At 70.9% G+C, this 56,533-nt stretch carries 52 protein-coding genes and 3 pseudogenes (1 of these 55 cut by a window edge); 20 read left to right on the forward strand and 35 right to left on the reverse strand.

Annotated features, from left to right (window positions below; translation table 11 throughout):
• From ACFSKW_RS11590 to ACFSKW_RS11605, 4 genes and pseudogenes are all read right to left on the reverse strand, one after another.
• Positions 1-337: pseudogene (locus tag ACFSKW_RS11590) on the reverse strand (hypothetical protein); the annotation flags it as partial.
• A 107-nt stretch (positions 338-444) separates the two neighbouring features.
• Positions 445-588, reverse strand: a complete 144-nt coding sequence (locus tag ACFSKW_RS11595; protein ID WP_379572111.1) for a hypothetical protein — start codon at positions 586-588, stop codon at positions 445-447.
• 20 nt (positions 589-608) lie between these two features.
• Positions 609-1,424 (reverse strand): nitrilase-related carbon-nitrogen hydrolase, encoded by an 816-nt coding sequence (locus ACFSKW_RS11600; RefSeq protein WP_379572113.1) that lies wholly within the window; start codon positions 1,422-1,424, stop codon positions 609-611.
• Positions 1,425-1,706: 282 nt separating this feature from the next.
• Positions 1,707-2,474 carry a glycoside hydrolase family 16 protein gene (locus ACFSKW_RS11605; protein WP_379572115.1) on the reverse strand — a complete coding sequence of 256 codons (768 nt, stop codon included), beginning with the start codon at positions 2,472-2,474 and terminating at the stop codon, positions 1,707-1,709.
• A 508-nt stretch (positions 2,475-2,982) separates the two neighbouring features.
• Here ACFSKW_RS11605 and ACFSKW_RS11610 point away from each other — a divergent pair.
• Positions 2,983-3,762, forward strand: a complete 780-nt coding sequence (locus tag ACFSKW_RS11610) for an oxidoreductase (RefSeq protein ID WP_379572117.1) — start codon at positions 2,983-2,985, stop codon at positions 3,760-3,762.
• Between the two features lie 139 nt (positions 3,763-3,901).
• Here the strand turns inward: ACFSKW_RS11610 and ACFSKW_RS11615 are convergent, their stop codons facing one another.
• A complete protein-coding gene (locus ACFSKW_RS11615; RefSeq protein ID WP_379572119.1) occupies positions 3,902-4,255 on the reverse strand; it encodes an MFS transporter in 354 nt (117 codons plus the stop codon).
• A 21-nt stretch (positions 4,256-4,276) separates the two neighbouring features.
• Between ACFSKW_RS11615 and ACFSKW_RS11620 the strand changes: the two genes are divergently transcribed.
• The 3 genes from ACFSKW_RS11620 to ACFSKW_RS11630 all read left to right on the forward strand — a co-directional run bounded on the left by ACFSKW_RS11620 (position 4,277) and on the right by ACFSKW_RS11630 (position 6,380).
• Positions 4,277-4,414 carry a hypothetical protein gene (locus ACFSKW_RS11620; protein WP_379572121.1) on the forward strand — a complete coding sequence of 46 codons (138 nt, stop codon included), beginning with the start codon at positions 4,277-4,279 and terminating at the stop codon, positions 4,412-4,414.
• A 92-nt stretch (positions 4,415-4,506) separates the two neighbouring features.
• Positions 4,507-5,745, forward strand: coding sequence for a sensor histidine kinase (locus ACFSKW_RS11625; protein ID WP_379572123.1), 1,239 nt, complete (start codon positions 4,507-4,509; stop codon positions 5,743-5,745).
• The gene (locus ACFSKW_RS11630) at positions 5,733-6,380 is read left to right on the forward strand and encodes a response regulator (protein WP_379572125.1); all 648 of its coding nucleotides are present in this window, start codon (positions 5,733-5,735) and stop codon (positions 6,378-6,380) included. The genes ACFSKW_RS11625 and ACFSKW_RS11630 overlap by 13 nt, the downstream gene beginning before the upstream one ends.
• 162 nt (positions 6,381-6,542) lie before the next feature.
• Here ACFSKW_RS11630 and ACFSKW_RS11635 read toward each other — a convergent pair whose 3' ends face one another.
• The 4 genes from ACFSKW_RS11635 to ACFSKW_RS11650 all read right to left on the reverse strand — a co-directional run bounded on the left by ACFSKW_RS11635 (position 6,543) and on the right by ACFSKW_RS11650 (position 11,468).
• Positions 6,543-8,375 carry a GEVED domain-containing protein gene (locus ACFSKW_RS11635; protein ID WP_379572257.1) on the reverse strand — a complete coding sequence of 611 codons (1,833 nt, stop codon included), beginning with the start codon at positions 8,373-8,375 and terminating at the stop codon, positions 6,543-6,545.
• Positions 8,376-8,421: 46 nt separating this feature from the next.
• Positions 8,422-9,639 (reverse strand): NAD(P)-binding domain-containing protein, encoded by a 1,218-nt coding sequence (locus ACFSKW_RS11640; protein WP_379572127.1) that lies wholly within the window; start codon positions 9,637-9,639, stop codon positions 8,422-8,424.
• Positions 9,640-9,645: 6 nt separating this feature from the next.
• Entirely contained in the window at positions 9,646-10,731 is a 1,086-nt protein-coding gene (locus tag ACFSKW_RS11645) for a carboxylate--amine ligase (protein WP_379572129.1), read from the reverse strand.
• Between the two features lie 455 nt (positions 10,732-11,186).
• A complete protein-coding gene (locus ACFSKW_RS11650) occupies positions 11,187-11,468 on the reverse strand; it encodes a hypothetical protein (RefSeq protein ID WP_379572131.1) in 282 nt (93 codons plus the stop codon).
• Between ACFSKW_RS11650 and ACFSKW_RS11655 the strand changes: the two are divergent.
• Positions 11,455-11,688, forward strand: a pseudogene (locus tag ACFSKW_RS11655) (glycosyl hydrolase); the annotation flags it as partial. The gene ACFSKW_RS11650 and the pseudogene ACFSKW_RS11655 sit on opposite strands and share 14 nt — an antisense overlap.
• 176 nt (positions 11,689-11,864) lie before the next feature.
• Here ACFSKW_RS11655 and ACFSKW_RS11660 read toward each other — a convergent pair.
• From ACFSKW_RS11660 to ACFSKW_RS11695, 8 genes and pseudogenes are all read right to left on the reverse strand, one after another.
• Positions 11,865-13,397, reverse strand: coding sequence for a glycosyltransferase (locus ACFSKW_RS11660; protein WP_379572133.1), 1,533 nt, complete (start codon positions 13,395-13,397; stop codon positions 11,865-11,867).
• A gap of 29 nt (positions 13,398-13,426) precedes the next feature.
• Complete coding sequence (locus ACFSKW_RS11665) at positions 13,427-14,029, reverse strand: YveK family protein (RefSeq protein ID WP_379572135.1); 603 nt, start codon at positions 14,027-14,029, stop codon at positions 13,427-13,429.
• 2 nt (positions 14,030-14,031) lie between these two features.
• Positions 14,032-15,141: a glycosyltransferase gene (locus ACFSKW_RS11670; protein ID WP_379572137.1), complete on the reverse strand. Its 1,110-nt coding sequence runs from the start codon at positions 15,139-15,141 to the stop codon at positions 14,032-14,034.
• Positions 15,138-15,836, reverse strand: a complete 699-nt coding sequence (locus ACFSKW_RS11675) for a polysaccharide deacetylase family protein (RefSeq protein WP_379572139.1) — start codon at positions 15,834-15,836, stop codon at positions 15,138-15,140. The genes ACFSKW_RS11670 and ACFSKW_RS11675 overlap by 4 nt, the downstream gene beginning before the upstream one ends.
• Before the next feature lie 5 nt (positions 15,837-15,841).
• On the reverse strand, positions 15,842-17,335 hold the full coding sequence (murJ, locus tag ACFSKW_RS11680) for a murein biosynthesis integral membrane protein MurJ (RefSeq protein WP_379572141.1): 1,494 nt from the start codon (positions 17,333-17,335) through the stop codon (positions 15,842-15,844).
• Complete coding sequence (locus ACFSKW_RS11685) at positions 17,335-18,579, reverse strand: O-antigen ligase family protein (RefSeq protein ID WP_379572143.1); 1,245 nt, start codon at positions 18,577-18,579, stop codon at positions 17,335-17,337. Before ACFSKW_RS11685 ends, murJ begins: the two co-directional genes overlap by 1 nt.
• A 2-nt stretch (positions 18,580-18,581) precedes the next feature.
• Positions 18,582-19,817 (reverse strand): sugar transferase, encoded by a 1,236-nt coding sequence (locus ACFSKW_RS11690; protein WP_379572145.1) that lies wholly within the window; start codon positions 19,815-19,817, stop codon positions 18,582-18,584.
• A 489-nt stretch (positions 19,818-20,306) separates the two neighbouring features.
• Positions 20,307-22,070, reverse strand: a pseudogene (locus ACFSKW_RS11695) (GTP-binding protein); the annotation flags it as partial.
• Between the two features lie 161 nt (positions 22,071-22,231).
• Between ACFSKW_RS11695 and ACFSKW_RS11700 the strand changes: the two are divergent.
• Both ACFSKW_RS11700 and ACFSKW_RS11705 read left to right on the forward strand, forming a co-directional pair.
• Positions 22,232-23,269: a sensor histidine kinase gene (locus tag ACFSKW_RS11700; protein WP_379572149.1), complete on the forward strand. Its 1,038-nt coding sequence runs from the start codon at positions 22,232-22,234 to the stop codon at positions 23,267-23,269.
• Positions 23,260-23,889 carry a response regulator gene (locus ACFSKW_RS11705; RefSeq protein WP_379572150.1) on the forward strand — a complete coding sequence of 210 codons (630 nt, stop codon included), beginning with the start codon at positions 23,260-23,262 and terminating at the stop codon, positions 23,887-23,889. The genes ACFSKW_RS11700 and ACFSKW_RS11705 overlap by 10 nt, the downstream gene beginning before the upstream one ends.
• On the opposite strand, the gene ACFSKW_RS11710 is transcribed toward ACFSKW_RS11705, so the two are convergent.
• Entirely contained in the window at positions 23,874-24,779 is a 906-nt protein-coding gene (locus tag ACFSKW_RS11710; protein ID WP_379572152.1) for a LysR family transcriptional regulator, read from the reverse strand. The two genes, ACFSKW_RS11705 and ACFSKW_RS11710, sit on opposite strands and share 16 nt — an antisense overlap.
• A gap of 73 nt (positions 24,780-24,852) precedes the next feature.
• Here ACFSKW_RS11710 and ACFSKW_RS11715 point away from each other — a divergent pair, with 73 nt between their 5' ends.
• Positions 24,853-25,767, forward strand: a complete 915-nt coding sequence (locus ACFSKW_RS11715) for a DMT family transporter (protein WP_379572154.1) — start codon at positions 24,853-24,855, stop codon at positions 25,765-25,767.
• On the opposite strand, the gene ACFSKW_RS11720 is transcribed toward ACFSKW_RS11715, so the two are convergent.
• Complete coding sequence (locus ACFSKW_RS11720) at positions 25,678-26,061, reverse strand: tautomerase family protein (RefSeq protein WP_379572156.1); 384 nt, start codon at positions 26,059-26,061, stop codon at positions 25,678-25,680. The genes ACFSKW_RS11715 and ACFSKW_RS11720 overlap by 90 nt on opposite strands.
• An 18-nt stretch (positions 26,062-26,079) precedes the next feature.
• Here ACFSKW_RS11720 and ACFSKW_RS11725 point away from each other — a divergent pair, with 18 nt between their 5' ends.
• Together ACFSKW_RS11725 and ACFSKW_RS11730 are read left to right on the forward strand one after the other, a co-directional pair.
• Entirely contained in the window at positions 26,080-26,739 is a 660-nt protein-coding gene (locus tag ACFSKW_RS11725) for a response regulator (RefSeq protein WP_379572158.1), read from the forward strand.
• A gap of 11 nt (positions 26,740-26,750) precedes the next feature.
• Positions 26,751-27,803, forward strand: a complete 1,053-nt coding sequence (locus ACFSKW_RS11730) for a quinone-dependent dihydroorotate dehydrogenase (RefSeq protein WP_379572160.1) — start codon at positions 26,751-26,753, stop codon at positions 27,801-27,803.
• Between the two features lie 6 nt (positions 27,804-27,809).
• Here the strand turns inward: ACFSKW_RS11730 and ACFSKW_RS11735 are convergent, their stop codons facing one another.
• Together ACFSKW_RS11735 and ACFSKW_RS11740 are read right to left on the reverse strand one after the other, a co-directional pair.
• Positions 27,810-29,066 (reverse strand): acyltransferase family protein, encoded by a 1,257-nt coding sequence (locus ACFSKW_RS11735; protein WP_379572162.1) that lies wholly within the window; start codon positions 29,064-29,066, stop codon positions 27,810-27,812.
• 76 nt (positions 29,067-29,142) lie between these two features.
• Entirely contained in the window at positions 29,143-29,886 is a 744-nt protein-coding gene (locus ACFSKW_RS11740; RefSeq protein WP_379572164.1) for a DUF6597 domain-containing transcriptional factor, read from the reverse strand.
• Between the two features lie 64 nt (positions 29,887-29,950).
• Between ACFSKW_RS11740 and ACFSKW_RS11745 the strand changes: the two genes are divergently transcribed.
• Positions 29,951-30,532 (forward strand): TIGR03086 family metal-binding protein, encoded by a 582-nt coding sequence (locus ACFSKW_RS11745; RefSeq protein ID WP_379572166.1) that lies wholly within the window; start codon positions 29,951-29,953, stop codon positions 30,530-30,532.
• A 105-nt stretch (positions 30,533-30,637) separates the two neighbouring features.
• Entirely contained in the window at positions 30,638-32,341 is a 1,704-nt protein-coding gene (locus ACFSKW_RS11750) for an AMP-binding protein (protein ID WP_379572168.1), read from the forward strand.
• 86 nt (positions 32,342-32,427) lie between these two features.
• On the opposite strand, the gene ACFSKW_RS11755 is transcribed toward ACFSKW_RS11750, so the two are convergent.
• The 5 genes from ACFSKW_RS11755 to ACFSKW_RS11775 all read right to left on the reverse strand — a co-directional run bounded on the left by ACFSKW_RS11755 (position 32,428) and on the right by ACFSKW_RS11775 (position 36,819).
• The gene (locus ACFSKW_RS11755) at positions 32,428-32,838 is read right to left on the reverse strand and encodes a DoxX family protein (RefSeq protein WP_379572170.1); all 411 of its coding nucleotides are present in this window, start codon (positions 32,836-32,838) and stop codon (positions 32,428-32,430) included.
• A gap of 143 nt (positions 32,839-32,981) precedes the next feature.
• Positions 32,982-34,595, reverse strand: coding sequence for a beta-N-acetylhexosaminidase (locus tag ACFSKW_RS11760; protein WP_379572172.1), 1,614 nt, complete (start codon positions 34,593-34,595; stop codon positions 32,982-32,984).
• A gap of 13 nt (positions 34,596-34,608) precedes the next feature.
• A complete protein-coding gene (locus ACFSKW_RS11765; RefSeq protein WP_379572174.1) occupies positions 34,609-35,418 on the reverse strand; it encodes an N-acetylmuramoyl-L-alanine amidase in 810 nt (269 codons plus the stop codon).
• Positions 35,419-35,446: 28 nt separating this feature from the next.
• Positions 35,447-35,695 (reverse strand): hypothetical protein, encoded by a 249-nt coding sequence (locus ACFSKW_RS11770; RefSeq protein ID WP_379572176.1) that lies wholly within the window; start codon positions 35,693-35,695, stop codon positions 35,447-35,449.
• 83 nt (positions 35,696-35,778) lie between these two features.
• Positions 35,779-36,819: a LacI family DNA-binding transcriptional regulator gene (locus tag ACFSKW_RS11775; protein WP_379572178.1), complete on the reverse strand. Its 1,041-nt coding sequence runs from the start codon at positions 36,817-36,819 to the stop codon at positions 35,779-35,781.
• A 110-nt stretch (positions 36,820-36,929) separates the two neighbouring features.
• Here ACFSKW_RS11775 and ACFSKW_RS11780 point away from each other — a divergent pair, with 110 nt between their 5' ends.
• On the forward strand, positions 36,930-37,583 hold the full coding sequence (locus tag ACFSKW_RS11780; protein ID WP_379572180.1) for a TetR/AcrR family transcriptional regulator: 654 nt from the start codon (positions 36,930-36,932) through the stop codon (positions 37,581-37,583).
• Positions 37,584-37,819: 236 nt separating this feature from the next.
• Here the strand turns inward: ACFSKW_RS11780 and bldC are convergent, their stop codons facing one another.
• Both bldC and ACFSKW_RS11790 read right to left on the reverse strand, forming a co-directional pair.
• Entirely contained in the window at positions 37,820-38,023 is a 204-nt protein-coding gene (gene bldC, locus ACFSKW_RS11785; protein WP_013133571.1) for a developmental transcriptional regulator BldC, read from the reverse strand.
• Between the two features lie 322 nt (positions 38,024-38,345).
• Entirely contained in the window at positions 38,346-39,209 is an 864-nt protein-coding gene (locus ACFSKW_RS11790) for a DUF8083 family protein (RefSeq protein WP_379572182.1), read from the reverse strand.
• A 171-nt stretch (positions 39,210-39,380) separates the two neighbouring features.
• On the opposite strand from ACFSKW_RS11790, the gene ACFSKW_RS11795 reads away from it, so the two are divergent.
• Together ACFSKW_RS11795 and ACFSKW_RS11800 are read left to right on the forward strand one after the other, a co-directional pair.
• Complete coding sequence (locus tag ACFSKW_RS11795) at positions 39,381-40,460, forward strand: Leu/Phe/Val dehydrogenase (protein WP_379572184.1); 1,080 nt, start codon at positions 39,381-39,383, stop codon at positions 40,458-40,460.
• Positions 40,461-40,609: 149 nt separating this feature from the next.
• Complete coding sequence (locus tag ACFSKW_RS11800; RefSeq protein WP_379572186.1) at positions 40,610-40,834, forward strand: DUF3073 domain-containing protein; 225 nt, start codon at positions 40,610-40,612, stop codon at positions 40,832-40,834.
• A 133-nt stretch (positions 40,835-40,967) separates the two neighbouring features.
• Here the strand turns inward: ACFSKW_RS11800 and purM are convergent, their stop codons facing one another.
• Together purM and purF are read right to left on the reverse strand one after the other, a co-directional pair.
• Positions 40,968-41,996: a phosphoribosylformylglycinamidine cyclo-ligase gene (purM, locus tag ACFSKW_RS11805; protein WP_379572188.1), complete on the reverse strand. Its 1,029-nt coding sequence runs from the start codon at positions 41,994-41,996 to the stop codon at positions 40,968-40,970.
• Positions 41,993-43,432 (reverse strand): amidophosphoribosyltransferase, encoded by a 1,440-nt coding sequence (gene purF, locus ACFSKW_RS11810; RefSeq protein ID WP_379572190.1) that lies wholly within the window; start codon positions 43,430-43,432, stop codon positions 41,993-41,995. Before purF ends, purM begins: the two co-directional genes overlap by 4 nt.
• Positions 43,433-44,510: 1,078 nt before the next feature.
• Between purF and ACFSKW_RS11815 the strand changes: the two genes are divergently transcribed.
• Positions 44,511-46,877, forward strand: coding sequence for a DUF4190 domain-containing protein (locus ACFSKW_RS11815; protein WP_379572192.1), 2,367 nt, complete (start codon positions 44,511-44,513; stop codon positions 46,875-46,877).
• On the opposite strand, the gene ACFSKW_RS11820 is transcribed toward ACFSKW_RS11815, so the two are convergent.
• Positions 46,874-47,311, reverse strand: coding sequence for a sterol carrier family protein (locus ACFSKW_RS11820; protein ID WP_379572193.1), 438 nt, complete (start codon positions 47,309-47,311; stop codon positions 46,874-46,876). The two genes, ACFSKW_RS11815 and ACFSKW_RS11820, sit on opposite strands and share 4 nt — an antisense overlap.
• A 127-nt stretch (positions 47,312-47,438) precedes the next feature.
• Between ACFSKW_RS11820 and ACFSKW_RS11825 the strand changes: the two genes are divergently transcribed.
• Together ACFSKW_RS11825 and ACFSKW_RS11830 are read left to right on the forward strand one after the other, a co-directional pair.
• The gene (locus ACFSKW_RS11825) at positions 47,439-49,487 is read left to right on the forward strand and encodes a PhoX family protein (protein ID WP_379572194.1); all 2,049 of its coding nucleotides are present in this window, start codon (positions 47,439-47,441) and stop codon (positions 49,485-49,487) included.
• 118 nt (positions 49,488-49,605) lie between these two features.
• Entirely contained in the window at positions 49,606-51,480 is a 1,875-nt protein-coding gene (locus ACFSKW_RS11830; RefSeq protein WP_379572196.1) for an ABC transporter ATP-binding protein, read from the forward strand.
• On the opposite strand, the gene ACFSKW_RS11835 is transcribed toward ACFSKW_RS11830, so the two are convergent.
• Positions 51,450-52,796: an MFS transporter gene (locus ACFSKW_RS11835; protein WP_379572198.1), complete on the reverse strand. Its 1,347-nt coding sequence runs from the start codon at positions 52,794-52,796 to the stop codon at positions 51,450-51,452. The two genes, ACFSKW_RS11830 and ACFSKW_RS11835, sit on opposite strands and share 31 nt — an antisense overlap.
• Positions 52,797-52,868: 72 nt before the next feature.
• On the opposite strand from ACFSKW_RS11835, the gene ACFSKW_RS11840 reads away from it, so the two are divergent.
• A complete protein-coding gene (locus tag ACFSKW_RS11840; protein ID WP_379572259.1) occupies positions 52,869-53,522 on the forward strand; it encodes a TetR/AcrR family transcriptional regulator in 654 nt (217 codons plus the stop codon).
• A 10-nt stretch (positions 53,523-53,532) separates the two neighbouring features.
• Positions 53,533-54,279, forward strand: coding sequence for a methylenetetrahydrofolate reductase (locus ACFSKW_RS11845; protein WP_379572199.1), 747 nt, complete (start codon positions 53,533-53,535; stop codon positions 54,277-54,279).
• Between the two features lie 15 nt (positions 54,280-54,294).
• Here the strand turns inward: ACFSKW_RS11845 and ACFSKW_RS11850 are convergent, their stop codons facing one another.
• From ACFSKW_RS11850 to ACFSKW_RS11860, 3 genes are all read right to left on the reverse strand, one after another.
• The gene (locus ACFSKW_RS11850) at positions 54,295-54,708 is read right to left on the reverse strand and encodes a VOC family protein (protein WP_379572201.1); all 414 of its coding nucleotides are present in this window, start codon (positions 54,706-54,708) and stop codon (positions 54,295-54,297) included.
• Between the two features lie 26 nt (positions 54,709-54,734).
• On the reverse strand, positions 54,735-56,174 hold the full coding sequence (locus tag ACFSKW_RS11855; RefSeq protein ID WP_379572203.1) for an MFS transporter: 1,440 nt from the start codon (positions 56,172-56,174) through the stop codon (positions 54,735-54,737).
• A gap of 67 nt (positions 56,175-56,241) precedes the next feature.
• Positions 56,242-56,533 carry the 3' portion of a Crp/Fnr family transcriptional regulator gene (locus tag ACFSKW_RS11860; RefSeq protein WP_379572205.1) on the reverse strand. 371 nt of this gene lie beyond the right edge of the window, so 292 of the gene's 663 nt are visible here — the last part of the coding sequence; its start codon lies beyond the right edge, outside the window — the gene reads right to left on this strand; it ends in the stop codon at positions 56,242-56,244.

Here is a 56,533-nt window from a genome sequence, read left to right on the forward strand (position 1 = left end):
CCGCGCCGGCCGGCCTGCCCGCGCCGGTCGGCCTGCCCGCGCCGGCCGGCCTGCCCGCGCCGGTCGGCCTGCCCGCGCCGGCCGCTCTGCCCACGCCAGCCGGCCTGGCTGCGCCGGTCGGCCAGTCCACGCTCACCAGCCAGCCCACGCCGACCGCGAGCGCCGCCCAGGCCCAGCCGCTGTCCACGAGCAGGCTGAGCACCTTGGCCGCGCCGCCCCACAGCGTGCCGTCGAGCGGCGCGCCCAGCAGGGAGTACGGCGAGGACAACGCGTTGACCAGCGAGGTACCCGCCCCGAAGGCGATGCCGAGCATGGCCGCACTCGATGTCCTGTTCATGGAGGGAGGCTAGCGTTTCGAGGCGCAGGCGCAGGCGCAGGCGCAGGCGCGGGCGGGACGCGGCGTCATGGGTGAGCGCATGGCAGGGCGCCTGCCGTTCGCGGAGCTCAGCGCAGGTCGGCGGCCTCGCAGCGCGGGGCGACGGCGTGCGCGCGAGCAGCGGCCCGCGTGACGAGCCGCGTCCGGGTCCAGCGCGCCATGACGCCGCGGCGTTCCGGTTCCATGACGGCGAGGAGGGCGAGAACGGGCACGTGTGAGGCGTGCCGATGCCTCACGGGGCGGATGCGCTCCGGGCGTTCTCGGGCGCAGGGATGGAAAGCACCCTGTCCTGAAGGACCGGGAGCTCCGCCCGGATCGCCGCGACCACGTCCATGTCGATCTCGGCCGTGAGGACTTCCTCGCCCGCTCCCGCCTCGGCGAGCACCGTGCCCCATGGGTCGACCGCCATGCTGCCGCCCGCCTGCTCCATGCCGCCGTGGCTGCCCGAGGCGCAGCACGCCAGGACGACGGCCTGCTCCTCGACCGCGCGGGCGCGCACGAGGATCCGCCACTGCTCGCGGCGCCGGGCCGGCCACGCGGCGGGCACGACCAGGATCTCCGTCCCGGCATCGACCAGCGCGCGGAACAGCTCGGGGAACCGCAGGTCGTAGCAGGTGGCGAAGCCGAGCCTGCCGAGCTCGGTGCCGATCGTCACGACCTCTCGCCCCGCGGCCATCCAGACGGCCTCTCCGGTGTCGAAACCGTAGCGGTGGATCTTGCGGTACGTACGGCGCAGCGCGCCGGACCTGTCGAAGAGCAGCGCGGTGTTGTAGAGCGAACCGTCGTCGCCGCGCTCCACCACGGTCCCCGCGTGCAGCCACACGGCCGCGGACCTGGCCGCCGCCGACATGGCCCGCGCCGTCGGGCCGTCGACGGGTTCGGCGCCCGCCTGCCAGTCGTCGTACGCCCAGGCGCCGGTCGTCCAGAGTTCGGGCAGCACCACGAGGTCGTCGCCGGCCCGGCCGCGGACCAGGGCGGCGGCGCGTGCGCGGCGCTCGTCGGCGGATTCGGTGTCCGAGACCAGGAGCTGGATCAGAGAGACACGCACGTGTGGCCCCTTTCGCCGGCCGTCCTGCCGCATCGGGGGATGGTGCCATTCTCGCAGCCCGCCCACCGGGCCGTCACTGCTCGGTGCGCGCTTGCCCTGGTGGGACAGGCGTGATCGCTGCGCGAGATGCCGGCCGAGGGGCAGGTCGGTGACCCTCGGGGCACTTGCCCAGGACCACGCGACCGAGGCGCCGCCGCCGGAGCTCGAAGCACCCTGGAGATGCAGGGCCGCCAGGACCGCGCCTCGTCACGGAGGACGAGGCGCGGTCCTGACGGAACGCTCCTACCTCTGCCATGCGCGGACGTAGTCCACCACCATGTGCCCCGCCGACCCCTGCTCTGGAGGCACCTCGGAGTACACGAAGTTGCTCACCATCAGGTTGACCGCCCCCGGAGGCGGGCCGTCCGCGTGGCACACCCTGGTCCCGTCGATGTAGAAGTCCGTCCCCGACTCGCGGAAGTCGGCCCCGTAGACGTGCATGCCCTCGCTCGGATCGAAGTTGGGCTGGTGGATGCACGTGTCGTCGTTGTCCCAGTGCCAGGAGAGATACAGGTTCCGGTGGTTGTCGGAGAAGTACTCGAAGATGTCCGTCTCGGCCCGGTCCCCGTAACCGTGCGCATGCCACGTCCAGAACGACGGCCAGAATCCCCGAGGTGACGGAAGCGTCGCTCTGATCTCGACGTACCCGTGCCGGAAGGTGTAGCCCTCCTGCCCGGTGGAGGTGATCAGGCAGCTGGACCACCCGTACCAGTGTCCTGACTGGGACCGGATGTTGTCGGGCTCGGCTGTGATGGTCAGGGCCCCGCCGGCCACGGAGCAGTTGCGGGGCTGGTCGAACTCCAGCTGCTTACTGTCCGGATTGCCGGTGCCGAAGGGCTCGTCGGACCAGTCGGACTCGGCCGTCGAGCGGTACTGCCACTTCGACCCGTCGACCTCCGATCCATTGAACTCGTCCCGGAACGTGAGCGTCCATTGGCCACGGGGGCCGACGGGTTGGACGTCTCCGGGGCGCGAAAACGATGCCGGGACCGCGGGCTCAGCCGCAGTCATTGTCAGGGCCGACATCACTACCAAGAGTCGTATCAACCACATGGTTCCCGCCTTTCTCAGGCAATTCATTGATTCACCGCCTAAGAGGGAAACCTGTGTCGACAGTGTTCGGGAGGTCTGTTTGCCGTGTGTACAAGTGCGATCAGGCCTCTTTGGCCTGTAGGTATGGCCCTTTAGTGTCCGATTGGCATCAATGCCCGGCTAGCCCGGACACGTGTCGCCGGCGCCTGGTGGTGAGCGGCTCGGACCCAGGTGTGGCCGAGCTTGCGGCACCTGAGACGGCAGGGCAAGCGCCTGCGGCAATGCCTTCCAGTCCTTTGTCCAAGTACAGGTGTAAGCGCCGGACGACGAAGCGAGCCCGGCCGGTACGGGGATGTCGACGTGGTGGCGGGGGTCCTCTCACGGCTGGTCGCCGGCACTCACGTGGCGGATCCGACGGCGGTGGAGACCCGGCGAGGAGCTTCGGACCGGCTGGATACAATACAGATCAGTGCTGTATTGTAAATCTATGACCGCGAAGATCTGCCTCATCACCGGAGCCTCGTCGGGGATCGGCCACGCCACCGCGCTGGAGCTCGTGCGCGCCGGCCACACCGTGTACGGCGCGGCACGCCGCGTTCGCCAGGTGCCCGGCGGCCACGCCCTCGCCATGGACGTCACGAACCCGGCCGATGTCGAGCACGCCGTCCGCACGGTCCTGGACGAGCAGGGTCGCATCGACGTCCTCGTCAACAACGCGGGGATCGGGCTGTACGGAGCCGTCGAGGACGTCCCGCTCGACCAGGCGCGCCACCTGTTCGAGGTCAACCTGTTCGGGGTGGCGCACCTGACCCGGCTGGTGCTGCCGCACATGAGGGAGCGGGGATCAGGCTCGATCGTCAACGTCTCGTCGATCGCCGGCGAGATCGCCCTGCCGCTCGGTGGCTGGTACCACGCCTCCAAGCACGCGCTCGAGGCGCTCACGGACTCGCTCCGCCAGGAGGTCAAGGCGTTCGGCGTCAACGTGGTGCTCATCCAGCCCGGCCTCATCAAGACGGAGTTCGAGCAGGACATCCGCGAGATCTCGGGGCGCGGCGCCTACCGCGACCTCGCGCAGGCGATGGCGGAGCGGGCGGAGAGCTCGACAGGGGGCTCGGATCCCGCCGTGGTGGCGACGGCCATCAGGAAGGTCGTCGAGTCCGCCCACCCCAGGCCCCGCCATCCGGTCGGCCACCTGGCCAGGACCGTCCTGTGGCTCAACAGGCTCCTGCCCGACCGCGCCTTCGACAACCTGGTCACGAAGAGGTGACCCTCCTGCGTGGCGTGGGCCGTAGAGCGGCGGTGTGGCCCTCCTGCGTGGCGCGGGCGGTCAGCGGGGGGCGAGGTGACCCTCCTGCGTGGCGTGGGCCGTAGGGCGGCTGTGTGGCCCTCCTGCGTGGCGCGGGCCGTCAGCGGGCGGCGAGGTGACCTTTGTTGAGGGCGGTGGAGGCCATGCCGTTGGCGACGCCCTGCTCGTCGGCGGCGGTGCCGGTGGCGGCGGCGATCCACATGGAGGTCCACACGATGCCCTGCCCGACGCCGGAGACGACGAGTCCTGGTAGCAGCAGGCCGTAACCCGCGCCAGCGTCGAAGCCGAACGCCATGGCCGCCGTGCCCGCCGCACCGACGACGAAGCCGATCACCAGCATGCCGCGGTTGCCGATCCTGGTCGCGAGGCGTTCGCCGAGCTGGGTGCCGGTGGCGATGGCGAGGGAGGGGACCAGGAAGGCGAGGCCGGTCTGCAGGGCGCTGTAGCCGTGCACGCTCTGCAGCAGGAGGCGCCGATGACCAGCGGATCGCCCCAGCCGCGTTCGTCAGGCCGGGAGAACCTCCTCACACTGCGCAGGGACGACCTCGACGCCCGCTATCCGGGCTTGCTCGACGCGATCCTCGCCGGAGCCGTGCGGGACGAGGCGGGCTGAGGCCCGATAGGCGCGGGCCTCCCCGGCCGCGCCCTGAGGGGTGCAGTCCGCTGTAGTGCGCGAGGGTCCCGGCGTCATCCAAACTGGACAGCATGCGCGAGCGAACCAGACAAATGTGGCGAGGGGGACTGTACCTCCTGATCGGCCTCCCGTCGGCGGTGGCGACCATGCTCGTCCTGCCGCTGCTGGCCGTCGGCGTCATGACCACGGCGTTCGGCGGGCTCGGACTCGTGGTGTTCCCTCCGATGATGATGGGCCTGCGCTGGTGGGCCGAGTGGCACCGGAGCCGGGCCGCCGCGCTGCTGGGCGTGCCGCTGCCGCCGCGAAGGACCAGCCTTCCCAAGGGGTTGCGCGCGCAGTGGAAGCAGGCGCTCGACCGCGAGAGCAGGCGTGACGTGCTGTGGACGCTCCAGCACGTCGCGATCGGCCTGTCCGCCGGGCTGCTCGCGCTGATCTGCGTCGTGGGGCCGGTCACCACGCTGGTCAGCGTCCCTCTGTGGTGGCTGTACCCCGAGGGCGACCCGATGCGGGTGCTGGTGGGCACGCCGGTGCGAAGCTGGGACACCGCGCTCACCATGGGCGGCGTGCAGCTCCTCCTGCTGGGGGCGCTGGGATGGTGGACGCTGCCGCGCATGTCGCGCTTCCACGCGCGCCACTGCATGAAGGCGCTGGAGCCCTCGGTGGAGGACCAGCTCACCGAGCGCGTCGACGAGCTGACCGAGAGCAGGGCGGGCGTGCTCGACGCCCACGGCGCCGAGCTCCGCCGTATCGAGCGGGACCTGCACGACGGCACCCAGGCCAGGCTGGTGTCCATCGCGATGCGGCTGGGTGTCGCGCGGGAGGCGCTCGACGACGACGCGGGAACACTCGCCACCCTCCTGAAGGAGGCCCACGAGGGGACCGAGGAGGCCATGGTCGAACTGCGCGACGTGATCCGCACGATGTATCCGCCGATCCTCGCCGACCGCGGACTCGAAGGCGCGATCGCGGCGGTGGCCGCGCGCGCGGGCGTCCCCACCGAGGCGGAGCTCGGCGAGCTCGGCAGGCTGCCCGCGGCCGTCGAGGCGGCCGCCTACTTCATCGTGGCCGAGGCTCTCACCAACGCCGCCAAGCACAGCGGCGCGACCCGCGCGACGGTACGGCTGAGCAGGCAGGGCGGCAGGCTCCTCGTCGAGGTCACCGACGACGGGATCGGCGGGGTGGACGAGGGCCGCGGCACCGGCGTGGTCGGCATCCGGCGCAGGGCCGCCGCGCTCGACGGCACCGTGCTCGTCCAGAGCCCCGCAGGCGGGCCGACCGCGATCACGGTGGAGCTGCCATGCGCGTCGTGATCGCAGAGGACAACGTGCTGCTCTCGGCTGGTCTCGAGCTGCTTCTCGGCACCAAGGGCATCGAGGTGGCCGCCGTCGTCGTCGACGGCCCCGCCCTGATGGAAGCCGTCGAACAGCACGAACCCGACGCCGTGATCGCCGACGTACGGCTGCCGCCCTCCTTCCGCGACGAGGGGATCAGGGCCGCGCTGGAGGTCCGTCAGGCACACCCCGGCATGCCGGTTCTCGTGCTGTCGCAGTACGTCGAGAAGGTGTACGCCCGCGAGCTCCTGTCAGACGGCAAGGGCGGCGTCGGCTACCTGCTGAAGGACAGGGTGAGCAGGGTCGGCGAGTTCGTCGACGGCCTGCGCAGGGTCGCCGCCGGCGGCACCGTCATGGACCCCGAGGTCATCGCCCAGCTCATGGCGGGCACCGGCAAGAACGCCCTCGACGCGATCACCAACCGCGAGCGGGAGGTGCTCGCGCTGATGGCGGAGGGGCTCGGCAACACCGAGATCGGCAAGCGGCTGTTCATCACGGACAACGCCGTGCACAAGCACATCGGCAACATCTTCGCCAAGCTCGGCCTGCCGGTGGCAGACGGAGGACATCGCCGGGTCCTGGCGGTGCTCACCTTCCTCAACAGCCAGCCGTGACGGGAAACCATCAGCAGCCGCCGTGACAAAAGGCCTTCCCTTCACCGGTCCGCCGTGACGGAAGGCCTGTACCGGGGCGTCAGGACGGCGGTGGATACCGGCGGGGAGACGCGAACGAGGCCCGCATCAGAGATGCGGGCCTCGCTCGGAACCTTCAGGCGATCAGAAGTCGGGGCGCTCCCCGGTGGCGACATGCCACCCGTACTCCACCGCGGTCAGCGGTTTGAGCTCGGTCGACTCCCAGGAAGGCTGGGGCATGCTCTGCTCGGGCGTGACCTCGGCCTTGGCGGCCTCGTCAGCGGCCCGCTCGCGCATGTCCCTGATCCGTGCGCGCGTGGCCTCGGCCCGCTCACGCCTGGCGGCGGCGAGGGCCGAGGCCCTGTCGCGCCTGGAACCGCGTCTGTCGTCCCTGGCCCCGGTGTCGCCCCGGTGGCGCCTGGCGTCGGCCTCGGAACGCGCTCGCCTGGCCTCGGCACGGTCGTGCCTCATCCTTTCGAACGCGGCCCGGTTCGGCGTCGGCCAGTCGGCGTGGGGCCGGCCGGACCCCGGCCGATGGCCCTCGTGCCGATGGGCCTCGTGCCTGCGCCGCTCAGCCCTGGGCCTGCCTTCGTACCCGGGCCTGCCCTCGAACCTGTGCCTGCCCTCGAACCTGTGCCTGCCCTCGTACCTGGGCCGGTCCGTCCTGGGCTGCTCCCGCCTCGGCCTGTTCGCCTTCGACGGGACCACCCTGGCCGAAACCACCCTCGGCGGGTTGACCACCGGCGGCGCGATCACCGGCGGCTCGGCCTCGGACGACTCGGTCGTCGGGGTGATGGCCTCGCGCCTCGGGAGCGCGAGCTGGTAGTCCTCCACCTCGCCGCTGTCGGCCCATCCCGTCGAATCCGCCACTCCGCCGGACGTGGCGGCGATGCGGAGCCGCATCCATGTGCTTCCCTGCCCGACCGCCTCGGGAACGTTCCAGGTCAGCGTATGCTTGCCGGCGCCCGCGTCGACGTTGGCGTCGGTCCGCTCGGACGCCTCGAACCTGCCGTCGCGGTCGAAGTCGATCCACCCCGCCAGGTCGGCACCCGAACCGGAGCGCACGGGAACCTCCAGCGAGTACGAGGTGGCGCCGTCCGGCAGGCGCTGGATGTCCTCGGGCTTCAACCCGTCGTCGGTGTCGGTGTTCTGCCGCAGCCCTCGCGGCACGAAACTCAGCGTGTTGATGTTGTCGGCCGTCACGTCCTCACCGATGAAGGTGTCGGTGATGGCGTGCGAGGCGGCGCCGTACGAGGCTGGCGCGTCGGAGTCGTCCTCGTACAGCGACAGCTTGAAGGCGCCCCACAGGTGGGGGACGCCCGCGTCGCCCATCGTGCGCACGTTGCGGGCGCGCAGCCTGATGGTGAACGAGGTGATCGTGCCGTTCACCTGGACGGTGCCGCAGGTGTACACGACGCCGCAGGTGGTGGAGGCGACCCTGTAGACACGGTCGGGCACGATCGAGGTGTCCGTGACCGTGAAGCCGGGAAAGCCCGCCGCGTTGGTGAAGGTGGGCATGGTGGGAGTTCCCCGGACCAGGTCCACTCCCGGCCAGTAGTCGTCGCGCCTGCCTTCGGGGCCCTCGGTCACGCCTCCCGTGCCGAACACGTGCAGGCGCGGGTCGCGTACAGGCCTGGAGAAGGTGAACGTCAGTTCGGCGACGTCAGCCCATCCGTTGACGTCGACCTTGAAGTCCTCGTAGCGGTCGACGATGCCCGCGTCCGCCTTGGCGTTGGCGGGGATGAGGTACTCGTCGGCCGGAGCCTGAGGATCGGTGGGCGACACCCTGGCCGAGCCCACCCGCGACCCGTTGAGCATCGTCTTGGTGATGGCGACCGTCACTCCTGACGGGGTGTCGCCCGCGGCTTCGGTCGGCGAGTTCGTGAAGGAGATCGGTCGTTCGCCTGCGTAGGCGAAGGGAACGATTCCCGCGGCCCCGACGAGTGCGGCTGTCACACCGGCGAGGAATACACGCACACCCAATTTCGCTCCCTTGTTCTTCCAGTCGGGACTTGGTACAAGATCAAACTGCTTTGCGGACCTGGCCTACGAGGCCACGGGTGACCCTTCTCGCGGCGAAGTCGCAGCCGTGGACGAACCGCATGGCGGGGCCGAACGAGGCGGCCGCCGCGAGTCCGACGAGATACAGCCCCGTCAGCGGGGTCTCGAAGGTCCTCGACAGCCGCGGCGTCGGACCCAATGACCGGATGCCGCGCCGCAGCGTCGGGTCGAGGATGTCGATCCGGCCCACGTCCACCTGGTAGCCGGTCGCGGCGATCACGTGCTCGGTCTCGAGCGTTTCGACCTTGCCCCTACCGGTGGTCAGGTGCAGCCGTACGGCGCCGCGGTGGTCCGCGCCCTCCAGCCGCGCGCCCAACGTCACGGGAACCGCGCCGTCGAAGCGCTCCTTGAGCCACCACGAGCCCGCAGGGCCCAGCGTGGTGCGCACGATGTGGCTGCGGGTCGCCTTCGGCAGGTACCTGACGACGCCCGGCATCTCGGCGTACACCAGAGACCGCCACCCAGCGCCGAGCCCCGAACGGGGTGCCAGCGTGCGGGCCAGGACCGAGCGCTGGTCGTTGGGCGTTTCGTTCCAGGCCAGCGCCTTGGTCCTGGCGATGATGCGCGGTTTGGCGCCCGCTTCCACGAGCAGCGTCGCCGTCTCCAGCGCGGACTGGCCCGCGCCGACGACGGCCACGTGCCGGCCTGCGAAGGCCGACAGGTCGTGGTGGTCGGAGCTGTGTGATGACACCTCGGGCGGCAGTTCGGCCAGAGCGCTCGGCCTGTGCGCGAACGGCAGGAAGCCCAGCGCCAGCACGACGGTCCTGGCCAGCACGCACGCCCCTGACGAGAGCGTGACGGTGAACAGCCCGCCTTCTGTGCCTACCTCGGTCACCGTCGACTCGTCGAGCGCGTCTCTGACAGCCTGCGCGTGGAACCATTTGCCGTAGGCGACGAACGTTTCCACGGGAATGGGCTCGCCATAGGAGTAGCGGCGGAAGGCGTCGAGGCCGTACCGCTTGTCGGGATCGCCCAGATGAGAGGCGTCCGGTTCGGATTTCAGCAGCATCCCGCGTGGCATATGCCATTCCCATGCTTGCATGGGTCGCCCGAAAACGCGCGCTTCGAGTCCGGCCGCGAGGGCGTGGGCGGCCACCGAAAGGCCATAGGGACCCGCGCCCACAATTGCCACGTCTAGCACCGGCGTCTGCAAATCTTCCCCTCCTGTTCGTAGGCACACAAAAGCCTATTTCCGGCCCCTCGCCAGGCGAGTAAAGCCACGCCTTATCGACTGTCTAGCCATTGCCACGAAGGGCCAGAAATCGTCCGCCGAAAGCCAGGCGAGCTCGTCGGCGTCGTATATGGCGCGCAGCCATCCGGTGCACGTCCGTTCGCGTCCCAAGCGGAACGCCGGATAGACGTCGTAGTTCTCGACCAGGAAGGTCCGCCCGTAGAGGCCGCGGGCCGCGGCCGACGGCTTGCCCGACAGGTGCAGGTGCATGGCGCGCACGAGGTCGAGGCCGCGACCGTCGCCGAACAGCCGGAACTGCGCGCCAAGACGTGGATTGAAGTCGAGAAGGTAGTACAGGTCATCGGCCGTGTCGTAACGGAAGTCGATGTCCAGGACGCCGCGGTAGCCCAGCTCGGCAGCCATCGTGTTGGCCGCGTTCTCGATCGCGGGATTGGGCAGTGCCCTGCCGTACGTGGTGAGCCCGGCGCCGGGCGGATAGGAGCGCTCCTTCCTTCCCGTTCCGCTGAACAGGCAGGTGGAGGCGTGGTCGTAGTAGCCGTGGAAGAACCAGTCGGACCCGGGGCCGCCTGGCACGAAGCGCTGCAGGAGCAGGTCGCAGTCGTTCTTGTGCCCGAGCAGGCCGACTGCCTGCTCGGGCTCGTGGATCAGGCTGGTGTTGCGCAGGCCGGCCTCGCGGGGGAGCAGCCACGGCTGGGCCCATTTGGCCACCAGCGGCAGCCCGAGGTCGCCGACCGCGGAGGAGACGTCGTCCTCACAGGTCACGGTCCGGGTCTCGGGGTGTGGGATGCCGAGAGAGGTGCACAGCGCGGCCAGCTTGGCCTTGTCGGCGAGCGCGCGGGGCAGCCCCGGCGCCTGGTCGGGCAGTAGGAAGTAGGGGCGCAGCGCGGCCGAGTGCTCGGCCACCGCGATGGCGCCGGCGTCGTCCATGACGACGAGCACGGCCCTGCGCCCGATCCGCTCGGCCACCGCGACCAGCGTCTCGACGACGCCCCCGCTTCGCGGCCAGGTGTACATGCGGCTCAGGTATTTCGACCGGGAGACGGGCGCGTGACGGCCTTCGATGAGCCCGTGCACTTCCACACCGGCTCTGCCGAGTGAGCGAATAGCGCCGAGTGTCCCATGATGAAAGATATTGTCGTCCAACCGCAGCACCAGCGCGGGGACGGTCGAATCAAGCATTTTCTGCGTTCCACTCCAAAAGTCAATGCCTCATCTAGGGCATTCCCCTGCAACTCGCGGGCTTGGTATTGGCTATGTCGGTGACCTGGGTATATAGGGTGAGACCTGAGACAACATATGGAGACGTGCGTAATGACCGCCAAAAATGGATACGTTCGCTGTCTTTTCGCGATACTCGCGGGATCGGCGGCTGTGGCGTGGTTTTCCACGGGCACGCGGGTCAACGGTGCGCTGCGTGACGAGGACGCGCGCGAGACCGCCGCGCTCGGTGTCTTTCTCGCCTCCGACAAGCGAGGGCCCGAGCAGGTGCCCCGCTTCGAGTCGTGGCTGGGCGCCGAGGTGACGGTCGGCCGTACCTATCTGCCGGGGGAGGTCTGGGGGTCGCTGCAGGGCCCCGGGTTCATCCTCGAGCCGTGGACGCGCTGGCGCGCCGCCAAGCCGGGCCGGATCCTGGCGCTGAACGTGCCGATGATCACCCCGAACGAGGGCGAGATGTCCGACGACGAGGTGGCCACGCTGCTCCGCGCGGGCGCGAACGGCGCCTTCGACCCGTTCTTCGAGCGCCTGGCGCAGAAGCTGGTGGACGCCGACGCCGCCGACACCATCATCGTGCTCGGCTGGGAGATGAACGGCAGCACCTACTCCCACCGGTGCAGGCCCGATCCCGACGCGTGGAAGAGCTACTGGCGGCGCATCGTCACGGCGATGCGAGCGACGCCGGGACAGCGGTTCCGCTTCGACTTCGCGCCGACGCGAGGACACGACGCGATCGCCTGGACGAGTTGCTACCCGGGCGACGACGTCGTCGACATCATCGGCATGGACAGCTACGACCTGGCCCCTGGCAAGTCCTTCTCCGACTACGTGGAGCAGCCGTACGGGCTTCAGGCGCAGGCCGACTTCGCCGAGGCGCACGGCAAGCCGATCTCGTTCCCCGAGTGGGGGCTGTTCCACTACGGAGACCGCCCCGACTACGTGCGCAGGATGCTCGACTGGATCGCCAAGCACGACGTGGTCTATCACTCGATCTCCGACTACTGTCCGCATGGCGTCTGGCAGTGTTCGTCGAATCCGCGCTCGTCGGCGCTGTTCCGCAAGCTGTTGCAGCAGCCGGCGCCCGTGACGGCGACGCCGCTGGCGCCGACCCCCTTGCCGTCGACGCTGCTCACGCCGAGCCCGCTCGAGACCGCCTCCGGCACGCCGGAGCCGTCCTCGGCCGAGCCGGGGACGCCGAGCCCGGTCGGGTCCGGCGCGCTGACGCCGGCGCCGTTCATCCCGCCGGAGGACACGACGGTCACGCTGCCTCCGTTCGACACGGTGCCGTTCACGCCCACGCCGTTCACACCGACGCCGCTGACGCCGACGCCGTTCACGCCGACGCCGCCGGCGCCCGTCCTCGAAGCGCAGGCGCAGGCGGCCGAGGCCGCCGCGGTCCCGATGCCGACGCCGGCGCCGCCGCCCACCCCGCCGGTGGCGCCGAGAAAGGCGGAAGAGCCGGACAGCCGCAGTACGTGCTCGGCGAGCTCGTCGAACGCGACCGCGATGTCGAAGGACGCGGAGCGGGCCACGGCGACCCGCCCCTCGGCGGACGCGAGCTCGGGCTGCGCGAGCCTGAGCAGCAGCGCCTCGGCCAACGCGGGAACGTCTTCAGCCGGTACGGCCACGCCCGCGCCCTCGCCGACCACCTCGGTCAGGCCGGGAACGTCGTAGACGACCAGTGACCGCCCCGTGGCCATGGCCTCGAGGGCGGTCAACGGCAGCCCCTCCCAGCGGGAGGGCAGGACCACCACGTCCGCGGCGGCGTACCAGGACCGGGCGTCGTCCACGGCGCCCACGAACTGGGCGCCCGGCGTGTCCAGCGAGCGGAGCTCGTCGAGCAGGTCGCCGTCGCCCACGATGGCGAGCCTGGCCTGCTCACACCTGTCCATGACCAGCTCCCATGCCGACAGCAGCAGGTCCTGCCCCTTCTGGCGGGTGACCCTGCCGACGCACACGGCCAGCGGAGCCGACCAGAGAATGCCGTGACGCTCCCGCGCGGTGGCCCGCTCCTCCTTGTCGGCGGGGTGGAACCGGCGCAGGTCGACACCGTTGCGCACGACCACGAGGTCGCCCCGCACACCGTTGCGCCGGGCGAGCGCCGACTCGCCCTCGCCCACGCACACGAGCAGGTCCGACCATCGGGCGGCCCGGCGCTCCCACGCCAGCGCGGCCCTGGCGACCAGGCCGCGGGCGGCCAGCCACGACCAGCCGTGCGGCTGGAAGATCGTGGGTATCCTGCCGCGGATCGCGGCCCTACCGGCCAGTCCCGCCTTGGCCGAGTGCAGGTGCACCGCGTCCGGTCCGAACGCGGCGACCAGCCGGCCGAGCCGCCGGATCGCGGCAACGTCGCGCGGGCCGGGTGAGCGCTCCACCGGCCAGTCGAGCCACGGCACCTCCAGCTCGGCCAGCTGTTCACGCAGCGGGCCCTCCTGCGGGCACGCGACCGCCACCTGCCAGCCGCGCCGTACCTGGTCCGCCACCACGGCGGCCACGTAGGCGCCCACGCCGCCGTCCACGGGCTGTGTCACGTGCAGGACACGCGGGCCCGCGGGGCCCCTCACGTCTCCGCCCCGCTCATCGCAGGAGTTTTCGTCGGCTCGCTCACCGCGGCGGCCTGCTCCGGCATGGGCCGGGCGAGCATGTACGGCGCGGCCAGGTAGACGAGACCCGCGACGAGCACCGCAGCGGCCGCCCCGACGGTCACGTTGACCAGCAGGACGGGCGACGAGGGCGAGGTCGGCAGGGCGGCGGCGGCGAAGCTGGTCATGCGCACCTTGGTGTCGGTCGAGTGGCCGTTGGCGTAGATGATCAGCGCGGCGGCCGCCTGGTTGGCCTGGTCGGCCGCCTCACGGGCGGTAGGGGCGAGCGCGGTGAGCTTGATGAGCGGCGCGTCGGGCGAGGCGGACGCGCTCAGCGTCCTTCGTGCCTCCTCGTCGCCGACGATGAGGCCGGGTTGGACGGCGATCCTGCTGTAGGCCTGGGCGTAGTGCATCGCCTCGGTCATGTCCCCGTCCGCCACGACCACCACGAAGGTGTCGGAGCTGTAGACGGGTTCCTTGACCAGGGAGTAGAAGAGACCCGCCTGCACCCCGAGCAGCAGCGACAGCGGCAGCCACCACCGCGCCAGCCACCGCATCACCCGAAGCTGCTTCCATGTCATCGCTACTCCTTGTTCGCTGTGGCGCCCAGCAGGCGCCGGTAGAGCGCTTCCAGTTGGTCGACCTGGTGTCGGATGTCGTAGAGCCGGACGGCTCCAGGAGGCGCCAACCTGGCGGGCCGCGCCGCGGCCAGCGCCCTGATCTCGGCGCCCAGCTCGCCCTGGGTGACGCGCCGCGCTCCCGGCGCGGCGTCACGGGGCAGGTCGTCGATGGCGGGGCAGGTGCCGTAGAGGACGGGAAGGCCCGCCGCGAGCGCCTCGACGGCGGCCAGGCCGAACGTCTCCTCCTCCGAGGGCGCGGCCAGCACGTCCATCGCCGAGAGCATGCCCCGCATGTCGGCCGACTCGCCGGTGAAGATCACTCGCCGCTCGACCCCGATCGCGCGGGCGAGAGCCTCGAGCCGCCGCCTGAGCGATCCCGCGCCGACCAGCAGCAGGACCATGCGCGGGTCCTCGGCGTCCCCCGCGCTCTTCATGGCCTCGATGAGCAGGTCGAAGCGCTTGCCATGCTCGAGACGCCCGACCCCGCCGACCACGAACGCGTCCATCGGCAGGCCCAGCGCGGCGCGGGTCCGCTGCCTCAGCCGCGGGTCGTAGCCGAACGCGGCGCCGTCGATGCCGTTGGCGATGACCACGATGCGAGAGCGCGGGATCCCCCACGCGACCAGCCGGTCGGCCACGGCGCGGGACACCGCCACGGTAGTGTGGCCGAGCAGCTCGCTGGCCAGGTAGAGCTGCCTGATCGCCATGGTGATGCGCCGTCCCTCGATGCGCTCGTACCCGATCGAGTGCTCGGTCGCCACGATCGCGGGGACGTTGGCCAGCCGCGCGGCCAGCCTGCCGTAGACGCAGGCGCGGTACAGGTGGGCGTGCACCACCTCGTAGCGGCCCGCCCGCATCAGCCTGGCCAGCCGCCCCACCGCGCGCACGTCGCGGTTGCCGTGCATGTCGAGCTGGTGGACGGGCACGCCCGCCTTCCTGATGGCCTCCGCCATCACGCCGAGCCCCGTCAGCACCGCGACCTCGCACCGCGCGTTCATGTACGGCAGCAGCGCCCGCAACTGCTGCTCGGCACCTCCGGCGGCCAGCCCGGTGATGACGTGGAGAACCTTCACGACCCCCACCGCATCCGGTGTCGCAGCCGCTTGGCGTGCAGCCGCAGCGAGCCGTCGCGGTCGCCGACGTAGGTGCGCGGCAGCGCGTGCAGGCTGCTGAGCTCGGACTTCCAGATGGCGCACGCGTACTGGTAGCCCGCTTCGCGGACGGCGGCCACCTCGCGGGCGCCGGCGTGACCGTACGGGTAGCAGAAGCCGGATACCTCACCGCCGACGATCTCCTCCAGCGCCGCCTTGCTCGCCACCAGTTCGTGCGCGAGCTCCTCGTCGGCCAGAGTGGTCAGCGAGCGGTGCGCGACGGAGTGCGAGCCGACCTCCATGCCGAGGTCGGCCATCCTGCGCACGTCGTCGGCGTCCATGAGCGGTTTGCGGGGATAGCCGGCGTCGGCGTCCCACGCGTTGAAGCCGCCGAGCTCGCCCGTGACGGGGTACACGGTGGCCGTGAACCCGTGGTCGAGCAGGACGGGGACGACCTCGGAGGCGAAGTCCGTGTAGCCGTCGTCGAAGGTGAGACCGACCAGGCGGCGTGCCGTTCCTGATCGCAGCGCGGCGATGAGGTCCCGCATCGAGACCCCGCGCAGCCCGCGCGCCGACAGCCAGCGCATCTGGGCGGCGAACCTGTCGGGTGAGACGGTGACGAGCAGCGGGTCGCTGTCGTACTTGGTCACCGAGTGATACATGAGCACAAGCGGCATGGCGGTCACGAGCGACCTCGCATCCTGATCATCCTGTTGAAATCCCCTGTTCCCGTGAGTGCTGTCACGGCGCAGAACGCCGCCGCCATCGCGAGCGCGGCGAGCACGAGGGCCGCCGCCGATGGCAGTCCTTCGAGGAGCGAACGTGCGCCCCATCCGGCCGCGGTGGCGACCACCGCGGCCAGGAGCAGGCGGGCCGCCGGCCCGCCGATCTCGCGCACCGGCATGCCGATGTCGGAGCCGCGCAGCCCCGCCAGCAGGATCACCGCCGTCAGCGTGATGCCCGCGGCGTTGGCCGCCGCGATCCCCGAGGGACCCGACGACGGCAGGGCCAGCGCGACCGTGGCGCCGAGGCCGGCGACCATGGCCATGGCCGGGTACCAGCTCGGCCGCGACCCGCAGAAGAACACCCTGCACACGACGCCGACGACGGCCTGCCCGAGCAGGCCGAGCGAGTAGATCCGCATGATCTGGGCGGTGGCGGTGGTGTCGGCGTCGGTGAACGCGCCGTACTGCAGCAGCAGCCGCACGATGTCGGGCGCGCAGACCACCAGCACACCGGTTGCCAGCAGCACGATCGTCGCGGCGGCCCGCAGGTCGTCGGTCAGCCTCCGCGACGCGGCGGCGCCGTCGCCCGCCGCGATGGCGCGCACCAGATGAGGGAAACTCACGGTGGCGGCGACCAGCGACAGCATCATCGGCACCTGGGCGATCTTCTGCGCGTAGTTGAGATGCGAGATGGAGCCTTCGGCGAGCGACGATCCGACGAACCGCTCGACGAACACCTGTCCCTGGCGTTCGAGGGTGAAGGCCGCGATGGGGACGAACGCCCCGAGCGGCAGCAGCATCGTGGACGTGGGCCTGCCGGGCCGTCCGAGCCTGCGCACGAACGAGGGAATCTGGACCAGCACCATGCCCACCCCGCCGACCGCCACGCCCACCGCCGCGGCGACCACGCCGAGATCGTGGAAGCACAAGACGCACGTGACGATGCCCAGGTTGTAGGCCACGGTGACGGTCGCGGGTGGTCCGAACACGTGGTTGGCGCGCAGCGCCGCGCTCGCGTATCCGGCCAGCCCGAACATCAGGATCGTGACGGCGGTGAACCGCATGCAGCGGACCGCGAGCTCGGCGTCCGCGATGCCAGGAGCCAGGAGGGCGACCAGCCAAGGCGCGCCCGCCGCCGTCACCAGGCTCAGCGCCGTCAGCGCCACGCCCATGTGCGGCAGGGTCGCCGAGACCAGATGCCTGACGTCGTCGCCCAGCTCCGCCGCCCTGCTGAACAGCGGGACCATCAGGAAGGCCATGGCGCCCTCGATGAGCAGCGGCGCCGCCGTCTCCGGCACCATCCACGCGACGAGGAAGGCGTCGGTGCCGGAGTCGGCGCCGTAGGTCCTTGCGAGCAGCAGGTCGCGGCCGAAGCCGAGCAGGAAGCCGAGCCCGACGAGGACGGCGGTGAGGCTCGCCGCCTTCAGCCCTGGTGGGCGCGTCGTCGTCATCACGACCACCCGCCCGCGGACCAGGAGAGCGCGACACCCAGCACCGTGGCTGTGACCAGCGTCGGCGCGCCGCCGATGTCGGCATAGGCGAAGTCGACGATCACCCAGGTCAGCAGCCCCGTGATGACCAGCCCCCTGCGGATGACCGACCACAGCACGAGCGCCCCGAACAGGAACGCGAAGGCGGCCAGCCCGACCACGCCCTGCTCGCTGAGCACCAGGAGGTACATGTTGTGCGGCGACAGCAGCGGCTGGCGCTGGTACCCGTTGACGGGGTCTTCGGTGTCGCTGCCCGACGACAGTCCCGTGGGCGCGTAGCTGTCGCGCAGCGCGGCGAACCTGCGCGGGCCCACGCCGGTCAGCGGGTGGTCCACCCACATCCCCTCGGCGGCCTGCCACAGGTCGTAGCGGTCACTGACCGACCGGTCGGGCTCGGTGACCGAGGAGGTGATCGACGCGAGCCGCTGCCCGATCGTGTCGGAGCCGACGCCGAGGCCGAGCACCAGCAGCACCGCCACCGCCGACATCACCATGACCACGCGGGCCGCGGTGCGCATGCTGTACATGACGAGCATGACCAGCGCGGCGCACGCCATCGCCACCCAGGTGCCGCGGCTCAGCGACAGCACCAGGGGGACGGCCAGCAGGCCCGCGCCCGTGAAGGCGGCGATCCTCGGTCGGCCCCGCGTGGTCAGCCCGGTGCCGAGCAGGATGATCGCGCCGAAGCTGACGACCGTCGCCATGCCCATGACGTCGAGCGCGCCGAACGTGCCGACGGCCCGTACCCGCTCGCCCCCGTAGGACGCGCCCGTTCCCGTGAACACCTGGTAGCAGCCGACCGCCCCCTGTACCGCGGCGGCTGCGACCAGCGCGCCGCCCACCAGCCACGCGTCGATCCTTTCGCGCAGCGTCACCAGGACGGCCAGCGGGATGAGCACGAAGACCTGCAGATACCTGATGTGGCCGGGCAGGCTGGTGCCCATGTCGGGGGAGGCCAGCGTCGCGATGGTGGCCGCGATCACCAAGGGCGCGACCACCACGGCGCGACGCGGCAGCGACGCGCGCCCGGTCACGAGGAAGACCGCCGTGGCGGCGATCAGCACGACCGACGCCACGTCGGCCATGGTGACGTGGACGGCCGAGGTCTGGTCGGCCTGGTCCTGCGGGACGCAGGTCAGCAGGACGGTCAGCGCGGCCAGCGTGCTCGGCCTGCGGATCAGGGTCCAGGGAAGCAGATCGCGCATTCCTAACTGCCACCAGGGCGAAGCAGGGACCAGGCGGTCCTGAGCAGGATCTTGAAGTCGGTTCTGAGCGACCAGTCGTCGATGTAGTGGTTGTCGAAGCGGGCCCTGTCCTCGATCGAGGTGTCACCGCGCAGCCCGTTGATCTGGGCCCAGCCGGTGATCCCCACGGGCACCCGGTGCCGCAGTTCGTAGCGCGGCGTGGTGGTGGAGAACTGGTCGACGAAGTAGGGGCGCTCCGGTCTCGGGCCGACGATGCTCATGTCGCCCTTCAGCACGTTCCAGAGCTGGGGCAGTTCGTCGAGCGAGGTCCTGCGCAGCGCCTTGCCCGCAGGACCGAGCCGGTGGTCGTGGGCGATGCTCCAGCGGGTGGCCGACTCGTGGGCGTCCACAGGCTTGAGCGTGCGCAGCTTGATCAGCTCGATCGGTGCGCCGCCGTAACCGACCCTGCGCTGCCTGAACAGCACGCCGGGGCCGATCTCCCAGCGCACCACCGTCGCGCACAGGGCCAGGATCGGCGCGCTGATCACCAATCCCACCACCGCGACGGCGATGTCGAGGACCCGCTTGAGCGGCCAGGTCAGGCGGTCCTGCGGGTCGGGGCGCATGCGCAGGAGCGCGAAGCTCCTGACGTGCTCGCGCAGTGGGACGAAGTCGACGAACAGGTCGCCCGGTTCAGGCGCCAGGTAGACATCGCAGCCCAGCGACCTGGCCGTCCGGGCCGTGGCCTGGTCCTGCTGGCCCGTGATGACCACCGCGCGCGTCCGGTGCATCCGGACGATGTCGCGCAGGTCGGCGGACCGGCCGAGGAGCGGCAGCCGCGCCTCGTGCTCGTCCTCCTCGTCGACGAAGCCGACCGGCAGCAGGCCGTACTCCGGGTGGCCGAGCAGGGTGACAGCGAGGCGCTGCCCGTGCCCGCCGGCGCCGACGATCACGGCAGCGGTGGTCGCGCCGCGCCTGCGCGCGCCGCGCACGGCGGCGTGGAAGGCGCATCTGCCACTGAAGGCCAGGCAGGTGAACAGCAGGCAGGCCAGGACGACCACCGTCAGCGAGGCGCTTCCCCAATAGGCGGCGAGCGCCGCGACGAGTCCGGATCCGGCCAGCCAGAACCCTCCGTCGAGGCTCGAGGGCAGGATCCGTTGCTCGTAGCCGCGGCCTGCCGCGTTCGCCGCCACGACCAGCACCCCTGCGAGGGCGACGCGTGCGGCCTCCTGCCCCGCCATCAGTGAGGTGAAGGTCATGCACGCCAGGTCCATGCCGATCAGACCGAGCGGCTGGACCGCAGTCCAGCGCCTCGACCTCCGGTTGCCCGATCCCGCCCGCTCTCTGGCAGGGCGGTTATCCCTAACAGGTACAGCCATCATGTCTCCGGAATTAATCACCTAAGTCGGGCACGCGCCAATTGCCTGACCTAATCCGGCTAAAGCTCACCGGCGGCCCTTTTGCCTATCGTGTCCCTACTATTGATGAAGTGCTGATATTTGCCTCTGCAATACGCTAGAAATCCCTTAACAAAGATTCTGATCGTAGCCTCCCGGCGATCACGAACTCCGAAGCCGTGCAGGTCAAACGGCAGATTGATGGGCAAGATTTCGTTGGTAGTGCGTTGGGGGTAGAAATACCGCTTCCGCGTTTATGGCATGGGGAAGCCGATCGGGGCCGGTAGGTACCGGCCCCGATCAGGGAATTGCGCGTATTCGATAGGGAAGGCGAGGCTAAAATCGAGTTGGGGGAACCCTTCCCGATATCGGGCGGTCTCCGGAAGGCCTCGACCACCACACGCCCATGCCGCCCGTCAGGCCAGGCAGGTGCCGCTTCGCCTCGTTCACCAGGCGGGCGGGCAGCGACCCCGTCACCAGCGTGGGCGAGGTGTCCGCCAGTTCCGCCCCCAGCGCGGTCAGCCTGGCGGTGACCTGGCCGAACGCCTCGGCGGGCAACTCCACCTCGAAGGCGTGGCACGGCTCGAACACCCTGGTGCCGGCCAGAGCCAGGGCCGATCTCAGCACGATGGCGGTCAGGCCGCGGAAATCGGCCGCGGTGGTGATCGGCGAGGCGTAACCCGTCCTGGTCAGCGTGATCGTGCAGTCGATCACTGGCCAGCCGTGCAGGCCCTCGCGCAGCGTGGCCCTGACGGTGTCCTCGATCGCCTGGTTGAAGCTGTGCGGCAGCGAGCCCAGCTCCACCTCGCGCCTGAAGGTGTAGCCGTCGCCAGGCTCGACACGCAGGCCCAGGGTGGCCTGGAAGTGGTGGTCGTTGTCCCTGCTCATCTCCGACCGGTCGGCGCCGACGCCGACCGGCCTTTCGAGGTAGACGGGCGTGCTGTCGGAGAAGGCGGCCTCGACGCCGAACTCGTCGCGCAGCCGCTCGGCCAGCACCTCCTTCTGCACCTCGCCGTAGAGCTGCACCGACGAGCCGCCGCCCGGCACGGCACGGGTGCTGATGAGCGGGTCCTGCTCGGCCATCCACAGCAGGGCCGCGTGCAGGCGGGCGGCGTCGGCAGGGTCGGCTGGCCGCACGACGGTCTCCAGGCTGGGCGGCGCGAAAGTAGGCGTCGCGCTTCCCTCGTCGGACAGCAGGTCGCCGACCCTGGCGCTGTGCAGGCCCCAGAGCCTGGCGATGTTGCCGGGGGTCAGCGTGGCCTCCTCGGCCGCGCCGACGACGCGCAGCGCGGTGATCTGGCCCGAGTCCAGCTTCTGCCGCGGGCGCACCTCGCCGGAGAACAGGCGCAGGTAGGCGACCTTCCGCCCGGCCTGGTCGCGCTCCACCGCGAAGATCGTGCCCTTCAGTCCCTCGTCCCGGGGCGCGGGCACCGGCAGCAGGTCGCGGATGCCGGCCAGGAGCTCCGCGACGCCGTCGCCGCCGATCGCCGACCCGTGGAAGACCGGATAGACCTGGCAGGCCGCCGTCTGCCCGGCCAGCGCTTCGAGCAGCTCGCCGTGACTCGGCTCCCGGCCCTCGACGAGCGCCTCCAGCAGCGCGTCGTCGTGATCGGCCAGCGCCTCGGCGTCGATGGGGACGGGCACGACACGGCCCTGCCGCACCCGGTTGACGGCGACGGCGGGCAGACCGGCGAGGATGTCGCGCTGGAGCGCGCCCATCCTGTCGATCTTGTTGACGAACAGGAGCGTGGGCAGCCGCATCTTCCTCAGCGTCCTCAGCAGGACCCTGGTCTGCGCCTGGACGCCCTCGACGGCCGAGATGACCAGGATCGCGCCGTCGAGGACGCCCAGCGCCCGCTCCACTTCGGCGACGAAGTCGGCGTGTCCGGGGGTGTCGATGAGGTTGACCCGCAGGTCGCCGATGGTGAAGGAGGCGACGGCCGAGCGGATGGTGATGCCGCGGCGGCGCTCGATCGCGCCGGTGTCGGTCTGGGTGTCTCCACCGTCGACGCTGCCGAGCCTGTGGATGGCGCCGGAATCGAAGAGCAGTCGTTCGGTGAGGCTGGTCTTACCCGCGTCGACGTGCGCGAGCACGCCGATGTTCAAGGTGGTCATGGATGCGTGGAACCTCGGTAGGAAGGGCAGGACGCTGGGTTGCCGCGAGGCTCTGCCGCATCTGGTCCTCCCGAGGTTCGTGGTGCCCCCATCCTGCCGCCGCCCGTCCTTCCCCGTCGAACGGTTTTCCACCGGTACGGCGAGGCGGTCACAATGCCGAGGTGAGAGCTCTGCTTTACCTCCTGGCGGGCGTGATCCCCGGCGCGGTCGCGGTGGCGATCACCGTGGCGGCGTTCGGGACGCCGTTCGCCGTGCTGCTGGCGGTGCCCGCCGTGCCGCTGGTGGCGTGGTTCGAGCTGTGGCGGCTGCGGTGGGCCGACCCAGGGCCCGTCGCCAGGAACCGGCGGCGCGAGCTCGGGCTCGGGCTCGTCTCGCTGGTGGCGCTGTGGTGGATCGACCTGATCCTGGTGGTGTTCGCCGTCGGAGGGCCGATCGTCCTGATCGTCTCGCCTGCCGTACAGGAGGATTTGGGGCCCGCGATCGTCGCGTCCGTCGCGGGAGTCGTGCTGGTGCCCGTCGGCATCCACGTCCTGATCATGTGGGGCAGGGCGCGCGTCCTGATGGTCAGGTCGCACCTGGAGCCCCGCAGGCTGGAGGAGGTCGTGGCCTCCAGGGCCAGGCTGGTCGACGCGTTCGAGGCGGAACGGCGCAGGATCGAGCGGGACCTGCACGACGGCGCGCAGCAGCGGCTGGTCGCCCTGTCGATGCGGCTCGGCCTGGCCAGGCTGGACCTGCGGGACGGCTCGCCCGCGGCGGAACAGGTGGCCCAGGCGCACGAGGAGGCCAAGAAGGCGCTGACCGAGCTGCGCGAGCTGATCAGGGGAGTGCATCCGCGGGTGCTGACCGACAGGGGGCTGGCGGCGGCCGTCAGGGAGGTGGCCTCCCGCTCGCCCGTCCCTGTGGAGGTCGAGGCGGACCTGGCGCGGTTGCCCGAGCCGATCGAGGCGACGGCCTACTTCGTCGTCGTCGAGGCGCTGGCCAACGTCGCCAAGCACAGCCAGGCCCGCACCGTGCTGATCAGGGTGCGCGACGGACTGGTCATGGAGATCAGCGACGACGGGGTGGGCGGCGCCGACCCCGCCAAGGGCACGGGGCTGACGGGGCTGGCCGACAGGCTCGCCGTCGTGGGCGGCAGACTGTCGCTGTCCAGCCCGGCAGGCGGGCCGACGACGATGCGAGTGGAGATCCCGTGCGGGTAGTGATCGCCGAAGACGCCGTGCTGCTGCGCGAGGGCGTGGTCGGCCTGCTCGAGAGGTTCGGGCACGAGGTGGTGGCCGCGGTCGGAGACGCCGCCGCCCTGCTCGAGGCGGTCGCCGAGCACCGGCCCGACGTCGCCGTCACCGACGTGCGGATGCCGCCCGGCTTCACCGACGAGGGCCTCAGGGCGGCGCTGGAGCTGCGCGAGAAGGGCCTGCCCGTGCTCGTCCTCAGCCAGTACGTCGAGCAGACCTACGCCGCCGAGCTCATGGACGCGGGCGAAGGCGTCGGCTACCTGCTCAAGGACAGGATCGGCGAGGTGACCGAGTTCGTCGACGCGCTGGAGCGCGTCGCCAGGGGCGAGATGGTCGTCGATTCCGAGGTCGTCAGGCAGTTGCTCGGCAGCCGCCGTGACCCGCTCCGGCGCCTCACGCCCAGAGAGCTGGAGGTGCTCGGACTGATCGCCGAAGGCCGCGCCAACGCCGCCATCGCCCGCGAGCTGGTCGTCACGGACGCCGCCGTGGCCAAGCACATCGCCAACATCTTCACCAAGCTTGACCTGCCGCCCGCCGCCGACGGGCACCGCAGGGTGCTGGCCGTCCTCGCCTACCTGCGGAGCTGAGCCTCCAGCGCGCGCATCCTGGCCGAGGCCAGCTCCAGCACCATGCGTGTGGCGGGGGAGAGGGCGGGCCCGTGCACGATCGCGAACGTGTCGTGCAGCGCCGGATCCAGCGGCGCCCACCGCAGGTTGCCCGGCATGCGGTCGGCCAGCCTGTGCAGCACGCCCCGCCACGTCACCGTCGCGGCCAGGCCGCGTGCCGCGATCTCCAGAGCCATCTCCGGATCCTCCACCTCCACCCTCGGCCGCAGCACATGGCCCGCCGCCTGCAGGGTGCTGGTGAGCGTGCGGCGGGTGGCGTCCTCCTCGCGCCAGCTGACGTTCGGCAGCACGAGCGGGCGCGTGGCCAGCTGCTCGGGTGTCACGGGATCCGACGGCTCGGTGCTGACGTAGACCAGCTCGTCGCGCATCACCGGCGTCACCGACAGCCCCTCGTCGGCGACGGGCACGGCCGCGACCGCCGCCTCCAGCCTGCCCCTGCGGACATGGTCGAGCACCTCGGCCGAGTTCTGGCCGATCAGCTCGACGCGGACGCCGGGGTGGCGCTCGAGGACGTCTGCCACCAGGTCGGCGCCCAGATAGAAACGGGCCGTCCCGAACAGTCCCAGGCGCACCGTGCCCGTCAGCATCTCGCGGACCGCTGCCACCGCCCTGCCCGCCTCGTCGACCGCGGCGATGGCGGCCAGCGCGTGCGGGCGGAGCGCGAAGGCGGCCTCCGTGGGGACGACGCCCCTGCCGACGCGGAGGAACAGGGTGACGTCGAGGTGCTGCTCCAGCAGGCGCACCTGCTCGGAGATGGACGGCTGGGCGTAGCCGAGGGAGGCGGCGGCCGCGGTGAGCGAGCCGTGCTCGAAGGTGGCGAGGAAGCAGCGCAGCTGGTGCAACGAGGTCATAGAGGTTTTCCCTTTGGATCACCAAGGAAATCAAGGCTACCTCGATGGCTCGATACTGCCTAGATTGCCCGCCATGGGAGTGCTGTGGTGCCTGATCTCCGCCGCGGGGTTCGGGCTGTCGCCGATCTTCGCCAAGGGGGCCTACCAGTCGGGCGTGAGCGTGACGGAGATGCTCACCGGCAGGTTCGTCATCGCCGCCGTCGTGCTGTGGGCCGTGTGCGCGTGGCGCAGGCCCGCTCTCCCCACGGGCAGAGTGCTCCTCACCGCCGTGGGGCTCGGCGGCATCGGCTACGCCGTACAGGCGCTGTGCTACTTCGGCGCCGTCGCCAGGATCGACGCCTCGCTGGCCGCGCTCCTGCTCTACACCTTCCCCGCCCTGGTGACCGCTCTGGCCGTGGCCCTTCGCAGGGAGTCGCTCGACCGGCGCAAGCTCGCCGCCCTCGGGTGCTCGGCCGTAGGCCTGGTGCTCCTGCTCGGCCTCGGCGGCGTGTCGGAAGGCGGGACCACGGGCGTGCTGCTCGCTCTCGGCGCGGCCGTCGCCTACTCGCTCTACCTCACCGTCGCCGACGGCCTGCCCGCCGGCGTGGACGTCTACCTGCTGTCGGCCATCGTGTGCACCGCCGCCGCGATCACCATGGGCTTCGCGGGAGGCTTCCAGCTGCCCGGCACGGCCGAGGGCTGGATGTGGACGGGACTGCTCGGCCTCGTCTCGACGGTGCTGGCCATGGCGACCCTGTTCGTGGGCGTGCGGCTGCTCGGCGCGCCGACCGCGGCCATCCTGTCGTGCGCGGAACCGGTGGTCACGCTCGCGTCCACGTCCGTCGTGTACGGCGAGAGCCTCACGCCAGGCCAGCTCGCGGGCGGCGTCGCCGTCCTGGCCGCGGTCCTGGTGCTGCGGCTAAACCTCGACTTTGTACGGCAGCGACAGCTCGTCGGCGGGAACGCCCCTGATACCCCAGTTCACAGCGGGCATCTCCACGATCGTTAGCTCCAGGTCGTCGGCGGGGATCCCGAGCGCCGGCGCCTTGGCGAACACCTCGCGGATCAGCGCCCGCTTGGCGTCGTCGCTGCGCCCGGTGAAACAGACGATCTCGACGATGAGGTAGGCCTCACCCCGCTGCGGGCAGATCAGGTCGTCGGCGTCGAGCAGCAGGAAACGGTGGAACCGCTTGCCCTCGGGCAGCCCCCACGCCTTCGTGACGCACTCGTGCAGCAGGTCCGAGACCTCCCGCTGCCGTCCCGCCCACACGTCACGCCGCCCGTAGATCTTCACCTGTGCCATGTCGGGCAATATACAGAGGTGGTAAGAATCCTCCTCGCCGATGACGAGGCCATGATCAGGGCCGGGGTCGCCGCGATCCTCGGCGTCGACCCGGCCTTCGAGGTCGTCGCGGAGGCGGGAGATGGCAGGGAGGCCGTCGATCTCGCCATCAGCCACCGGCCCGACGTCGCCCTGCTCGACATCCGCATGCCCAAGCTCGACGGCCTCGCCGCCGCGGCCGAGATCCGCAGGGTGGCGCCAGGCACCGCGGTCATCATGCTGACGACCTTCGGCGAGGACGACTACATCGCCAAGGCGCTCGACGTGGGCGCCAGCGGCTTCCTGCTCAAGGCCGGCGACCCGCGCGAGCTCATCGCAGGCGTCCACGCCGTCGCCGGCGGCGCCGCCTACCTCTCGCCCAAGGTCGCCCAGCGGGTCATCACCCAGCTCAGCGGCGGCAGGATGGGCCGCGGCGCGCACGCCCGAGACAGGATCGAGGTGCTCACCGACCGCGAGAAGGAGGTTCTCGCCCTGGTCGGGGAGGGCCTGTCCAACGCCGAGATCGCCGGGCGGCTGTTCATCGTCGAGGGCACCGTCAAGGCCTACGTCAGCACGATCCTCACCAGGCTGGAGGTCCGCAACAGGGTCCAGGCCGCGATCGTCGCCTACGAAGCGGGCCTTGTCCGCCAGGACCGATAGCCTGGTCCTTGATGTACCGACTCCTGTTCACGCAGGTCTTGCGGCGGTTCGACGCCGAGGCCGTGCACCACGCGACCGTCAGAGCGCTCGCGCTGCTCTCCACGTTGCCGCTGCTCAAGCGGCTGCTCCACCGATTCCTCGCGCCGAGCGACCCCGCGCTGCGGGTGACGGCCTTCGGCGTCCACTTCCCTGGGCCGCTCGGGCTCGCCGCCGGGTTCGACAAGGACGCGGCCTGTGCCGAGGCGCTGTCGGCGTTCGGGTTCGGGCACGTGGAGGTCGGCACGATCACCGCCCACGCCCAGCCGGGCAACCCGCGGCCCCGGCTGTTCCGCGACCTGCGGCAGCATGCGGTCGTCAACAGGATGGGGTTCAACAACGCGGGCGCCCATGCGGCGGCCCGCAGGCTCCGCCGTACGCGAGGCGTGCCCGTCGTCGTCGGGGTCAACATCGGCAAGACCAAGGTCGTGCCGGAGTCCGAGGCGGTGGCCGACTACGTCACCAGCGCCAAGGAGCTCGCGCCGCTGGCCGACTACCTCGTGGTGAACGTCAGCTCGCCCAACACGCCGGGCCTGCGCAACCTGCAGGCGGTGGAGCTGCTGCGGCCGCTGCTCGCGGCGGTCAAGGAGGTCGCCGACTCCACGCCGCGCCGTACGCCGCTGCTGGTCAAGATCGCGCCCGACCTGGCGGACGCCGACGTCGACGCGGTGGCGGATCTGGCGCTGGAGCTGGGGCTCGATGGGATCATCGCGACCAACACCACCATCCGGCATGCGGGGGAGAGCGGCGGGCTGTCCGGACGGCCGCTGAAGGAGCGCTCGATCGAGGTGCTGCGGCGGCTGCGGGCCCGCGTCGGCGACCGGCTCACCCTGGTGTCCGTCGGCGGCGTCGAGGACGTGGACGACGTGTGGGAGCGGCTGCTCGCCGGAGCCACGCTGGTGCAGGGGTACACAGGGATGATCTACGGCGGGCCGTTGTGGGCCTCCCGCATCCACCGCCAGCTGTCCCGCCGCCTGCGCCGCCACGCCACCACGGTGCCCGCGATGATCGGCCGCACCGCCCGCTGACGCCTCTCAGCCGCGAGCGTCTCCTCGTCGTGCTCGGAGCCGCGCGGCGAGGCGGCGGCCGGCCCGCTGCGCCGGGGCCTCCACCAGCCGGTACGTGAGCGCGACCGTCCCCAGCAACGCCGCGAGCACGGCCGCCCCCAATCCCGCCCGGTACGGCCAGGCGAGCGCGCCGGGGTCCGGCACCAGCCCGTCCACCACTTCGAGCAGGATCGGATGGATGAGGTACACCGAGTAGCTGACCACGCCCAGCCACGCCCAGAACCGCGGCACCGCCCGGTGCGCCAGCAGCATCCCGGCGGCGAAGGTGACCCACGCGGCGACGACGGCGTTCACCCACGGCCACGGGGACTCCTGGCCGTGCCAGACCCCCGCGGCGACCGCCGCCAGGGGCACCAACAGCACCGGCGGGAGCGTCCTGCTCCAGCCGATCTGGCCTGATCGCGCCCGGTAGAGCGCCGTGCCGGCGAACATGGCGGCCAGGATGGTCATGCTCTGCCAGGCGGGGATGCGCCCGTTGACGGCCGGCAGCCCCACCGCGACCAGCGCCAGCGCCGCCGCCCCCGCCCGCCGCGCGACGGCGCGGGAGCTCAGGACGCCCGCGAGACCGCACGCCCCCAGCGCGGTCACGCCCAGGGTGAGGCCGAGCGTCGCCGTCGCGCCGTGCGACAGCAGGATGGAGGGCAGCAGCCCTCCCGCCAGGAGGGCGACGGCGGCGAACCCGCACCCGACCTCCGCGCTGCGCCGCTGCAGGCCCGCCACGTACAGGGCCGTGACCAGGAAGTAGAACGCCATCTCGTACGACAGCGTCCACAGCACGTTGATGACGTTGGGCACGTTCAGGAGGTCCTGCAGCATCGTGGCGTGCCCGACGACGGCCGACACCGGCCGCTGCGTCAGCCACACGTGCATCGGGTCGACCCCCGTGACGGCCAGCACGCCCGCCGCGGCGACGGCCACCGCCCACAGCGGGTAGAGGCGGAAGAGGCGGCCGGTCCAGAACTCGGCCACGCTGCCCCCGCGCTCCAGCGACGCAGGCACCACATAGCCACTGACCAGGAAGAACACCATCACGCCGGACATGCCGGCGTTGAACCACGGCCCCGTGATGGGACGCAGCTCGGGGAACAGCGGATCGAGCGCGTGCTCGTACACGACCACCAGCGCGGCGACCGCCCGCAGCGCGTCCAGCCAACCCTGCCGGTTCGCGCGCGTGCCGGCCGTCGCCGGGACCGTCGTGGAATCGGCCCCCGTGATCTCCACCATGGCCGCCAGACCCTAGCGCGCGCATGCGTGGCTTGCCGCGATTGCGCCCCCAGCTGAACCGGGTCGAGGGGTTCGGTCAATAGCGCTGGGCGTACCAGGTCGGCGACTCGCCGAACATCTCCTTGAAGTCTCTGACGAAGTGCGCCTGGTCGGCGTACCCGAGCTCGGCCGCCAGCCCGGGCCAGTCGATCGGCACGCCCCGCGCCAGCCGCTCGGTGACCTCGTGCAGCCGGTAGCGGCGGATCACCCATTTCGGGCCCACGCCGACGTACTCCGCGAACAGCCGCTGCAGCTCCCTGACGCTCGTGCCGGCATGCCGTGCCAGGTCGTCGACCCTGGTGATCTCGGGGTGAGCGATGACCGTCGCGACGACGTCCGCGGCACGCTCGGCTCTGGCGTCGCGCTCGGGCAGCCGCGATCGCAGGAAGTCCTCGACCGTCGCGACCTCGACGGGGTCAGGCAGCGCGCCGGGGAACACCTGGCTCGCCTCGATCGACCGGTTCGTGATCGTCGAGGCGGAGGCGCCCAGGAACGGTCTGAACCCCCCGGGCCGGAACGCCACGCCGAACACGCCACCCGTCCCCGCCAGCACTTTGACCTGATGCCCGCTGTGGACACCCTGCACCGTGGCGCCGCCGTCGCGGAAGGTCAGGTGCACGTTCGGGTACGGCACGACGAGCTGGCGGTACGGCTCGTCGTACTCCCATGAGACCACCCAGTACCGGTCGACGAACGGCGCCAGGTCAGGCGAAGGGCTCGGGAAGGCGTGGTGCTGGAACCTCGCCCACGCCCCGGCGAGTTCACGGGTGTCTCGGGGCACGCGGCCGAGCTTACGTCGCGTTTGTTCAAGACGACCATGCGGGAGATGTGCTTTCTTGGGCGTCATGTCTGGCGAAGAACTGATGGCCCGCGCGGCCGCACCCTTGATGGAGATCGTCCGCGGCATCGAGCCCGACCAACTGGACGCCCGTACCCCCTGCGCCGAGTACGACGTGCGGAAGCTGGTCAACCACCTGCTGTTCTGGGGCCCCTCGCTCGAAGGGGCAGGGCGCGGAGAGATCGTGCCGCCGCCGGCCGGAGCGGAGACGGACGTGGACCTCACGGCGGGCGACTGGACGGCCGCCCTCGAGGCGAACGTCGAGCGCGTCGTCGCCGCCTGGAGCCGGGCCGCCGCGTGGGAGGGCACGACGCACATGGGAGGGCCGACCGAGCTCCCGGCGTCACTGGTCGGCGGAATGATCATGGGTGAGCTGATCGTCCACGGGTGGGACCTGGCACGCGCGACAGGCCAGAGCCTGACGTGGGACGACGACCTCATGGACTACGTGCACGACGAGGTCGGGAAGAACGCCGAACAAGGCAGGGCCATGGGTGTCTACGGCCCCGCGGTCGCGGTCGACGACGCCGCGCCCGTCCTGGACCGCGTCCTCGGCCTGACCGGCCGCGACCCCGCCTGGACCCGCTGAAGCCGCGGTCCGCGCCGGAGGTAGGTGGCGATCTCCCCTTTTCGGGGGTGCCGGGCCTGATACTGCTGTCGTAGCTTGTGGCAACCGTCGAGAGGAGTTGCCGCCATGGGCGCGACCAGCAACACCGAGATCTATCTCCAGGCGCGTGACCTGCTGCTCGACCTGGGCGGGCGCCATGCAGAGGCGGTCGAGCAGTTCGCGTGGCCGCAGCTCCAGGCCCCCTTCAACTGGGCCGTGGACTGGTTCGACGCGATCGCCCGCGGCAACGACAGGACGGCGCTGTGGGTGGTGGAGGAGGACGGCTCCGAGGCCCGCTACACCTTCGACGAGATGGCGCGGCGATCGGACCAGGTCGCGGCGTTCCTCGCGGCGCAGGGCGTCTCCCGGGGGGACCGGGTGATGCTCATGCTCAACAACCAGGTCGAACTGTGGGAGTCGATGCTGGCGGTCATGAAGCTCGGCGCGGTGATCCTGCCGGCCACCACCGCCCTCGGCCCCGCGGACCTGCCGGACCGCATCGACAGGGGCGGCGCCCGGTACGTGATCGCCAACGCGGCGGACACCGCCAAGTTCGACGACGTGCCGGGGGAGTACACGACGATCTGCGTGGGGGACGCCCCGCCGGGCTGGGCCGCCTATCGCGACGCGTACGCCGTTTCCGCGCCCCCCGCGGCGCACCCCGGCACCGCGCCGGAGGATCCGCTGCTGCTGTACTTCACCTCGGGCACCACGAGCAGGCCCAAGCTGGTCGAGCACACCCAGGTCTCCTACCCGGTGGGGCACCTAACGACGGCCTACTGGATCGGCCTGCGGCCCGGTGACGTGCACCTCAACATCAGCTCGCCAGGCTGGGCGAAGCACGCGTGGAGTTGCTTCTTCGCGCCCTGGATCGCCCAGGCCACGATCTTCGTCCACAACTACGGCAGGTTCGATCCCGCCGCGCTGCTGGCCCAGATCCGCAGGGCGGAGGTGACGACCTTCTGCGCGCCGCCCACGGTGTGGCGGATGCTGATCAAGGCTGACCTGTCCGGCGGCCCGGGCCGGCTGCGCGAGGTGGTCTCGGCGGGCGAGCCGCTGAACCCCGAGGTGATCGAGCAGGTCCAGCACCACTGGGGGCTGACGCTGCGCGACGGCTTCGGCCAGACCGAGACCACGCTGTCGGTCGGCAACGTGCCGGGCATGCCGGTCAAGCCAGGCTCGATGGGCCTGCCGGCACCGGGCGTGCCGGTGGTACTGGTCGACCCCATCACGGGCGAGCAGGCCGAGGAGGGCGAGATCTGCATCGACCTGAGCCGCAGGCCGGTCTCGCTCATGACCGGATACCAGGGGGACGAGCGACGCCACGCGGAGGCGATGGCCGACGGCTACTACCACACCGGCGACGTGGCCACCCGTGACGCCGACGGCTACATCTTCTACGTCGGCCGCACCGACGACGTGTTCAAGGCCTCGGACTACAAGATCTCGCCCTTCGAGCTGGAGAGCGTGCTCATCGAGCATCCCGCGGTGGCCGAGGCGGCCGTCGTGCCCTCGCCCGACGACCTGCGGCTGGCGGTGCCGAAGGCGTACGTCGCGCTGGCGGCCGGCTGGGAGCCGGACAGGGAGACCGCGCTGGCGATCCTGCGGCACGCCCGCGACAAGCTCCCCCCGTACCAGCGGGTGCGGCGGCTGGAGTTCTTCGAGCTGCCCAAGACGGTGTCGGGCAAGATCCGCAGGGTGGAGCTCCGCGGACGGGAGGAGGAAGCCGCCTCGGCGAAGTCCTCGCTCCCGGAGTGGCGTGATGACCAGTTCCCCGAGCTGCGCTCCTGAGGCCTGAGGAGGTGCCCGGGTCGCGGGCGGCCACGTGCACGGCGCATCGGCACGTCGGTGTGGGGGGCTCCCGCGGCACGCGGCGGTCAGCGGCGGGTCAGGGCGGCCCACAGGCGCGCCGTGCCGCTCCTGCGGCCCCAGGCGATCACCAGGGACAGGACGAGCATCGTGACCGGCAGTGCCACGCCGCTTCCGACGACGATGAGCTGGGTCAGCGACGCGCCCACCATCAGCCCGGACAACGCCAGCGCGGCGGGCCCGGCCAGCCTTGGAACGAGCAGGCCCACGACGCCCACGACCTCGAGCCCGCCCACCAGATAGCGGAACCAGTCGCCGATGCCGATGGCGTCGAAGGTGCCGGCGGACGGTTCCGCGCCCGTGAACTTCCCCATGGCCGCCAGGAGGAATCCGGCCGCCATGACGACCTGGAGGACCCACAGACCGACGTTGGCGATACGGCTTCCCGCGCTCCGCTCCGTGCGAGTAGATGCTGTCATGGTCATCGACGCTAGGTCGTCCACCCTGTCGCAGGAATGGAGGTATCTCCCGAGCGAGGGTGTACCCAGCCCCACCGCCCTCGTCAGCGGGCGGCGGCCGGTCCGGGAGATCGACGGCACTGGCACCAGGCGGGCGCGGGGCCTCAGATGCTGGGCCTGGTCGACGTGGCCGACTGGGTCATCTCGTCGAGGTGCTCCATCGCCGCCGCCACCTGCACCCGGCTGGGCCGGTGCGGGCGCCTCCGCTGCCAGGGCAGCGGTCCCGCCTGCGGACGGTACTCGACCCCGAGCGCGTCCAACCTGCCCAGGTGCCGCTCCAGCCGGTCCATGAAGTCGGACCCGGCCTCCCCGCCCCAGGCCACCTCGGCCAGCGCGCAGGCCCGCGGCCACGCCCGGTAGTCCAGCGTCCGGGCGTCGGAGATGCGCTCGCTCCACAGCTGCCCCTGCAACCCGACCACCCGCTCCCGCTCGCCGGGCTCCCATGAGGCAGGCGCGGGCTCGAACGAGGCGACGTCCGTCACCGTGATCGTGTCCCCGATGGCCATCGGCTCGTCGGCCGAAGCCGCCTCGGCGTAGTCGAAGTACAGCGGGAAGACGGGGGTCGCGACCACCTCGTGCCCCGCGGCGGCGGCCCTGCGTCCGACCCCCATACCCCGCCACGGCATGACCAGCGTGTCCTGCCTCAGCGCGCCGCTGACGAACGCCTCGTCCCACACGACGGCCCGCGCGCCGCGCTCGGCCAGCACGTCGGCCAGCCGCCGCAGGAACCAGGCGTGCAGCTCGCCCACGTCGGCCAGCCCGAGCGACTCCCGGTAGGCGCTGATCTCGGCGGAGGCCTCCCAGTCGTCGAGCACGCACTCGTCACCGCCGATGTGCACGTACGGCGTCGCCCCCAGTGCCTCGAGGAGCTCATCGAAGATCGTGGTGAGGAAGTCGACGGTCGGCGGCAGCGGCGACAGGATGGCGGGGGAGATGCCCCACCTGTCGAGCACCTCGAACCGCTCGCCCGTCGCCCCCAGCTCGGGGTAGGCGGCCAGGATGGCGCTCGCGTGGCCCGGCACGTCGATCTCGGGGACGACGACGACCTCGCGGGCCCTGGCGTACTGCGCGATCTCGGCCAGGTCGTCGAGGGTGTAGTAGCCGCCGTGCGGGATCCCGTCGTAGGCGGGCTCCTCGCGGTGGTAGTTGGTGGCGGTCCGAGTCCGGTGGGAGGCGACCTCCTGCAGACGCGGGTAGGCCCTGCTCTCCACCCGCCAGCCCTGGTCGTCCACGAGGTGCAGGTGGAGCCGGTTCAGCTTGTGGACGGCCATCAGGTCGATCACGCGCAGGACCTCGCGCTTGGGCAGGAAGTGCCGCGCCACGTCCACGTGCAGCCCGCGCCACGTGTGGGCGGGGGCGTCCTCGACGCGGACGCCGGGCACGACCCACGACTCAGCCGGTACGGCGCTGCGGTAGGTCGCGTCGGGAAGCAGCTGGTGCAGCGACTGCGCGGCGTAGAACGCGCCCGCCCTGCCGCCCGCGGTGATCTCGACGCCGCGCGAGCCGACGACCAGGCGGTAGGCCTCCTCGCCGAGCGACGGGTCCACCCTGACGTCGATCGCGCCGGTGTCGCCAGGGCGCAGGTCGAGGATCGGCAGCGCCCGCCGTACCGCGTCGGCCAGGTCGGCGGGGCCCGAGACGGTGGCCCCTACGGAGAGCTCATACGAACCGGACAGCGTGGACAGAACATTCGGGCGGGGCAGCAGCAGCGTGTTCATGCCGCAAATGATGTCACTTCAGGTAATTTTGCAAACCGTCCGCCAGACCCTGCGCGATCCGCTGCCGGAAGGCGGGATTCTGGAACTTGGCGGCCTCGGCGGCGTTGCGCATGTTGCCGCACTCGATGAAGATCTTCGGGACCGTCGACAGGTTCAGCCCGCCCAGGTCGCTGCGGAAGCTGAGCGCCTTCGACCCGATGTAGGTGGAGTACGGCAGGCCCGTCTCCTTCTTGAAGGCGTCACGCACCTTGATGCCCAGCTCGCGGGAGTCGCCGACGACCGGGTCGACCGGGCCGTTGATCTTCTTCGGCATGATGACGTGGAAGCCGTGATTGGCGGGCGCGGAGCCGTCGCCGTGGACGGAGATGGCCGCGTCGGCCCTGGTCTTGTTGCCGGTGGCGGCCCGCTCGGTGATGCAGGGGCCGACGCCGGCGTTGTCCTTGCGGGTCAGCTTCACAGTGGCGCCACGCGACTTGAGGATCTTGACGAGGCGCTGGGAGACGTCCCAGGTGAAGGCGGCCTCGCTGTAGCCGTCGTTGGTCGAGGTGCCGGTGGTGTCGCAGGCCTTCCACTGGGTCAGGACGTTGACCTGGCGGTTGATGGCCTTCGGGTTCCTGGCGTTGCCCCCGTTGTGGCCGGGGTCGACCACGATGGTCTTGCCCTCGAGCGGCTTCTGCCGCACCTGCGCCGCGGCGCCCGGAGAGCCCGCGACCGGTGGCTGGGCGGTCACGGGCGCGGCGACCCTCTCGCTGTTGGCGGTGCCGCCGCACGCGGCGGCGGCGAGGCCGCAGAGGGCGAGAGTGGAGGCAGCTAGAAAACGCATACGCTCCAAAATACGTGACGGGCAGGACTCACCAGGCGTGTTCGCCGACTTCCTGGCGCTGCAGCAGCGCCGCCAGCTCTCTCGCGTCCTCGGCGTCGAGCCCCAGCACCACGCGCGGGCGGCCCCACGGATGGTCGAGGGAGTGGGCCACATAACTGGCCACCGACTCGGCCCCGACGTCCGTTCCCCGTCCCCGTCCCGCGCGCCAGTGCGCCCAGGCGCGCTCGAGCTCGGCCGCCGCGCGCTGGGCGCATGACACCAGTTCTGGATCACGCATGACTGTCCCCCGGGTCAGATACAGCAGTGACCCGTCAGAGTTAACAACCGCGGCGGGAGGGCGCCCCGGTGTTTGACCAACGCTTAGGCGGGGCCTGTGCTCCGCCGTACGATCAGCTCGGGGGTGACCTGGCGCAGCCGGGCGACCTTGCCGGGGTCCTGGATCCGGTCGCTCAGCAGCGCCGCCGCCGAACGGCCCATGGTTCGCCTGGGCTGGTCGACGGAGGTGAGGGAGATGTGGTGGACGGCCGACAGGTGGGTGTTGTCGTAGCCGACCACCGAGAGGTCTTCCGGCACCCGCAGCCCGAGCTCGCTGGCCGCCGACAGCACGCCGAGCGCGACGACGTCGTTGGCCGCGAAGATCGCGGTGGGCCTGGGGTCGCGGGTCAGCAGCGCGCGTGCGGTGCGCCTGCCGCCCTCCTCGGTGCTGTCGCCGTGCTCGACCATGATGTACGGCGCGAGCGCGTGCCGCCTCATCGCGACCAGGTAGCCCTCGCAGCGTGAGGAGCGCGTGCCCTCGATGTGCGCGATGCGCTTGTGGCCGAGGTCGACCAGGTGGTCGATGGCCAGGCGGGCGCCGAGCTGGTCGTCGTCGACCACGATGTCGACGTTGTCGAGCTCGATGTCACGTTCCCCTACGACGACCGTGGGGGTGTAGGAGGTCGCCTCGATGAGGGTCTCGCTGGTCGGAGCGATGCCGAGCAGCACCAGCCCGTCCACTCTCAGCTCCAGGAACGCTTCGACGGCCTCGTCCTCGAAAGCCGGGTCCCATTGGCTGTTGCCGATCAGCATCCTGAGGCCGTCGCCGTGCAGGCTCTCCTGCAGGCCGTCCAGGAACTCGGCGTAGAACGGGTTGTGCAGGTCGGCCACGAGCGCGCCGACCAGGTGGGTGCGGCCCTCGACGAGACTGCGGGCCACGGCGTTGGGGCGGTAACCGAGCTCGCGCGCGGCCTGGAGCACGGCTTGCCGGCGATGCTCGCTGACGTGCGGGGATCCGCGAAGCACGAGCGAGACCAGCGATTTGGAGACGCCGGCGCGTTCGGCGACGTTGCGGATGGTGGGTCTCGGGCGAGGCAGGGTGTCTACTACCTCGACGACGGACGTGTTGACTGGCGGTCCTGACATGTGTCTCCCCCGCGATGCGTTGGATGGGCACCTGTCTCACCAAACGATCGAGGACGCGGCAGGGTACGGGCCCGAGCGTTATTAGGCATGGGCTCCGATAGTGTGCAGGTGTGACTTCCGGGAATTCCGCAGGCAGCGGCACCCGCCCTGCGCGGCGCAGGCTGAGCGTGGATCGGCGCCGTGAGGAGCTCATGGCGGCCGCCCTGGAGTTGTTCAGCGAGCGTGATGCCGAGGACGTCTCGATCGACGACGTCGCCTCGGCCGCGGGGGCGTCGCGCGCCCTCGTCTACCACTACTTCGGCGGCAAGCAGGAGCTGTACGTGGCCGCGCTCAGGAGCGCGGCCGAGCAGCTGGAGTCGAGGCTGCGCCCCCAGGGTGGCGGCCGTCCGCTGGAGGACCTGGCGCTGGGGCTGCGGCGCTACTTCGACTTCGTCGAGGAACACGCGGCGGGTTTCGCCGCGCTGCTGCGCGGCGGCCCCGCCAACCGGGCCGGCGAGGTCGGCGAGATCGTCGACGGGGTACGGCGGCGGCTGTTCCTGATGATCCAGAAGCAGATGCGCGTCGACGAGCCGAGCCCTGTGCTGCGCACGACCCTGCGGTCGTGGATCGCCTCGGTCGAGACCGCGGGTCTCGACTGGCTGGAGCATCGCGACATCGAGCGCCCGACGCTCGAGAAGATGCTCGTCGACCACATGGTGGCGCTGCTCGGCGTGGCGGCGACCTACGACCAGGGCGTCGAGCGGCTGCTTCGCGACCTGGCGTGACTCATGGCGAGGTCTGGCCCACCGTGGCCGACAGGCCGGGGGGACCGTACCGAACAGTGGACCTCGCGCACGCTCACCGCCGGTGACAGGGGAGGAAGGATGGCGCCGGGCGGGCGGCGCCAACTCCCGTATGCGTCCCCCGACGCGCGGGGAGACTCGACGTCGTCACGCGGGTGGACCGGGCCGTAGAACCTGGCCCACCGTGAACCCCCCTAAGGATCGTGACGACCCCGGACTTACTCCGAGCGCTGCTGCGGAATGCCCGCGAGCAGAGCACGAACCTCGGTCTCCCGGTAACGCCGGTGTCCCCCCAGGGTGCGAATCGACGTCAACTTACCCGCCTTGGCCCACCGCGTGACGGTCTTGGGGTCGACCCTGAACATGGTCGCGACCTCGGCGGGCGTGAGCAGTGGCTCGGCCTCGGGTGTACGAGCTGACATTTGTGCGGCCTCTCCTCCGTGTGGACCGGCTCAGCGATCCTGCGACTGCTTCTGCGCGTGTCACGGATGTCCCCCTATGGCCCAGCGCGTGCGGCTTTTCTGGGCCATATGCGGCATCACCCGAAGTGACCATACCGCCACGCAGAGCGATTGGCGAGCCCTTCTTTGACCCACTTGCCCGCCCACGTGGCGATGTCACGCTCGGTGATTCTAGCGACACGTTTCGTGGTATCGCAGTGAAAACGGCAAACTACTCAGTTCGCAGAAGCCAGCAGCCGCGACGCGTGACCTACTCATGCAGGTCAGACCGTTGTTTTGGGGTTCAGTTGGCAGATTCCAGAAGTTGCATTGACTTCCACCGCAAGATCACGCGTTGGTACATGGCGAAGGCAAGTTCTTCTTGACCTGTGTCCAGACCGGTGAGTGCGGCCGACAGCTCGGCCACGGACTGGTCGGCCTGCAGCGCCTCGTCGTCCATCAGGTGGACGAGGCCCCCGTAGTCGAGCTCGACCAGCGAGTGGGGGTGGAACTCCTCCAGCCACCTGGCGATGTCCTCCACCTCTATACCGGTGGCCACTTCGCCCACATGCCTGCGGATGACCTGCAGCGCCTTGGCCGAACGCCGCCTGGCCTGCGCCATGGAGGTGACGTAGATGAGGTTGCGCCCCGTGGTCGTCGTGGTGTCCTGGCCGTTGGCCGGCTTGCCCAGCACCAGCCACCGCTCGTTGCCGTCGAACGGCACGAACCACGCGGGAGGGACGTTCCACGTCGTCGTCCTGATGTGGGTGCGCAGCGCCGACGAGCCGCCCTGCCGCTTGTACTTGTCGAAGTCATCGGCGGTCTGCTCGGCGATCGTCTGCGGCACGAAGCTGTCCATCAGTTTCACAGGAGTGCTCCCACGAAAGTCTGAGAACGCCAGCCACGAGCGCAACCGGGTCTGCCAGGGACAGACATAGAGACGATCCTCGACACGCCGCAGATAGGCGTTGGGGCTCTCCTGGGGCGGAGCCGGGTGGGGAGGCTTCGCGAGCAGCCGCCGGATGGACTCGCCGTGCTCGGCGTCGAGCGCGGTGGCCCTGCGCGGACGGTCGCGTGACTCCGCGTATTCGGCCCAGGCGGCGCGATCCTGCTCGGGGAACGCGGTCAGCGGCTCGTAGACACGAAGGTAAGCGGCATAGGGCAGCACGGTGGCATCGTGTCACGAAGACAACCCGCTTGCACCGTTGTGGTCCACACTGAACGCTGCGACCTGGCCACTCGCGCCGGTGCATGGGGCGACGGCATGCCGTGCCGCCCTCTACCCTGAGAGGTGATCTCCGCCGCGAAGGGGCGGCGGACCGGACAGGGAGTCACTACCGTGACCGACGTCTTCGGGCTGTCCCACAAGGACACGCATGAGCAGGTCGTCTTCTGCGCAGACGAGCAGAGCGGGCTGCGCGCCATCATCGCCATCTACAACACCGCGCTCGGCCCAGCACTCGGGGGCACCAGGTTCTATCCCTACGAGAGCGAGCAGGCCGCGCTGGCCGACGTGCTCAACCTCTCCAAGGGCATGGCCTACAAGAACGCGCTCGCCGGGCTCGACCTCGGCGGCGGCAAGGCCGTCATCATCGGCGACCCCGCCACGCTGAAGTCCGAGGCGCTGCTACGCGCCTACGGACGTTTCGTCCAGTCGCTGAACGGCCGCTACTACACCGCGTGCGACGTGGGCACCTTCAGCGAGGACATGGACCTCGTCGCCCGCGAGAGCCGCTTCGTCACCGGTCGCACGGTCGCCCACGGCGGCGCGGGCGACTCCTCCATCCTCACCGCGTACGGCGTCTTCCAGGGCATGCGCGCCTCCTCCTCCTTCCTGTGGGATACGGCTTCGCTGCGCGGCAAGCGGGTCGGGGTCGAAGGCGTCGGCAAGGTGGGCCACCGGCTCGTCGACCACCTCGTCGACGACGGCGCAGAGGTCGTCGTCTGCGACGTCAACGCCTCGGCCGTCGAGCGGGTACGGCAGCGCCACCCCTCGGTCGAGGTCGTGGCGTCGGCGGCCGAGATGACCGCGGCCGACATCGACGTCTACGCGCCCTGCGCGCTCGGCGGTGCGCTCGACGACGCCGTGGTCGCCCGGCTCCGTGCGAAGATCGTCTGCGGAGGCGCGAACAACCAGCTCGCCCATGCGGGAGTGGAGAAGCAGCTCGCCGACCGCGGGATCCTCTACGCCCCCGACTACGTGGTCAACTCCGGCGGCGTCATCCAGGTCGCCGACGAGATCGAGGGCTTCAACATGGAGCGCGCGAGGGCCAAAGCGAGCCAGATCTTCGACACCACGCTCAAGATTTTCGGCATCGCGTCCGAGGAGGGCGTGCCACCGGCGGTGGCAGCGGATAGGCTGGCTGAGCGCAGAATGTCGGAAGTCGGGCGAATTAGGGCCATCTGGCTGGGCGGCTGACGCCCCACGTCCATACGACGTACCGAGCTGAGCGCAAAACAGGTACGGTAATAGGCGAACGAGAGACTGACGCCCAAAGTCATGGCGTCAGTGTGTGGTGCGTTAGCGACGAGGGGTCGGGGACGACCCCACACGAGGGGGTCGAGCCAATGGGGCGCGGCCGAGCAAAGGCCAAGCAGGTCAAGGTTGCTCGCCAGCTGAAGTACAACAGCGGTGGCACGGATCTTGAGCGTCTTCGCGATGAGCTCGGAGTCTCTGACTCCAACCACGATGACGACGCCGACGACCTCAACGACGAGCTGGCGGATCGCTATGCCGATTACGCCGATGACTACGGCGACGATGACGACGACCGGCCCTCCGGGCGTCGATAGCTGATCTGTTGTCGCGGTGAGCCCCGCGGGTGACCCACCCGTGGGGCACTTCCGCGTTTCCGCACTTTTCCCGAAGGCACACACGGCGGCGGTCCCTTCCGAAGCCAGGCTTCGGAAGGACCGCGCCCGCGAGCTAGCGGTAGCGCGCCTGGCCTGTGCCGCCCGCCACGACCTCGCCCAGCACCCACGACTCGAGCCCTCGCGCCGCGAGCAGCTCGATCGCAGGGTCGGCCACCTCGGCGGGGACGATCGCCGCCATGCCGACACCCAGGTTGAACGTGCGGTCCATCGCCTGCCGCTCGATCCCGCCGTGCCCGGCGAGCACGCCGAAAACGGCGGGAACCGTCCACGACGAGCGGTCGAGCAGCGCGTCGAGGTGCGGGGGAAGCGACCTCGACAGGTTGCCCTCGATGCCGCCGCCGGTGATATGCGCGTAGGCGTGCACCTCGAGCGCGCGGGCCAGCTCCAGGCAGTCGAGCGAGTAGATCCTCGTCGGCTCCAGCAACTCCTCGCCCAGCGGCCGGCCGAACTCGGGCACCTCGGTGTCGAGGGACAGCCCCGCCTGCTTGATGACGTGCCGTACCAGCGAATAGCCGTTGGAGTGGACGCCCGACGAGGCCAGGCCGAGCACCACGTCGCCCTCACGCACCCGGTCGGGGCCGAGCATCGCGTCGGCCTCGACGACGCCCGTGCCGGCGCCCGCCAGGTCGTACTCGTCGGCGCCCATCGCGCCCGGATGCTCCGCGGTCTCGCCGCCGACCAGGGCCGCGCCCGCCAGCCTGCAGCCCTCGGCCACGCCGCCGACGATCTCGGCGATCCGCTCGGGCACGACCTTGCCGCAGGCGATGTAGTCGGTCATGAACAGCGGCTCGGCGCCGCACACCACCAGGTCGTCGAGCACCATGCCGACCAGGTCGACGCCGATCGTGTCGTGCTTGCCGTACTGCTGGGCGAGCATGACCTTGGTGCCGACGCCGTCGGTCGAGGTCGCCAGCAGCGGCCGCTTGTAGCGCAGCAGCGCCGAGGCGTCGAACAGCCCGGCGAACCCGCTGGCGTCGTCGACCACCTCCGGCCGGCGCGAGCGGGCGACCTTGTCCTTCATCAGCTCGACGGCGCGCTCGCCCGCCTCGATGTCGACGCCTGCGGCCTCGTAGGTGCTCACTTGGGCGAACTCTCCAGTACGTACTTGCCGACGTTGTCCTGGTCGATCGGGATGGGGTACGAGCCGTCGAAGCACGCCCTGCACAGGCGCCCGGCGGGGATCGTGGTCGCCTTGGTCAGGCCCTCGAGCGAGATGTAGCCGAGCGAGTCGGCGCCGAGCGACTGGCGGATCTCCTCCACGCTGAGCGAGCCCGCGATGAGCTCGGCACGCGTGGCGAAGTCGATGCCGTAGAAGCAGGGCCAGGCGACCGGCGGCGAGGAGATGCGCACGTGCACCTCGCGCGCGCCCGCCTCACGCAGCATGCGGACGATCTGCCGCTGCGTGTTGCCGCGCACGATCGAGTCGTCCACGACGACCAGGCGCTTGCCCGCGACGACTTCCTTGAGCGGGTTGAGCTTCAGGCGGATGCCCAGCTGGCGGATGGTCTGCGACGGCTGGATGAACGTCCTGCCGACGTAGGAGTTCTTCACCAGGCCCTGGCCGTACGGGATGCCGCTCTCCTCGGCGTAGCCGACGGCGGCGGGCGTGCCCGACTCGGGGGTCGGGATGACCAGGTCCGCCTCGACCGGGTGCTCGCGGGCCAGGATCCTGCCCACCTCCACCCTCGTCGTCTGGACGCCGCGGCCCGCGATCGTGGTGTCGGGGCGGGCGAGGTAGACGTACTCGAACAGGCAGCCCTTCGGGTCGGCCAGGGCGAACCTGCGCGAGCGCACGCCGCCCTCGTCGATCGTCAGCAGTTCGCCGGGCTCGACCTCGCGCACGAACGTCGCGCCCACGATGTCGAGGGCGGCGGTCTCCGAGGCCACGACCCAGCCGCGCTCCAGGCGGCCGAGCACCAGCGGGCGGATGCCCTGCGGGTCACGGGCGGCGTAGAGCGTCTTCTCGTCCATGAAGACCAGCGAGTAGGCGCCCTTGACCTGCGGGAGCAGCTCGGCCGCGGCGTCCTCGATGGAGCGGGTGCGGTCCTGGGCCAGCAGGTTGGTGAGCACCTCGGTGTCGGTGGTCGCCCTGGTCACGCCTGGGGCCAGGCGCTCGGCCAGCTCGGGGGTGTTGATCAGGTTGCCGTTGTGGGCGAGGGCCAGACCACCCACCTCGGTCGAGCTCAGCGTGGGCTGCGCGTTCTCCCACACGCTCGAACCGGTCGTGGAGTAGCGGCAGTGGCCGATCGCGAGATGCCCGCGGAGCGTGCCGAGCACCGACTCGTCGAAGACCTGGGCCACCAGGCCCATGTCCTTGTAGATGAGGATGCGGCTGCCTTCGCTGACCGCGATGCCCGCGGACTCTTGCCCGCGGTGCTGCAACGCGTACAGCCCGTAGTAGGTGAGTTTGGAGACTTCTTCGCCTGGCGCCCAGACTCCGAAGACGCCACAGGCGTCCTTCGGTGCGCGGTCACGGGGGTCCAGGTCATGGCCCAGCAGGCCGTCGCCCTTCAGCACGTGGTTCAGTTTAGGTCGGCTGCGACGCTGCTCGCACACCAGGGGCCCTGATCACATCAGTTGACGTGTTCGTCCCGTATTGGAACGTTCTCCGATGATCTCTCTGCTGTGACCGCACCAACCCCATCTCGTCCGCCGCGTCCCCCCATTGGCGGGTCCTGGATTCCACCGCGTCCTCGGGTCTGTCGCGTTCCCGGGTCTGCCGCGTCCTCGGGTCTGTCGCGTCCTGGGGTTCGCCGCGCCCTGGGCTCCATCGCCTCCCGGGGTCCGCCGCGTCCCTCCGTTGGCGCGTCCCCAATTCCACCGCGTCCTCGGGCCCGTCGCGTCCTCGGGCCCGTCGCGTCCTCGGGCCCGTCGCGTCCTCGGGCCCGTCGCGTCCTCGGGTCTGTCGCCTCCTGGGGTTTGCCGCGTCCTGGGCTACATCGCCTCCGGGGTCCGTCGCGTCCTCGGGTTCGGAGGCGCACGGGTCCGTCGCGTCCTTGGGTCCGCGAGGCGCTCGGGTCTGTCGCGTTCTCGGGTCCGCGAGGCGCCTGGGGTCGCCGGGTCCGTCAGGACCGCGGGGTGCGCGGGTCTGCGGAGTCCCGGGCCGTCGGGATCCCGGCTTCGCAGGGTGTTCGGGTTCGTGAGGTCCAGGCAGAGGTCCGGGCATCAGAACTCGGGTTCACGGGGGTGAGGTGCCCGGGCATCAGAACTCGGGTTCACGGGATGTTCGGCTCCGTGAGGTGCCCGGGCAGCAGGATTCGGGTTCACTGGGTGTTCGGGTTCGTGAGGTGCGGGCATCAGGACTCGGGTCGGCTGGGTGTCCGGGTCGGGTGGGTTCTGTGGGTCCTCGGGTCGGCTGGTTCGGCTGGTCCCCCCGGAGGTGCGGCCGGGTTTCGCCGTAAGTGAAACGGTTGTTCGCTCCTGGCACGCAGGAGCCGGGGCAAGGCTCGCTCCGGCCGTTGCACATCCGCTCTGGGCGCTTGGCGCACTGTGACCCAAGGATCGCCACTCTTTTGCCGTGTCGCACCGTTTCGACGGGGTGTTCCGGGGGAGTGTGGAGTTCCGGCATGCCGACACGTCGGGGGAGACGTAGACCGTGACCACACCTGGAGACCCCAACCACCCTCGGCCGGGCCAGAGCCCGCGAGGCGGCGAGCCCACGGGCGATCCGACCGAGCCCAGCGCCGAGCGCAAGCCATCCGAGCCGGAGGCGGCTCCATGGCCTGACGAGGCGTCCACGACGCCGCACGGGGAGCCGATCGCGCCCGAGCCGCCCGCTTCCTCGGGGGAGGAGCCCACCAGGTGGGGCGGGCCGTACGAGCGTGAGTCCGACGTGCCCGTCTGGCCGACACCTGAGACGCCGAAGCCCTCCACACAGGGTTCGGAGGAGTCGAGCGGGGCGCACTCCACATGGTCCGAGGCAGAGGCGTCCCCGTCATGGTCGTCCGAGGAGTCGGAGTGGCCTTCCACGGCGTCGTCCGCGGAGTCCGCATGGGGCACGAGTGGCCCGGGCGAGCCGTACGGCACGCCGAGGCCTGCCGAGCAGTCCGCGTGGTCGGGTGGAGGGCCGGGAGACCAGTCGGAGTGGCCCGACCTGACCGAGCCCTCGTCGCCGGAACGGTCCCGGTCGTCGGGCAGCTACGAGCCGTCGGAATGGTCCGAGTCGTCGGCCCGATACGAGTGGTCGGAACGGTCCGAGCCGCCGGGGCAGCCTACGTCACCAGGTGGATACGAGTCGCCGGGGCGGCCTGCGTCGTCGGGTGGATACGAGTCGCCGGAGCAGCCTGCGTCCTTCGGGAGGTATGAGTCGCCCGGCGGGTACGAGTCGCCGGGGCAGCCGGCGTCGCCCGGGGGTCATGGGTCGCCGGAGCGCTCCTGGGGAGAGGGCTCCTGGGGTGGGTACGAGCGGGCGGAGCAGCCTGCCGAGCCTGAGCGGCCGATCCAGCCTGAGCCGCCGATCGAGCCGGGGCAGCCGGTCCCGCCTGAGCCGCCGTTCGTCCCCGAGCCGCCGATCTCCCCGGAGCCGCCGATCTCGCCAGAGCCCCCGATCGTGCCCGAGCCGCCTTCCGCTCCGGTGCAGCCGGACGTTCCCGAGCCGCCTGCCACTCCTGAGCCCGGCCACCCCGACCTGCCGTCCGCGCCCGAGGTGCCCTCGCCGAGCCAGGGCCGGCGGTCTCCCGCCGGAGGAGACGCCGACGCCGACCGTACGCAGGTGTTCACCGAGTGGGGCAGGCCGGAGCCCGGCTATCAGGTGCCAGGCTCGACGCCCACCTATCCCGGCTGGGCGGAGGACGACCAGACCCGCGAGATGACGCCGCCCTCAGGCCCTTCCAGGTACGACCCGCCGACCCCGTCCACTCCTCCGTACGGCCAGCCTGCGTATCCGGACTCGGCCGACACGAACCCGAGCCACCTGTCCGGCGCGTCGCCGTACGAGGGAGGCCCGAAGGAGTACCCCAGAGACCTTCCCGGCCTCGGTGGCGCCGCCGCAGGAGCGTTCGCCGCGGGCGGTCGGGGCGAGCCCGACCCGTCGACTCCCGGCGTCTCACCCTCCAGTCCGTACGGCGGAGCCCCAGGCACGGGGACCACGCCCTACAGCACGTCCCGTGAGCAGACCCCGCCGAGCGGCTCCCTTTACGGCGCGGGCCGGCAGGGCGGCGGCGCCTACGGAGGCCCCCAGCAGGGCGCCAGCCCGTACGGCGGCCCCCGGACCGGCGGCAGCCCACAGGGAGGGCTTCCCGGGCAGGGAGCCGGCCTGGGCGGCGCCGAGACACCAGGCGGCGGGCCCTACGGGACCGGCGCGTTCGCCGGCGAATCCCCCGGCACTCCGGGAACCCCCGAGCGCCCAGGCACACCGGGCATGCCGGGCTCTCCAGGCGCTTCGGGCGTCCCCGGCGCTCCCGGCAGCGGCGGCCACGAAGGCGGGACCCCAGGCGCCCCAGGAGGCGGCCCGTATGGCGGCGTTCCCGGCAGCCCCTACGGAGGGGGCCAGGGCAGCGGCCCCTACGGCAGCGGCGCCCAGGGCACCACACCCGAGGGAACGGCGCCCGGCGCCTTCGAGACGCCCCCGCCGTACGCCGCCCCCGCCGGGGGAGCCGTCTACGCGCCTCCGCCCGGCGGCGCGGCCCCGTACCAGGGCGCCGGCTGGCGTCCCGCCAAGCCGGGCAACGGGCTGGCCACCGCTTCGCTGGTCCTGGGCATCGCGAGCCTGTTCCTGCTGCTGGTGTGCTTCACGGGTGTGATCACCGCGCTCGTCGGCCTCGTTCTGGGCGTGATCGCCCTGTCCAAGGGCGGCAGCAAGGGCAGGGCGTGGGTCGGCATCGGTCTCAGCGTGCTCACGCTGGTCCTGGCGGTGGGCGCGGCCATCTGGGTCTCCAACTACTTCGCGGAGTGCTCAGGCCTGCCGCAGCAGCTGGCCGAGCAGTGCGTGGAGAGCAAGATCCCGTGGCTCAACCGCAACTAGACCGGTAGATGGCCGGACAGGTCGGCACGGGCGCCGCTCGCGTGAACGGCGCCCTTCGCCATCGCCTCCGACCAGGTGATGCGGCCGACCGCGAGTTGGAGCCAGGTGCGCGGGTCGGTCTCGATGACGTTCGGCGGGGTGCCGCGCGTGTGCCGCGGTCCCTCCACGCACTGCACGGCCGCGTACGGCGGGACCCGGACCTCGACCGTCCGCCCGGGCGCCTTCTCCACCAGCCGGTCGAGCAGATGCCGTACGGCGAAGCGCCCGGCCTCCCGCTCCGGCTTCAGCCCCTTGTCGTAGGCGGCCATGACGGCCGCGACGCACGCGTCCACCAGAGCGGACGCGGGCCCGTCGAACGGCGGCTCGTCGAGCGCGACCAGCTGCGCGTCGAGCGCGGATCTGAGCTTCTCCTGGTCTATTTTGCGTGGCGCCATCCTCCTATTCTCTCCCGGGTACTCTCCCGGGAAGGGTTCATCGGAGAGGCGGCCTTCGTTCACCTCAGGTTTCAGCGGTCGCCGTAGCGTCCCGGCGGAACGACCGCGTATTTGATCTGGAGGACCCGTGTCGAACCTGGGCAGGCTGCTGCCGCTGCTCTCGACCCCGCACAAGAGCGGTCGAAGCGCCCTCACGTGCCAGTTCCGTTGCGGCAACGCCTGCGCGCACGAAGTGGCCAACACCAGTGACAACACCTATTTCGGTGACATCGCCGCACAGGCCCTGTCACGTCGTGGCGTTCTGCGCGCGGGTGGGGTGGGAGCCCTCGGAGCGCTGGTCGTGGGCGCGGGAGCCGTACCGGCCTTCGCCGACCCCGAGGCGCTCGGACAGCAGGGCGAGTACGGGCACGGCCGCGGGTCCCTGACCTTCAGCCCTGTGGCGCCCAACACCCTTGACGCGGTGACCGTCCCCGAGGGCTACGCCTCGGCGGTCGTGGTGCGCTGGGGTGACCCGGTGCTGCCGGACGCTCCCGCGTTCGACTTCGACAACCAGACGGCTGACGCGCAGAACAAGCAGTTCGGCTACAACTGCGACTTCGTGACGATGTTCCCGATGGGCCGTGACCGCGCCCTGCTGTGGGTCAACCACGAGTACACCGACGAGAACCTCATGTTCCGCGGCTACTCGGGCGGTGCCACCGCCACCGAGGAGCAGATCAAGATCGCGCTGGCCGCGCACGGCGGCTCCGTCGTGGAGATCGAGCGGGTGCGCGACACGGGCCAGTGGGAGCTGGTCACGCGTGGTCGCCGCCGCTACAACAGGCGCATCACCGCGCAGACGCCGATGCGGTTCAGCGGGCCCGTCGCGGGCGACGACCTGCTGAAGACGGCCGCCGACGCGGACGGCACCAAGCCGATCGGCATGCTGAACAACTGCGCGGGCGGCACCACCCCCTGGGGGACCGTGCTGACCGCCGAGGAGAACTTCGACCAGTACTTCGTCAACGGCGACAAGAACGACCCGAAGATCGCCCGCTACACCATCCCGACCAGCGCCGCCTCCAGCAGCCGCAGGTTCGACCGGGTCGAGGAGCGCTTCGACCTGGCCAAGCACCCGCACGAGGCCAACCGTTTCGGATGGATCGTCGAGATCGACCCGTTCGACCCCGACTCGACCCCGGTGAAGCGCACCGCGCTCGGCCGCTTCAAGCACGAGGCCGCCAACACCACCCTGACCAAGGACGGCCGTCTCGCGGTCTACATGGGTGACGACTCGCGCTTCGAGTACATCTACAAGTTCGTCTCCAAGCAGCGCTACATCCCCGGATACGACCGGCACAACCGCACGCTCCTGGACGAGGGCACCCTCTACGTCGCCAAGTTCACCGGCGACAGCCCCGCCACGGAGATCGACGGCTCCGGCAAGCTGCCCGCCGACGGCGTCTTCGACGGCTCGGGCCAGTGGATCCCGCTGGTGAGCGGCACGAAGAGCTTCGTGGACGGTATGACGGCGGCCGAGGTGCTGGTCTTCACCCGCGTCGCGGCCGACAAGGTCGGGGCCACCAAGATGGACAGGCCCGAGGACATCGAGCGCAACCCGGTCAACAAGGCCGTCTACGTGGCGCTCACCAACAACACCAACAGGACCGCCGCGCAGGTGGACGAGGCCAACCCGCGCCCCTCCAACAAGCACGGCCACGTGCTGGAGATCGTGGAGCGTCGCGACGACGCGGGGTCGACGGCCTTCGCCTGGTCGATCCCGCTGGTTTGCGGCGACCCGAAGGACGCGACGACCTACTTCGCCGGGTTCGACAAGACGAAGGTCTCGCCGATCTCCTGCCCGGACAACCTGGCGTTCGACAAGGACGGCAACCTGTGGATCTCCACCGACGGCAACGCGCTGAAGGCGAACGACGGGCTGTTCGTCATGCCGGTGCAGGGGCGGGAGCGCGGGTACGTCCGCCAGTTCCTGACCGTTCCCGTCGGGGCCGAGACGTGCGGTCCGCTGGTGACCCAGGACCAGCGCAGCGTGTTCGTCGCGGTGCAGCACCCCGGTGAGCTCGACGGCGCCACGCCGGAGGCCCCGGCCAGCCGCTGGCCCGACGGCGGCGCCTCGCAGCCGCGGCCGTCGGTGGCGGTGACGTGGCACACGCGCGGCAAGAAGATCGGCTCCTAGCCGGCACTTCCTCAGCCCGTGACCTTCCACGGTCACGGGCTGAGGCCCTTCATGGGCGATCCCCGTGCGGGCAGAACCGCTTGACCTCAAGTTAACTTGAGCCCCTACGGTCGTCCCCATGGACATGGAAGTCACCGCCTGGAACCAGCTCTACGGCGCCATGAACGCCCGGCAAGAGCGGCGCCCCTTCTCGATGGCCACCCTCCGCAGGATCGGCGGCTTCGCCCGTCCCCACAGGACCCGACTCGCCCAGTTCCTCGCCCTCAGCCTCGTCATGGCCGCCCTCGCCGTGGCCGCCCCCGTCCTCGCCGGCAGGGTCGTCGACGCGATCGTCAAGGCGCAGCCCCTCGACGTGGTCGTCCGGCTGGCCGTCCTCATCGCGGGCCTGGCGGTGGCCGAGGCCGGTCTCGGCCTGCTCACCCGCTTCCTTTCCGCCAGCATCGGCGAGGGGCTCATCCTCGACCTGCGCACCGCCGTGTTCGACCACGTGCAGCGCATGCCGGTCGCCTTCTTCACCCGCACCCGCACGGGCGCCCTCGTCTCGCGGCTCAACAACGACGTGATCGGCGCCCAGCGCGCCTTCACCGACATCGTCTCCAGCGTCGCGGGCAACGTCGTCACCCTGGTGCTGACCCTCATCGTGATGATCGGCATCTCCTGGCAGATCACCCTGCTCGCGCTGCTGCTCCTGCCGGTCTTCGTGGTGCCGGCCAGGCGCATGGGCGGCCGGATCGCCAGGCTGCGGCGCGAGGCGGCCGACCACAACGCCGCCATGGGCACCCAGATGACCGAGCGGTTCTCCGCTCCTGGCGCGACGCTGGTCAAGCTGTTCGGCCGCCCTGCCGGCGAGTCGGCCGAGTTCGCCGGCCGGGCCCGCAGGGTGCGCGACATCGGCGTCCGCACCGCCATGACCCAGTCGCTGTTCGTCACGGCCCTGACCCTCGTCTCGGCGCTCGCCCTGGCCCTGGTGTACGGCCTGGGCGGCTTCTACGCCCTCGCCGGCCGGCTGGACCCCGGCTCGGTCGTCGCGCTCGCCCTGCTGCTGACCAGGCTCTACTCCCCGCTGACCGCGCTGGCCAGCGCCCGGGTGGACGTGATGAGCGCGCTGGTCAGCTTCGAGCGCGTCTTCGAGGTGCTCGACCTGGAGCCGCTGATCAAGGAGAAGGCTGACGCCCGCGAGGTGCCGGAGGGCCCGGTGTCGGTGGAGTTCGACGCCGTCCGCTTCGCCTACCCCTCGGCTGACAAGGTGTCGCTCGCCTCACTGGAGGAGGTCGCCGCGCTCGACTCCCGCGGCGGGGTCGAGGTGCTGCGCGGGATCTCCTTCCGGGCCGAGCCGGGCCAGATGGTCGCTCTCGTCGGATCGTCGGGCGCGGGCAAGTCCACGATCGCCCAGCTGCTGCCCAGGCTCTACGACGTGGACGAGGGCGCCGTACGGCTGGGCGGGGTGGACGTCCGCGACCTGACGGCCGACTCCATCAGGGACACGCTCGGCATGGTCACTCAGGACGGGCACCTGTTCCACGACTCGATCAGGGCGAACCTGCTGCTGGCCCGTCCCGAGGCCACCGAGGACGAGATCTGGGACGCGCTGCGCAGAGCACGGCTCGCCGAGCTCATCGAGTCGCTGCCGGACGGGCTGGACACCGTGGTCGGCGAGCGCGGCTACCGGCTGTCCGGCGGCGAGCGGCAGCGGCTCACCATCGCCCGCCTGCTGCTGGCCCGTCCCAGGGTGGTGATCCTCGACGAGGCGACCGCCCACCTCGACTCGACCTCCGAGGCGGCGGTGCAGGAGGCACTCGGCGAGGCCCTGGACGGCAGGACCGCGATCGTGATCGCGCACCGTCTGTCGACCGTCCGCGCGGCCGACCTCATCCTGGTGGTCGAGGACGGCCGGGTGGTGGAGCGGGGGACGCACGCCACGCTGCTGGCCGAGGACGGCAGGTACGCGGAGCTGCACAGGACTCAGTTCGACGCGCCGGCCATCGCGGCCTGAGCCGTACGGCGCAGTGAGTAGAGGCTGACGGGGATGCCCACGGCCACGATGACCGCGGCGATCACCAGCGTGGACTGGTAGGCGGCGAGGAAGGAGGTCTCGGCCTGCCTGGCGTTGAGGATGGCGCCCAGGACGGTGATGCCGAGCAGGCCGAACACCTCGCGGGAGACGTTCAGGACGCCGGACGCCACACCCGCCCGCCCCGAGGGCAGAGCGCCGAGGATCATCGTGGTCAGCGGGACCAGCATGCCGCCGCCCAGGCCGTACAGCAGGAACCAGGGGAGGACGTCGAGGTAGCCGCCGCCGGCGCCGACGAACGAGATGCCGAGCACGGACGTCGCCATCAGCCCCAGGCCGAGGGCGACGGTGCGGCCGTTGCCGAGCAGGCGGGCCAGGCGCTGGGCCTGGATCGCGACCGCGGCCATGAGCAGGGCCATCGGGACGAACGCGGCGCCGGCTTCGACGGGGGAGAAGCCCAGCGAGTTCTGGAGCCAGAGGGCGCTGAAGAAGTAGATGCCGAACACGCCGAACGACCACAGGCCCATCGCGAGCGTCCCGCCGGTGAACACGCGGTTCCTGAAGAGGCTCAGGTCGATCATCGGCTCGGCGGACCTGGTCTCGACGAGGGCGAAGGCGACGGCGGAGCCGACGGTGACGGCGGCGAGCGGGAGCGTCCATCCCTCGATGAGGGCGTAGGTCAGGGCGAAGAGCGCCACGGCGGAGGTGCCCAGCCCGGGCAGGTCCAGCCTGCGCCGCACCCGCTCGGCGTCCGGCTTGATCGCCCACACGGCCAGCGCGAACGTGGCCACGCCGATGGGCGCGTTGATCAGGTAGATCCAGCCCCAGTCCAGGTGCTCGCTGATGAAGCCGCCGGCCGCGGGGCCGAGCGCCATCGACAGCGCGCCTGACGCGGTCCAGATGCCGACCGCGGTCCCGCGCTCGCGGGGGTCGCGGAAAGTCGCCGAGATGAGCGCCAGCGCGGTCGGCGTGAGGAGGGCGGCGCCCACGCCCTGCACGGCCCGGGCGGCGATCAGCGTGCCGCCGTCGGCCGCCAGCCCCGCGCCGATCGAGGCGAGCGTGAAGACGGCGAGCCCGCTCAGGAACGTCCTGCGCCTGCCGAGCACGTCGGCCAGCCGGCCGCCGACCAGCATGAGCCCGGCGAACACCAGCATGTACCCGGTCGCCACCCACTCCAGGCCCGACAGCGTCAGTCCGAGATCTCGCTGGATCGTCGGGAGGGCGACGTTGACGATGTTGTTATCGAGATATGTCGTGAAGCTGCCGAGTGTCACCGCGGCCAGGGCCCACCATCTCATCGCACTGCCTCCTATACGCCGTACTTGTACGACGTATAGTTGAACTTGTACGTCGTATAGTTGTCAACCGTGATGGGAAAACTGACCGCCGAGGCGATCGTCGACAAGGCGCTCGAGATCGGCGACACCGAAGGGCTCGACGCGGTGACCATCAGGCGTCTCGCCGCCGACCTCGGGGTGACGCCGATGGCGCTGTACTGGCACTTCAAGAACAAAGAGCAGCTCATGGTCGGCATGGCCGACCATCTGATCGCCGGGTTCGCCCCCCAGGCGGCCGACGAGCGTCCGTGGCAGGAGCAGCTACACGACCTCGTCCTCGGACTGATCAGGGTCCTGCGCCGCTACCCGTGCGCGAAGACCCTGCTGGAGCAGATCGACCAGACCGCCGTGCCGCACTTCCTCGCCGTCTGGGACCGCGCTCTCGGCCTCGCCCACTCGGCCGGGTTCAGTCACGAGGAAAGCTGCGTGATCACCAAGTACCTGCTGCAGAGCGCCATCGCCATCGCCGACGCGCCCGTCCACTTCAGGCCTGGCCGTACGCCGGAGGAGGTCGCCGAGCTGGTCAGGGTCAAGAGGCTGTCCCTGCAGACGCTGCCCGCCGAGAAGTACCCGAACCTGGTGGCGATGGCCCGCCCCATGGTGGAGGGCATCAGCGAGGAGTTCTACGACAGCTTCGGCGTGGATCTCGTGCTCGGCGGCATCGCCGCGCTCGCCGCCCGTCGATAGGCTGCGGGGCATGACGTTCCAGCTGGTCTGCGAGATCGAACCGCCCACCAAGCCCGACCTCACGCACGTCCGGCACCAGATCGGCACCCTGGGCAAGCTCGCCCATTCCTTCCTCATCCCCGACAACCACATCGGCAGGGCGACGGTCTCCAGCGTCGCCGTCGCGCACGAGGTCCAGGCGATGGGCGGGCGGAGCATCGCCTGCCTCAACTCCCGCGACCGCAACCTGCTCGGCCTGCGCCGCGATCTGCTCACCGCGGCCGCCTACGGCGTGGACCGGTTCCTCTTCGTGTTCGGCGACAAGCCGACGAGCGGCAACAGGACCAGCGACCTGACGGTCCGTTCGATGATCGAGGAGGCGAGGGAGTTCTCGCCGTCCTTCCGCGTGGGCGCGGCCGCGGGGCTGCGGCCGCTTCCCGTGTGGAAGCGCGCCGCCGACTTCCTCTTCGTCCAGGTCAGCTTCTCCCTCGACGCGCTGCTCAGATGGCGCGAGGCCAACCCCGTCGACGTGCCCGTCTACGCCGGGGTGATGGTGCTGGCCAGCCAGGCCCACGCCGAGCGGCTGGCGGCGGCCATCCCCGACATCGACATCCCCTCCGAGCTGGTGGAACGGCTGGGCGGAGACCGTATGGCGGGTGTGGAGGCGGCCTGCGAGCAGGTTCTGCGCATCCGCGACTCCGGAGCCTTCGACGGTGTCCACCTGATCCCCGTCACCCGCTACCGCGACGTCGAGTCCCGCCTCCACGCCGCCCTCTGACGCCCCGGCGGCCGGTCAGTCCCAGCGGCGGGCGTTGCCGGCGTGGATCCCCTGATCCTTGATCACGCAGAACGGCAGCCCCGCCGGATCCCGCATCACCCACCACTGCGGGGCCTGCCGTACGCGGGTCGCGCCCAGCCCTTCCAGGCGCGAGACCTCGGCCTCCAGATCGTCGGTGTGGAAGTCGAGGTGCACCCGGGGCTCTCCGTCGCCCAGCCGCTGCACCAGGAGCCCGAACTCCTGGCCGGGCAGCATGCCGCCGTGGTACTCGGGGTTCTGGGGAATGCCGGGCAGGTCGTGACCCGTCGCGCCTCGCCAGAACGCCAGCTCCTCGTCGTGGTCGTGCGCGGGCACGTCGATCACGGCCAGGTGCAACCTGCTGTGGTGCGCCATCTGCCCCTCTTCCCGTCTGCTGGGCGGGTCGTTCACGTCCTCGCCACGTTCTCCACCGCCGATCATCGTACGGCGCGCGGGCTCCGGGCCAGCGCGGCGAACAGGCCGCCCGCCAGCGCCACGCCGAACAGCACGCCGTACGTCAGCCGGAAGCCCGCCATCAGCTGCTCCACCGCCACCGGTGACAGCCTCGACAGCGTCCCCGCGTACACCTGCGCGCGCAGAGCGGGGGAGACCGCGCTGGTCAGGACGCTCAGCGACAGGCCCACGCTGATCACGATGCCGACATTCATGACCATCAGCCTGAAGCCGTTGACGACCCCCAGGCTCCCCGCCGGCAGGGCGCTCATCACCTGCGTGGTGTTGCCGGTCAGGAACGTGCCGCTGCCGCATCCGGCCAGGAAGAGCCCCACCCCGATGATCCAGTACGGCGTGCCCGCGCGCGCCGCCGCCATCAGGACCGCCAGCCCCGCCGCGCTGAACAGCGACCCCCCGATCGACAGCGCGTACGGCGAGACCCGACGCCCCAGCGCGCCCGCGATGGGCGAGGCGAGCGCCATCCCGACCGGTACGGGCAGCACGCTCAGGCCCGCCGTGAACGCGTCGACACCACGAGCAGCCTGGAAGTGCAGCGCGACCACGAGGATCAGCGCCGCCCTGGCCAGCGCGTTGCAGAACGAGGCCAGGTTGGCCCAGACCAGCATCCGGCCGCCGAACAGCCGCAGGTCGAGCACCGGATGTGAGGCCCGCCGTTCGACCAGGAGGACGAGCGGTGCCAGGACGGCGGCGACCACACCGCCCACGATCACCACGGGACCGCCGTTGCCGATCTCGGACAGCGCCAGCAGGAACGCGGTGAGCGCGGCGAAGATGAGCAGGTTGCCGAGGGCGTCGACGGGCTCGCGGGGGCCCCTCGGCATCCTGCGCAACGTGAACGCCCCCCAGAGCAGGGCGACCACTCCCGCGGGGACGTTCACCCAGAAGATCCACTGCCAGCCCGCCGCCTCCGCGATCAGGCCGCCGACGGTGGGTCCCGCGAGCTGCGCGATCGAGAGGGTGCCGATGTAGACGCCCATGCCCTGGCTGAGCCGGTCCGGAGGGAAGGCGTCGGTGATGATGACGGTCCCGTTGGCCAGGATCATCGCCGAGCCGATCGCCTGCAGGACCCGCATCGCGACCAGGAACCACACGTCGGGCGCGAGGCCCGCGAGGAGCGAGGCGACGGTGAAGAGGGCGAAGCCGGCCAGGTAGACCTCCCGCCGGCCGAGCAGGTCGGCGACCCTGCCGAAGAAGACGAGACTGGCGGTGTTGACGAGCAGGAAGGACAGGAGGATCCAGCTCGACTCGAAGGGGGTGGCGTGGAAGTGGCGGACGACGGCGGGCAGGGCGACGTTGAGGGTGCTGCCGGCGATCCCGATCAGCACCAGGCCGAGGCTGGTCACCGAGCAGACGCGCCAGGCGTAGCGGAGCCGGAGAGTGTAGTCGGGGGAGACGGCGACCATGCCTCCCACTATGACGTACGACGTACGTCCGTTTTATCCGGCCCGTAGGAATCCGGCCGAGTGTCGTTCAGCGGGCCCGTTTGCGCAGGCCCTCCAGGTCGTGGACCATCACCCGGCGTCGCCCCGTCTCGATCAGCCCCCGGTCCCGCAACGTCCGCAGCGCCTTGCTCACCGCCTCCCGCGAGGCGCCCGTCCACCCCGCCAGCTCGTCCTGCGACAGCGGCAGCGACACCCGCAGGCCCGAGTTCGTCGGCTCGCCGTACCGTTCGGCCAGCTCCACCAGCCGCGTCGCCACCCGGCCCGTCGTGTCGAACGCCCCGTACTCGATCCGCTTCCTGTCGGAGTCCCTCAGCCGCTCC

The sequence above is a fragment of the Nonomuraea mangrovi genome, assembly GCF_042681425.1.
Taxonomy (GTDB): Bacteria; Actinomycetota; Actinomycetes; order Streptosporangiales; family Streptosporangiaceae; genus Nonomuraea; species Nonomuraea mangrovi.

Coding starts and splice junctions, on each gene's coding strand:
- ACFSKW_RS11605 (WP_379572115.1), bottom strand. CDS start 2,474: ATGACTGCGGCTGAGCCCGCGGTCCCGGCATCGTTTTCGCGCCCCGGA.
- ACFSKW_RS11610 (WP_379572117.1), top strand. CDS start 2,983: ATGACCGCGAAGATCTGCCTCATCACCGGAGCCTCGTCGGGGATCGGC.
- ACFSKW_RS11620 (WP_379572121.1), top strand. CDS start 4,277: ATGACCAGCGGATCGCCCCAGCCGCGTTCGTCAGGCCGGGAGAACCTC.
- ACFSKW_RS11625 (WP_379572123.1), top strand. CDS start 4,507: ATGCGCGAGCGAACCAGACAAATGTGGCGAGGGGGACTGTACCTCCTG.
- ACFSKW_RS11630 (WP_379572125.1), top strand. CDS start 5,733: ATGCGCGTCGTGATCGCAGAGGACAACGTGCTGCTCTCGGCTGGTCTC.
- ACFSKW_RS11665 (WP_379572135.1), bottom strand. CDS start 14,029: ATGACATGGAAGCAGCTTCGGGTGATGCGGTGGCTGGCGCGGTGGTGG.
- ACFSKW_RS11675 (WP_379572139.1), bottom strand. CDS start 15,836: ATGCCGCTTGTGCTCATGTATCACTCGGTGACCAAGTACGACAGCGAC.
- murJ (WP_379572141.1), bottom strand. CDS start 17,335: ATGACGACGACGCGCCCACCAGGGCTGAAGGCGGCGAGCCTCACCGCC.
- ACFSKW_RS11685 (WP_379572143.1), bottom strand. CDS start 18,579: ATGCGCGATCTGCTTCCCTGGACCCTGATCCGCAGGCCGAGCACGCTG.
- ACFSKW_RS11690 (WP_379572145.1), bottom strand. CDS start 19,817: ATGACCTTCACCTCACTGATGGCGGGGCAGGAGGCCGCACGCGTCGCC.
- ACFSKW_RS11710 (WP_379572152.1), bottom strand. CDS start 24,779: ATGACCTCGTTGCACCAGCTGCGCTGCTTCCTCGCCACCTTCGAGCAC.
- ACFSKW_RS11715 (WP_379572154.1), top strand. CDS start 24,853: ATGGGAGTGCTGTGGTGCCTGATCTCCGCCGCGGGGTTCGGGCTGTCG.
- ACFSKW_RS11720 (WP_379572156.1), bottom strand. CDS start 26,061: ATGGCACAGGTGAAGATCTACGGGCGGCGTGACGTGTGGGCGGGACGG.
- ACFSKW_RS11730 (WP_379572160.1), top strand. CDS start 26,751: ATGTACCGACTCCTGTTCACGCAGGTCTTGCGGCGGTTCGACGCCGAG.
- ACFSKW_RS11735 (WP_379572162.1), bottom strand. CDS start 29,066: ATGGTGGAGATCACGGGGGCCGATTCCACGACGGTCCCGGCGACGGCC.
- ACFSKW_RS11745 (WP_379572166.1), top strand. CDS start 29,951: ATGTCTGGCGAAGAACTGATGGCCCGCGCGGCCGCACCCTTGATGGAG.
- ACFSKW_RS11750 (WP_379572168.1), top strand. CDS start 30,638: ATGGGCGCGACCAGCAACACCGAGATCTATCTCCAGGCGCGTGACCTG.
- ACFSKW_RS11755 (WP_379572170.1), bottom strand. CDS start 32,838: ATGACAGCATCTACTCGCACGGAGCGGAGCGCGGGAAGCCGTATCGCC.
- ACFSKW_RS11760 (WP_379572172.1), bottom strand. CDS start 34,595: ATGAACACGCTGCTGCTGCCCCGCCCGAATGTTCTGTCCACGCTGTCC.
- ACFSKW_RS11765 (WP_379572174.1), bottom strand. CDS start 35,418: ATGCGTTTTCTAGCTGCCTCCACTCTCGCCCTCTGCGGCCTCGCCGCC.
- ACFSKW_RS11770 (WP_379572176.1), bottom strand. CDS start 35,695: ATGCGTGATCCAGAACTGGTGTCATGCGCCCAGCGCGCGGCGGCCGAG.
- ACFSKW_RS11775 (WP_379572178.1), bottom strand. CDS start 36,819: ATGTCAGGACCGCCAGTCAACACGTCCGTCGTCGAGGTAGTAGACACC.
- bldC (WP_013133571.1), bottom strand. CDS start 38,023: ATGTCAGCTCGTACACCCGAGGCCGAGCCACTGCTCACGCCCGCCGAG.
- ACFSKW_RS11800 (WP_379572186.1), top strand. CDS start 40,610: ATGGGGCGCGGCCGAGCAAAGGCCAAGCAGGTCAAGGTTGCTCGCCAG.
- ACFSKW_RS11820 (WP_379572193.1), bottom strand. CDS start 47,311: ATGGCGCCACGCAAAATAGACCAGGAGAAGCTCAGATCCGCGCTCGAC.
- ACFSKW_RS11830 (WP_379572196.1), top strand. CDS start 49,606: ATGGACATGGAAGTCACCGCCTGGAACCAGCTCTACGGCGCCATGAAC.
- ACFSKW_RS11835 (WP_379572198.1), bottom strand. CDS start 52,796: ATGAGATGGTGGGCCCTGGCCGCGGTGACACTCGGCAGCTTCACGACA.
- ACFSKW_RS11840 (WP_379572259.1), top strand. CDS start 52,869: ATGGGAAAACTGACCGCCGAGGCGATCGTCGACAAGGCGCTCGAGATC.
- ACFSKW_RS11845 (WP_379572199.1), top strand. CDS start 53,533: ATGACGTTCCAGCTGGTCTGCGAGATCGAACCGCCCACCAAGCCCGAC.
- ACFSKW_RS11855 (WP_379572203.1), bottom strand. CDS start 56,174: ATGGTCGCCGTCTCCCCCGACTACACTCTCCGGCTCCGCTACGCCTGG.